The organism is Micromonospora sp. BL4, from assembly GCF_003667505.1.
Classification (GTDB): Bacteria; Actinomycetota; Actinomycetes; order Mycobacteriales; family Micromonosporaceae; genus Micromonospora.
Genome location: NZ_RCVJ01000054.1, coordinates 1 through 57,238, shown reverse-complemented (window position 1 = coordinate 57,238; position 57,238 = coordinate 1). Strand labels below are relative to the sequence as shown.

The window sequence follows — 57,238 nt, the reverse complement described above, 5'->3', positions numbered from 1 at the left end:
GGCGAAGGCCGCCGGCAAGGAGACGGCGATCAAGTTCACCGGGATCGACGCCCTGCCCGTCGCGTCCGGCGGCATCAAGGCGGTCGAGCAGGGTCGCCTGCAGGCGACGTTCCAGTACGCGACCGGTGGCCGCGAGGCGATCGACCTGGCCAAGAAGATCCTGGTCGACTGCTCGAAGGACGTGCCGAAGTCGACCACCCTCGGCACGATGCAGATCACCAAGGACAACGCCGCTCAGGCCTACACCGAGCTCGGCGGCAAGCAGTAGCAGTTCCTCAGGTGCGGGCCCGCCGAGGACGCTGGCGGGTCCGCACTGCCGAACGACCGGGAAACCGCCACCGGAATCCGCATCGAGCCCTGGAGGAGAGCGATGCCCCGCCTACCGTCCCGCGTCGGCCGGCTGTCCGCGCTGTGCGCGGTCGCCCTGAGCCTGATCGCGACACCGGTCGCGGCTCGGGCGGCCGATCCGCCCGCGATCGACAACCAGCCGTACGAGAACCGGTCGACCGTGGTCGGTGCCGGCGACTTCGTGCACGTGTACGACCCGAGCGTCGGCGAGAACGAGCGCTGGTACTACAACGACCACACGATGGTGCGCGACCGCCGTACCGGCGAGTGGCACATCTTCGCGATCACCCACGCGGAGCCCGCCAACCCGCTCGACGAGCGGTTCTTCGGCCACGCCACGGCGCCGTCGCCGCGCGGACCCTGGACGAAGCAGCCGTTCGCGCTGGAGGCCGACCCCGCCGCGGGCGAGAGCCACATCTGGGCGCCGTACGTCCTGTTCCACGGCGGCACGTACTACATGTACTACGCGGGCGGCACCGCGGACCACACGGCCTACCGGATGCAGCTGGCCACGTCGAAGGATCTCAAGACCTGGACCCGGCACCCGGCGAACCCCCTGTTCACCGACGGCTTCGACGGCCGGGACCCGATGGTCACCCGCGTCGGCAACCAGTGGGTGATGTACTACACCGCCAACAGCACACCGGCGGGTGGTCACCACATCGTCGCCTACCGCACCAGCAAGGACCTGATCCACTGGGGAGCCCGGCGGACGGCCTTCGAACACCCGGCCACCGGCACCTTCGGCGGACCGACCGAATCGCCGTTCGTGGTGCGTCACGGCGGATCGTGGTACCTCTTCGTGTGCTGTGAGAGCGGATACCAGGACACCCGGGTCTACCGCAGCGCCGACCCCTTCCACTTCACCGTCGACCAGTTGGCGGGGCAGATCAACGCGCACGCCGCCGAGGTGGTCAAGGACGACTCCGGCACGGGCGACTGGTACGTCACCGGCGCCGGCTGGGGTCAGGGCGGGCTCTGGCTGGCACCACTGAACTGGCGTACGCCGGTGGTGACGAAGGGTCGCGTCGTCACCACTCCCTACTACCGTGCCGTCGTGCAGACGGCGCCCCAGGCGCGGCTGGTCTCCTACGACGCCGATCCCGCCGGACGTGGCGAGTACCGGCCCGTCACGGACTCGTCGTCCCGATCCACGGCGCCCTACCTCGCGGTCGGAGCCTTCGGGCCCACCGACGTGGCGGGCGCGGCCAGGGACGTGACCGTCTCCGCCGACGGCACCGACGTGAGCCTCAACGGCATCCCGCTCGGGAACGAGCCGGTGACCGCGGACTGGCGGTTCCGGTTCGACACGACCACCACGGACCTCAGCTTCGTCTGGCACGTGGCCGGCCCGACCACCGCGCCGGTCTGGGAAGCCGCCTGGAACCTGGACTCGGCCCTGCCGCGGCTCGGTGACCCCGGCCAGCAGGACCGGGACGGCGACGCGGCGGGCTTCACCAGTTGGACACTTGCCACCGACGACACGACCACGTTGGTGGCCGCCTACCGCGCCGGCTCGGCCTGGAACGAGGACAACCGGTGGTTCCACCGGCCCAGCGGATCGATCGCCTGGCAGCCGCTGTGGCAGCCCGGCGGACGGTCGTTGCCGGTGGGTGACCTTCCCGGGGGCACGTGGCGGCTCGGGGTGAGCGGGAGCGCCGCGGACACGTCGTTCGCCGAGGCGCTGGCGGCAGGCCTCAACGGCACGAGGTAGCGGCCGGGCCGTCCTGCCGGCGGTGGATCTCGCCGCCGGCAGGACGACCCCACCGGCCGGTAGGGTCGTCCGCGTGAATCTGGCCGACACCGCCTTCCGGCTCGGGGTACCCGTCGAGGACGTCGAGCGCGTGCACCAGCTCGCCGGCGACCGGCCGTCGGCCCCGCTGCCCGCCAGGGCCGACGCGCCCGCGATCCTCGACCGGCTCGCGGTGCGGCCGGACGACGCCGCCGAGATCATGGCCGGCTGGCCCGACGTCGACTCCGCGCTGTGGACGCCGGAGCTCCGCTGGCTGCTCGACCGCTCGATCGCCCTGGTCCGCGCCGATCTCGGGGGCCACGGCTGGCTGTCGCCCGGTCCCGCGCTACCGCGCGACCGGGGTCCCGCCTGGCGGCATCTGTACGTGTACGCGTACCTGGCCCTGGTCGACGTCGTCCGGGGGTACCACCGCGACCACGGCGTCCCCGACGACGTGTCGTGGGTGACCCTCGCGGACCTGGGCCGCAACCTCGCGATCGACCGGCGGATGCGCCGCGAGGGCTGGCCGGTCATGCAGAGCTGGCTGACGCTGCACGCGCGCGGTGGCATCTACGAGCTGGGCCGGCTGCAGCACCAGCGCGGCGGTACCGCCATCGACCTGCACATCCCCGACTCGGGGCCGTTGACCCCGGAGGCGGTCGCGGCATCGCTCGACGAGGCCCGCGCGTTCTTTCCGCGCCACTTTCCCGACGAGCACTACACGGCGTTCTCCTGCGGCTCGTGGCTGCTCGACCCGCAGCTGCGCGAGTACCTGCCCGGGGACTCCAACATCGTCCGGTTCCAGCGGAGGTTCGAGCTGGAGCCCTACGAGGAGCCGGAAGGGCTGGACGCCGACGTCGAGGTGCTGCGGTTCGGGTTCCGCACCCTGACCACGCCGTTGGACCAGCTGCCGCGCCGCACGGTGCTTCAGCGGGCGATCGTCGACCACCTGGAGGCCGGCCGCCACTGGCAGTGGCGCCGTGGCCGCTTCCCCTTCTGACCGACACCTGCGACCGACCCAGCATCGAACTTTTCGATGCACACCATGCAGAGCATTCAGGCTGTTCATGCTGGCTGATCCCGGATAGGGTCCCGCCAGTCGCCCAGCCAGGAGGTTTGCCGTGCTCAGGAAGCGTGCGCTCCACGTCGTCATCGGTCTCGTCACCATCTCGATCGCGGCAACGGGTTGTGGCCGCTCGGCGAGCGGACAGACGCCACAGTCCGGCGGCGCCGCCTCCGTCGCCGCCGACGCGAAGGCCGCCGACCTCGTGCCCGCCGACATCAAGGCGAAGGGTTCCCTCCGGGTCGCCACCGCCGAGGGCTACCCACCGATGGAGATGTACAAGGCGGGCACCCAGGATCTGACCGGCGTCGACCCGGAACTGGCGGCGGCCATCGCCGGGCGGCTCGGCCTCAAGCTGGACATCACCAACGCCAGCTTCCCCGGTCTCATCCCCGGCCTACAGGCCGACCGCTGGGACCTGGCGATGTCCTCGATGAGCGACACCGAGGAGCGGCGCAAGGCGGTCGACTTCGTCGACTACTTCCAGGCCGGCGGCTCGATCATGGTGGCCAAGGGCAACCCCGCCGCGGTCAAGGACCTCGCCGACCTGTGCGGCCGCGCCGTCGTGCTGGCCAAGGGCAGCTCCAACCTCGCCATCGGCGAGGGCCAGAACGCCACGTGCGCCAAGAAGATGACGATCTCGCAGAGCGAGGACGCGCCCACCGGCCTGCTCCAGATCGATGCCGGACGGGCCGTCGCCACCATCGTCGACTACCCGGTCGCCAAGATGCTCGCTCAGGAGAGCGGCAAGTACGAGGTGCTGGAGGCCCAGTACGAGGCGGGACCGTGGGGGATCGCGATCGACAAGAAGGACAGCCAGTTGCGCGACGCGGTGCAGCGGGCGCTCCAGGAGCTGATCGACAGCGGCGACTACACGAAGATCCTGGAGAAGTGGGGCGTGACGGGCAGCGCCATCCAGGCGGCCACCGTCAACGACCAGAAGTGAGCACGCCCGTGGACCGTACGGCTGACGAGCGGGTACGCGCAGCGGACCCGGCGCCCGCTGAGCTGGACACCGCGCAGGCCAACCGGATCAGCCACCCCGTCAGACCGGGGCGGTGGCTGGCCGCCGGGGTGGTCGCACTCGTCCTGGTCTGGCTGGGATGGTCCATCGCCGTCAACCCCAACCTGCACTGGGACATCGTCGTCGACTACCAGTTCGACCGGGTCATCCTGGAAGGGCTGTGGGTCACCATCCAGCTCACGGTCGCGTCGATGCTGATCGGCGTGGTCCTCGGCGTGGTGGTGGCCCTGATGCAGACCTCGGCCAGCCGGATCCTGCGCACCGGAGCCACGGCCTACGTCTGGTTCTTCCGGGGCACGCCGCTGCTGGTGCAGCTGATCTTCTGGTTCAACATCGCGTTGATCTTCCCGGAGATCGGTCTCGGCGTGCCGTTCGGCGGCCCGAAGCTGATGACCTGGGAGACGAACGCCCTCGTCACGGGCTTCGTCGCGGCGCTGCTCGGGCTGAGCATCAACGAAGGCGCCTACATGAGCGAGATCGTCCGGGCCGGGCTCCGCGCCGTCGATCCCGGCCAGCAGGAGGCCGCCGCGGCCCTCGGCATGTCCCGCGCGAAGATCATGAGACGGGTGGTGCTGCCGCAGGCGATGCGGATCATCGTCCCGCCCACCGGCAACCAGTTCATCTCGATGCTCAAGACCACCTCGCTGGTCTCGGTGATCGCCGGTGCCGACCTGCTCACCGTCGCCCAGCGGCTGTACCTGACCAACTTCGAGGTGATCGCCCTGCTCATCGTCGCGTCCATCTGGTACCTGGTCCTCACCACCGTCGCCAGCGTCGGCCAGTACTTCCTGGAGCGCCGGTTCAGCCGGGGCTTCGGGACCACCGTTCCCGGCACGCTGCGCGGACGCATCGGCCGCAACCTGCGGTTCACCGGGAGCGCGCGGTGACCGCGCCGATGGTGCGGTGCCGGCAGGTCCGCAAGAGCTTCGGCCGCCTGGAGGTGCTGCGCGGTATCGACCTGGTCATCGAGCGCGGCCAGGTGGTCTGCGTGGTCGGCCCCTCCGGCTCCGGCAAGTCCACCCTGCTGCGCTGCCTCAACCACCTTGAGGAGCCGCAGGCGGGCCGGATCCACGTCGACGGCGAGCTGATCGGGTACGAGGAGCGCGGCGGGCGACTGCGACCGCTGCCGGACGCCCGGCTGCGCCGGCAACGCGAGTCGATCGGCATGGTGTTCCAGCGGTTCCACCTCTTCCCACACCGCACCGCGCTGGGGAACGTGATGGAGGGTCTGGTCGCCGTGCAGGGCGTCCGGGTGCCCGACGCCCGCAAGCGTGCCGGTGAGCTGCTCGACCGGGTCGGGCTCGCCGATCGGGCGCACCACTACCCGGCGCAGCTCTCCGGCGGGCAGCAGCAGCGGGTCGCCATCGCGCGGTCCCTGGCGATGTCGCCGAAGCTGATGCTCTTCGACGAGCCGACCTCGGCGCTCGATCCCGAACTGGTCGGCGAGGTGCTCGAGGTGATGAAGGACCTGGCGGCGAGCGGCATGACGATGATCGTGGTGACCCACGAGATGGGGTTCGCCCGCGAGGTCGGCGACCACCTGGTCTTCATGGACGACGGCCTCATCATCGAGGAGGGCCCGCCGCGGAAGGTTCTGGCCGCTCCGACGCACGAACGGACCCGCGCCTTCCTCTCCAAGGTGCTGTGATGCGGTTGGACCTGCTGGTCACCGGCGGAGTTGTCATCGACGGCAGCGGCTCGCCCACCCGCAGCGCCGACGTGGGGGTGCGGGCGGGCAGGTTGCTGCTGCTGCCTCCGAGCAGCCGCAGCGCCGCCGACACGGTGGTCAACGCCGGCGGGCTCGTCGTCACCCCGGGCTTCATCGACGTGCACACCCACTCCGACCTGCTCGCCGGCCACGACGAACAGCGGGAGACGCTGCGGCTCGCGCCGCTGCTCCAGGGCGTCACCACCGAGATCTGCGGCAACTGCGGGATCAGCCCCTTCCCGGTGCCAGCGGAGCGCGCGGGGACGGTGCGAGACCTGGTCGCCGCGACGTTCGGCCCGCCGGCGACGACGTACGTGTCCTTCGCGGAGTTCGCCGCCGCGCAGGGCGTCGCCCGGCGCAACCACCTCGCCGCCCTGGTGGGCCACGGCACGCTCCGTGCCGCGGTCGTCGGCTTCGCGCAGCGGCAGGCCACCGCCGACGAACTCGGGCGCATGTGCGCGCTGCTCGACGAGGCGCTCACCGCCGGCGCTGCCGGCCTCTCCACCGGCCTGATCTACCCGCCAGGGGTCAACGCCGGCACCGACGAGGTCATCGCGCTCGCCCGGGTGGCCGCCGCGCACGGCAAGCCGTACGTGACGCACCTGCGCGACGAGATGTCGCAGGTCGAGTCGGCGCTGGAGGAGGCGATCGAGATCGCCACCGCGGCCGGGGCGGCGTTGCAGGTCTCGCACCACAAGACGGCCGGGCGGCGGTCGTGGGGCGCTACGGTCCGCACCCTGGCCCGCCTCGAGCAGGCGCGGGACGACGGGCTGGACGTTCTCTGCGACGTCTACCCGTACACCGCCGGCAGCACCGCCCTGCACGCTCTGCTCCCGCCCTGGGTCATCGCCGACGGCGTGCCGGCGATGCTCACCTCCGTCCGACGGGCGACGGTCCGCGATCGCATCCGCGTCGATGTGGCCACCGGCCTGCCCGGCTGGGAGAACACCGTCGGCAACGGGGGCTGGGACCTGATTCGGGTTGCCTCCGCCCCGACCAGCCCGGCCGTCGAGGGCCGCACCATCGCCGAGCTCGCCGCCGCCCGCGACATCGACCCCGTCGACTACGTCTGCGATCTGCTCGCGGCCGAGGACGGCAACGTGACCATCCTGAGCCACTCGATGCGGGAGGACGACGTACGCCGGGTGCTCACCAGCCCGCTGTCGATGCTCTGCTCCGACGGCGTGCCCAAACCGGGCCGACCCCACCCGCGCTGGGCGGGCAGCTTCGCCCGGGTGCTCGGCCACTACGTCCGTGACGTGGGCCTGCTGAGTTTGGCCGAGGCCGTGCACAAGATGACCGCGATGCCCGCCCGCCGTTTCGGCCTTGTCGAGCGGGGCCTGCTCGCCGACGGGTACGCGCCGGACCTGGTGGTCTTCGACCCCGCGGAGATGGCCGACGGCGCGACGTACGACGATCCGCTCGCGCCGCCACGTGGTGTCCGCCAGGTGGTGGTCGGCGGCCGGGTCGTCGTGGACGGCGACCGGGTCATCGACGCCAGACCGGGTCGGGTGCTGGCCGTACCGGATCGTGAACCCGCCACCCGGGCTCGCACGTGATCGCCGACGGCCCGGCCGCCCCCACGCGGATCGGTGCGATGGTGCGACGGCTGAACGACGGGCGGACCCTCACACACGACCCGGACCTGGTCCTGCCCCTCGCGAGCGTCGGCAAGCTGCTGCTCCTCGGCGAGGTGGCCCGCCGCCTCGCCGAAGGGACCCTCGCCCCCGACCAGCCGGTCGACCTGCTCGACGACGACCGGGCGCTCGGCGGAACCGGCCTGCTCGGCGTGCTCTCGCCGCGACGGTGGACCGTCACCGACCTCACCACCGCGGTCGCCACGGTGAGCGACAACGCGGCCACCAACGCCCTGCTGCGGTTGGTGACGCTCGACGCCGTCCAGGAGCTGGCTCGCCGCAGCGGCCTTCGGGACACCACCGTGCACGACCGGATCCGGGCCGCCCGCGGCCCGGACGTACCCCCGACGTTCGCGACCGGCACAGCCCACGACCTCTGCGCCCTCCTCGCCGACGTGGCGAACGGGACCTGGCAGGGCCAGCGGGCGTCCGGGTTGCTGCGCGGCTGGCTCGCCCGGAACACCGACCGCACGCTCGTCGCCGACACCATCCCGCACGACCCCTGGTCGACCGGCGGCGTCCAGGTGCTGAACAAGACCGGCACCGACACCGGTGTACGCGCTGACGCCGGCATCGTCGTCGGCCGGCAAACCGTCGTCTACGCCGTGGTAGCGGCGTTCCCGTCCGGCGCGGAGCGGACCGCGGTGGGTGAACTGCGGCGGTGGGGCACGACCGTCGGCCGGCTCGCCGGCACGCGCGGCCACCGCTCCGACAGCGCCTGACTGAGCCCCGACGCGGCGTCGGTCAGCCGATCCACGAAGCTGCCGACCACCGGGTTCGGGTTGCCGGGGCGCAGCGCCACCCCGATCTCCCGGTGCAGGTTGGCGTGATCGAGCGGCTGGACCGCCACCTCGCCGGGGTCGCGTAGACCCAACGACGGCACCAACGCGACGCCGACACCGGCCCGGACCAGGCCCAGCACCACCTCGTAGTGGTCGCTGCGGCAGCGGATCCGGGGCTGGAACCCTTCGGCGCGCGCGGCCAACTCCAGCACGGAGACCTCGCCCTGCACACCGAGCGTGGTGATCCACGGCTCGTCCGCCAGGTCGCTGAGCCGCAGCCGCCGCCCGGCAAGCGGGTGGCCGGCCGGGAGCACCACCAGTTGCGGATCGACCATCAGCGGGGAGACCGTCGCGGGAGGAATCTCCGCTGCGGGACTCAGCGGATGGTCGAACACCACCACGAGGTCAAGCTCGCCCTGGTTGAGGCGGGGGAGCAGCTCGGACGGCTGCCCCAGAATCAACGCCAACTCGACCTGAGGGTGGTCGGCGGTGAAGCTGGACAGGGCGCGCGGCAGCAGCTCCGTGCCGGCGGTGGCGAAGAAGCCGATCCGCAGCAGACCCCGCCGACCCTCCCCGTGGGCCGACAGCTCGTCGCGGGCGGCCGACATCAGATCGATGATCTGCTGTGCGTAGTCGGCCAGGCGCTGACCCGCCACGGTGAGCCGCAGGCTGCGCGGCCCTCGGTCCACCAGCGCGACCCCGGCCTCCTGCTCCAGCGTGGCGAGCTGGTGGGAGACGGCGGACGGGCTGAGCCGGAGCTGTTCGGCCGCGGCGACGATGGTCCCGTGCCGGGCGATCTCCAGCACCACCTGCAGTCGCGCCGTGTTGAACATGCGTGGACCGCCTTCCCCTGCTCCCAGCGGCGCGAACGGCCCTCGCCCCGGCCGGACCACCCTGCTGACAATACGCACGATCACCCGAACCGGAGTGCTGGCAGGCGGCGCCGCTCGCTGTTCGAGGGCGTCCGTTGACCGCCGGCGCGGTCCGGTTGCGGCCTGCGCTGCCGCTGATCCGACCGCGCGGGCGGCTCACCCGGGCGGCAGCTTGAGATCGGTCCGGGCGGTGTTGTCGGCCGGGGTGGTGTCGGCGGGGAAGGCGCCCTGCACGTTCGCCCGTACGGTGAGCGCGAAGCCGGTGAGCGTCCGCGCCGGCCCGCCCGGCGCGATGTCCACCCGCACGCCGATCCGGTACGACCGGGAACCCCCCGCCGGGATCCGCGCGTCGCCGGTGCAGAACATCGTCTTCGTGTCGTCGTTCTGCCCCTGGTTGAAGCAGCCGCCGATCCCGGTGCCGTCCAGGTCGATCGTCGCCTCCACCGGCAGCACCACGATCAGGTCGCCACTGTCGTACGCCCGGGTGCCGGCGTTGCCCATGGTGACGTCGAGCCAGCCGGCGTAGGCGTCGCCGGACACTTCCAGGGTGAGGGTCCGTGGAGCCTTGATCGACAGGTCGAGAACCCGGGTCGAGGTCGCGGACGGCGTGGCCCCGGGGCTGGACCCGGATCGCGTTGGCGTGCCGCTTGTCGGCGGCGCTGGGGTCGCCGGGGTCGCCGGGCTGCTCGGCGTCGCCGAGGGGGTGGCGCTCGGGGTGGCCGATCGGGTGGGTGGCGGTGTGGTCGAGCCGGTGCTCGGCCACGCCGAGGGGAAGTCGGTGGCGGGGGAGTCGTCCGTGACGACCCCCGGGGGCGGAGGGGCCGCGATCCTGACGAACCCGACCGCGCCGGCGGCCATCACGACCGCCGCGGCGACGCCCGGGACGGCGATGCGTCTGCGCAGCCGGCGGTACGCTCGGCGACGCGGCTCGTCCGGGTCGGGCTGGGTGACGTGCCGGAGGCTCGCGGAGCGCAGCTCGGCGAAGGATGCCGCCAGAGGATCCGATCCCTGGTCGTGATGGTTCATCTCAGTCCGCCGTCCTTCCGGTCGGTCGGCGCTCGCCTGGCTCCTGGGGGTCGTGGTCGGCGAGCCGGGTGGCTAGCGCGGCACGGGCGCGATGCAGCCAGGACTTGACCGTGCCGGGAGCCACGCCGCAGTCCTCGGCGATTTCGTTGACGGTGAGTTCGGCCAGGTAGTGGAGCACGACCGCGCGTCGTTGGTCGGCCGGGAGCGTCCCGAGGGCCGCGGTCAGCGCGACCCGCTCCGGGCCGGGGCCGTCCACCACATCCAGCCGCTGCCGCTGCTGGAACAGCCGGGCGGTACGCACCCGACGCCATCGGCTTGCGCCGGCGTTCCACGCCACCCGGCGGACCCAGGCCACCGGATCGTCGTAGCGGGCGATCCGATGCCAGCGGGGCCACGCCCGGCTGAACGCCTCCTGCACCAGGTCCTGTGCCTCGCCCATGTCTCCGACAAAGGCGTACAGCTGCACCACCAGAGGCTGAAAATGGTGGCGGTAGACCTCGTCGAAGCCGGGACCGGAATCCTCCTCCACAGCAGCCCTCACCTCGATCGTCAATCGTTCCGGAGGCATCGCGGCGACGTGAGTGGGAGTGCGCGGCCGCGGGGTCACCCACGGCCGCGCATCTGACTGCGTCATCGTCAGTCGACGACGGCGGTGACGCGGAAGTCGGCGGAGTTGTCGCTGGGATCGACGTCGGTCAGCTCGTCGCCCCAGCCGAACACCGCGTACAGCCGCACCGACCCTGAGCCGAGGTCACCAGGGGCGACCTCTGCGGGTGCCCGGAGCAGGAGCGCCACGGTGCGCTCCTCACCCTCCATGAACCGCCCACCGGCCACCGCGCAGTTCGCGGCGCACGCCTCCTCCGGCTCGATCCCGACGAGGCTGACCCCGGCCGGCAGCCTCGGGTCCAGCCAGTACGCGTCGTGCGCCGCGTCGCCCGCCGACCGCACGGTCACCGGCAGCCGGCCCAGCCAGCTCCCGTCCTCCTGGCGGGAGAGGGTGGCGGACCCGACCGCCAGCGACGCGTCCGGCTGGGTGTCCCAGACGTACGGCTGCGGACTGCGCAGCGAGCCGGTGGTGGACCGGAACAGGGTGGCGAACCCGCTGGTGTCGTTGGCCGGGTTCGCGTCCCCGGTCTCGACCGTCAGCCGGCCACCCGTGGCGCGCATGGCGTGGGCCTGCGGAGTGGTCAGCACCCGGAAGTCGACCGTGAACCGGCGCCGCTCGCCGCGCTGCAACGCGCCGCCGGGCACCAGGCAGTCGATCGTGCGCAGCGGCTGCGGGCTGCCGAAGATGCACGCGTCGGCGGGCGTCAGCCCGGCGAACGCGCCGGGTACCGGCTCGGTGAGGGTCAGGTTCAGGTAGGAGGCCTTCGCGCCCCGGTAGGTCACCGTCACCGGCAGGCTGCCGGCGTATCCCCGGTCGGTGGGTTCGAGCACCAGCCGGCCGACCGACACGGACGTGTCGCCCGGCGCGACGGCGGCTTGTGCGGCCGGCACGGCTGTCCCGAACAGGGCGACCCCCGCGCCCAGGACGGCGGCGACGAGCCGACGGGTTGTGGTCGTGGTCATGTCTGGTCCTCCGGATCCCCGTGGTGCCGCCGGCGGTACCGCACCGTCGGCGGTGTTACGGGCAAGACACCTGATGACCCTCCCGGCGGTTGCAGCAAGATGTACGCCGATGGATGTCACGTAGGTGACAGCTCCGCCCGGGAGGAGCATCTGGAGGATCCGCTTGGACGACGCGAGCCGTTACCTCGAACTCATTCGGGCCGGACGTCGTCGCGTGCGAGCCGCGAGCACGCGTCAGGGGCAGGGTCCTTTCGCGCAGACGTCGATGATCTTGCCGGTGAGCAGGAACGTCGCCTTCTGCTCCTGCGCTCCGGGCTGGGCGCGCGCGAACTCGTGCGGATCGTCGCCGTACTCCGGGCCGGCCGGGGCGAGGTTCGTCGTCGGCGGAGCGTACGCCGCACCGCTGTTCCAGATCACGATCGCCGAGCCGGTGTACGGGTACGACCGGATCGGTGCGATTCCCCAGTACGGCTTCACGTCGAGTGACCAGCCGTCGGCGAGGGCTGGGGTGTGCAGGCGGGCGCCGATGGTGCGCGCCTGCACCTCGGCCGCCGCGGGGGAGACCTGGTGGTCGCCGAAGGCCACGTGCATCAGCACCTGATGCGCCGGGGTGCGCGGCAACGGGTTGTCGGTCATGTGCTGGGCGTACCCGTTGGCCTCGGACCGGTCCCAGAGCATCTGCAGCAACGCGAAGATCAGTTGCTGGTCGACCTTGTCCGGATAGGAGCCATCCATGATCGTCTGGAAGGGAGCGAAGTCCACGCTGCGCTGCAACAGCGTCGAGTAGTTCATCGCCGGCACGCCGAGCACCGACCTGGTCCAGTCCTGGGCGATGGCGGTGAGCGCGCCACCGTTGATGCCACCCTGGCTGTTGCCGTCGTAGTGCAGCCCGCCGGCCACGTCGATCAGCGGTTGCCCGTCGGCGTTCTGGAACGCCGGGTCGGCGGCGATCCCGTTCGGGTGGATCATCGCCCGGCCCAGGAAGAGGAAGTTCAGGAAACTCTGCTGCAGCCGGTCCGCCACTGCGGGAAAGGCGCTGAGGTCGCTGAAGGCGCCGGCCACGTACGGGACGTCGGCGGCGGCCATGCCGATCCAACTGGTCGCGCAGAAGGTGAAGTCGTACGTGGCCGACATGGTCTTGACGTTGCCGGCGTTGATCTCGGTCGGTCTGCCCAGCAGGCCGTGGCCGTAGAGCGAGAGGTGCGCCGGATTGGCGGCCGAGGCGTTGCGCGGGATGTTGCAGACGAAGTCCGCCCGCAGCGTCGCGCCGGACGGAGTGGGCAGGGAGTACCTCGTCGGTGCTGTCCCGTCGCCGTCGACCGGCCCGTAGTGCAGCCGCGAACCGGGCTCGCCGCTGCCGGTCAGGTAGGACGGTACGCCGATGGTGCCGGTCACCTGCCGAGCAATCCGCGCATCCTGCTCCGGCGGGTAGTCGGTCACCTGGGTGACGGTGATCGACGGCGCCGCCGCGCCCAGGGCGGCGAAGGCGGTGTCGCGGATCGCCAGCATCCGCCCGGTGAGGCCCTGCCGGCTGGCCACCGTGAAGTCCCACGCCAGGTGGAGGCTGTGCCGCTTGACGCCGACCCTGGTCAGGTTGGCGAGGATCCGCTTGATCTGCGGCGTGCGGCGGTCCCGGGGGTGAAGACCGGCGCCGGTGACGTACCTGCGGAACGCGGCCGGCGCCGGGATCAGCTTCCCGCTCCGGTCCCGCATGTCACGCAGGCCCACCACGTACCGGGTGCCCTCGGCAAGCGCCACCGCCGGCCGGATGATGAGCAGCTGGCTGTCGGGCTGGTCGGCGGCGTGCGCGTCCAGCTCCGCCCAGTACGGGGTGCGCCTGCCGGTGGCCGTGTTGAGCAGCACGATCGGCGCGTCCGGGGCCAGCGACCGGCCGATGTCGGTGACCGGAGCGATCCCCGTGGCCGTGGCGTCGAGGCGGGGCACGCGTACCAGGATCGGTGAGCCGGGGCTGAACCCGTCCTGTCGGTTCCACTCGGCCGGGTTGATCGGGGTGCCCTGCACGTTGGCGGGCATCGAGGACGGCGCGAGTTGCACGCGCCTGCCGGTGCGGGTGGCCCGATCGGGCACGGTGAAGTAGTCGTTCGGGAAGGGCAGCAGGCACGCGGTCGGGTCGATCGGGTCGCAGCCACCGTGGGTGGCCGGTTGCGACGGCATCGCGGGGGGTGCGCCGGCGGCGGCCGTGCCGAGCAGTACGGCACCGACAGTCACCAGCACGGACACGGCGAGACGGAGCCGTACGGGGGTGGCCACACGCATCTCCTTCGATGGCGGACGGAGCGTGGTGTTCTTCCTACGCCGCACGAGTGATCGCGGCAAGACCCATCGACGCCGGCGTCCGTATCATCGCGGCATGGTGCTGAACCCGGGGGTACGGTTCAGCCGCCGGGCGGCGCTCGTGGCCGCCGGCGGGTTGCTCGTCGGGTGCTCCCGGCAGCCCGAGGTCGACCGGGTCCACCTGCGACTGGCCACCGGGCCGGCGGGTGCGGTATACCGGCGCATCGGTGGCGCGCTGGCCGAACACATCTCCGAGCAGGTGCCGGGCGCCACGGTGACCACCGTGCCGAGCGGGGCGTCCACCGACAACATCCGGATGCTGCGGGCCGGAGAGGTGCACCTGGGGCTGACGAGCCTGGACGCCCTGATCACGACCGACGGCACCGCGCCCGAGGGGCTCTCGGCGATCTGCCGGCTCTACGACAGTCACCTGCATCTCGTGGTCCTGGCCGGTTCGGCGATCAGGGAGTTCCGGGGCCTCGAGGGCAGGCGCATATCCCTCGGCGCCCGTGACTCGGGCACCGAGTTCACGTCGCTGCGGGTGCTGGAGCTCGGCCCGGTGAACGCCGACGGTCGGTACCTCAGCCAGGCCGAATCGGCGGCGGCACTGCGCGACGGCAGGATCGACGCGATGTTCTCCCTGACCGGCGTCCCGACACCCGCCATCACGGACCTGGCGCAGCGGCACCCGATCCGGCTGATCCCGTTGGACGCGCAGGCGGACGCGCTCTTCACGGCGTACCCGGGTCCGTACGCTCCGGCGATGATCCCCGCGACCGCCTACGCCGGCGTCCCGGCCACCCGCACCATCGCCGTGCCGAACGTGCTGCTCGTGCGCAACGACCTGCCCGAGGATCTGGTCTACGCCATCACCGACACGATCTTCACGCACACCGGCACGATCACCTCGGCCAGCCGCGACGACGCCGAAGCCGTTCCGGAGGCGTGGCGGATCAACGTGCGCACCGGTATCTCCACCGCGTCGGTCCCGCTCCATCCGGGCGCGGCAGCCTGGTTCCGGGACCGCAAGCGCTGACCCCGGGCCGGGCGGGCCGGGTCCTCAGACCGGCGACGGAGCCGGGTCGCCGGACGTCGACGTCACCCGCGGAACGGCCGGCATCGCGACCACCGCGGCGAACCCGTGCCCGGACCCGTCCGGACGTGGCAGGCCCCTCTCCAGCCGCAGCTCGCCCCCGGCGGCGCCGACCAGGTCGGCGCAGATCGCCAGTCCCAGGCCGGTCCCGGACACGTTCTGGTGTCGCGGCGACCGCCAGAACCGTCGTAGCGCCTGGGCCCGCTCGGAAACGTCGATGCCCTGGCCGTCGTCGCGGACCGCGACGGTGACGACCCCGCCGGCCGCGGAGCCGTTGCCGTGCCCGGCGCTCGCGTCACCGGGCACGATCCGGGCCCTCACCTCCACCACCTGCGCGTCCGACAGCCGTAACGCGTTGCTGATCAGCTCGTCCAGGACGCTGCCCAACCCGCCCGGCGGCTCCAGCAACCGCAACCCCGGCGGCACGTCGACCGCCAGCGTCTGTCCCGCCGTCGCCGTCAACGCGCGCCACCGGTCCACCCGGGTCGCCAGCACCGCGTCGAGATCCACCGGCGACGCCGTCCGCATGCTCTCCATCCGCGCGCTGGCCTGTAGCGAGTTCAACATCCGCTGCATCGCCTTCAGCTCGTCGACGGCGACGTCGTACACCTGCCGCCCGTCGCCGTCGGGCCGCAGGTGTGGTGCGAGGCTCTCCACCGCGAGCCGGAGGCTGGTCAACGGGTTGCGCAGCTGGTGCGACGCGTCGGACACGAACGCCCGCTGCCGCTGCACCGCGTTCTCGACGGCGTCCATCATGGTGTTGAACGATTCCGCCAGCCGCCGCAGCTCGACCGGGCCGGCCTCGGCGTCGGCGCGGATCGTCAGATCGCCCTCGGAGATCCGCGAGGTCGCCGCGTCCAGCTTCCGCACCGGCCGCAGCACCCACGCGGACACCGGCCAGGCGACGGCCGCCAGCGCGATCAACGGCAGCAGGCCGAGCCCGGCGAGCCAGGCCCAGCGTACGAGGATGTGCTCGCGCGTCCTGGACAGGTCGGAGATCGTCACGACGGCGCCGACCACCTCACTGTCCCGGCCCACCGGCTCGGCCACCACGAGTGCCGAGTCGTCCCACGGCGCCCACTCCCAGGACGGTTCGGACCGGGCCCCAGCCAGCGCCGCGGTCACGATCCGGGGCAACGCCGGCTCGGCCCGCGCCGCCTCCTGGTACGCGTCGGCCGGTCCGAGCAGCACCGTGCCCGACGTGTCGATCACCGCTGCCGGGATCCCGTACAGCTCGTGGTAGCGCGTCAACTCCTGCTGCAACGCCTCGGTCCGCCCCCTCGACAGCGCGGTCTCGGCCAGCGATGCGAACCGGCCGACGTCGTTGAGCCGGTTGACGTACGTCTCCTGCATCTCACGCTCGGCCACGGTGACGCTGAGCGGCACCCCGAGCGCCGCGACGAGCAGCACTGCGATGGGAACCAGCACGATGAGCAGGCGGCGGTGCACGGCGCGTCAGCCGATCAGCTCCGGCTGGTCGGCCAGGAGCCGATAGCCGACACCGTGGAGCGTGCGGATGACCACGTCCGGCCCCAGCTTGTGGCGCAACGCCGCGATGTGGGTGTCCAGGGTGCGACTCGACGACTCCCAGGTCGCGCCCCAGATCTGGTCGAGGATGACGTCGCGGCTGACCACGTTCGGCGCCCGTCGGGCCAGCAGCAGGAGCAGCTCGAACTCCTTGCGGGTCAACGGCACGGGCGTGTCGCCGACGGTGACCTCGCGGGTGCCGACGCCGATCCGCATCGGGCCGATGACGAGCGGCTCGTCCGGGTGGCTCAGGGCGCGAGCGGTCCGGGTACGCCGCAGGACCGCGTCGATCCGGGCCAGCAGCTCCGGGACGCCGAAGGGCTTGACGATGTAGTCGTCGGCGCCGGCGCGCAGGCCACGGACCCGCTCGTGCTCCTCGGATCGCGCGGTCACCGCGATGACCGCGGTCTCCGGGCGGTCACGCAGTTTGCGGATCACGTCGAGCCCGTCGCCGTCGGGCAGACCCAGGTCGACGAGGACCACGTCGGCCGGCACCGCACGCACGGCCTCCGCGGCGGTGGCGATGCGGTGGACCTCGAAACCCGCCTGGGCCAGCACGGTCACCAGACCGCGCGCCACGCGGTCGTCATCCTCGATGACGGTTATCCGCATACCGGCGGATTGTACGGCCTGTATCGACGCTCATGTCAGCCCTGGAGTTCTTGGGATTCCTCTGACATCGAGCGCATTCCTTGGGATTTCTCTGACACCATCCGCGTCTCCGCCCGCCGAGACTGAGGCCCGACAACGCGCACGCGCCGACGAGGAGGCCTCGATATGACAACGACCAGGCATCGGGTCGCCGCGCGGATGATCGCCGCGCTCGGCGCACTCTCGCTCCTGGCCGCCTGCTCCGGAAACGGCGGCGGTGGCAGCGGCGGCGACGCCTCGAGCTACCCGGACCAGAACATCACGATCGTCGTGCCGTTCAGCGCGGGCGGGCCCACGGACACGGTCACCCGCATGATCGCCGAGCCGATGGCCGCCAAGCTCGGCGGCAAGATCGTCGTCCAGAACGTCGAGGGTGCCGGCGGCACGGTCGGCGCCGGCGAGGTCTCGCAGGCCGATCCGGACGGCTACACCGTGCTCATGCACCACATCGGCATGTCCACGGCGCCCGCCCTGTACAAGAACCTCGACTACAAGCCGCTCGAGGACTTCAAGATGGTCGGACTCGTCACCGAGGTGCCGATGACCGTCGTCGCCCGCAAGGACTTCGCACCCGCGACGCTCCAGGACCTCGTGGCCCACGTGAAGGCGAACGCCGACAAGGTCACCCTGGCCAACGCCGGCATCGGCGCCGCATCCCACCTGTGCGGCCTGCTGTTCCAGACCGCCGCCGGGGTCAAGCTCCAGGAGGTCCCGTACCAGGGCACCGGCCCCGCGCTGACCGACCTCGTCGGCGGCCAGGTCGACTTCATGTGCGACCAGACGACCAACACCAGCGGCCAGATCGCCGCGGGCAAGGTGAAGGCGTACGCGGTCACCACGCCGGAGCGGGTGAAGAGCCTGCCGGACCTGCCCACCACGGCCGAGGCCGGGTTGTCCCAGCTCCAGGTCAGCGTGTGGCACGGTCTCTACGTCCCGGCCGACACGCCGGACGAGATCGTCCAGAAGCTGTCCGAGGCGCTGAAGGTGGCCCTGGCCGACCAGGGTGTCATCGACCAGATGGCCAAGCTCGGCACCGCGCCGGTCCCGGCCGAGGACGCGACCCCGCAGGCGCATCGCGCCAAGCTCGAAGAGCAGCTCGGCACCTGGGCGAAGATCATCGCCGACGCCGGGGTCACGGTCTCCTGAGGTGGAGCGCCGTCGGTCGATGCCGGACGTCCTCGCCGGGGGAATCTTCGTCCTGATTGGTGGTGCCTTCGTGTGGGGGGCGCTCGGCTACGGGTTGGGCACCCCACTACGGATGGGCCCCGGGGCCTTTCCGATGCTGGTCGGCGCGACCGTGGCCGTCCTGGGCCTGGCGATCATCGGCAAGGGACTCGTCGCCGGCGAGGTGACCTCGTTCGGGGCGATCCCCTGGCGAGCGGTCGCCGTCATCGTGCTCGCGGTCCTGTTCTTCGGATTCACCGTCCGGCGCCTCGGATTCGTACCGACGTCGGCGGTGACCGCCCTGCTCACCACGCTGGCCAGCTCCCGCGTACGGCTGCTCACGGCCGTGGCCGTGGCCGCCGGGCTGACCGTGGCCAGCACGCTCATCTTCGTCGTCGGACTGCAGCTGCGGATCCCGCTATGGGGTCCGTGGCTGGGGTTCTGACGGGACATCCGGATTGAGGCATGGAGCTTCTCGACAACCTCGCGCTGGGCTTCTCGACCGCCCTCCTGGTCCAGAACGTCCTCTACTGCTTCGTCGGAGTGCTGCTCGGGACTGCGGTCGGCGTGCTGCCCGGCATCGGGCCGACAGCGACGGTGGCGATGCTGCTGCCGATCACGTTCAGCTTCGAGCCGGTCACGGCGTTGATCATGCTGGCCGGTATCTACTACGGCGCACAGTACGGCGGCTCGACGACCGCCATCCTGATCAACCTGCCCGGTGAGTCGTCGGCGGCGGTCACCGCGCTGGACGGGCACGAGATGGCCCGGCAGGGTCGGGCCGGCCCGGCGCTGGCGGCCGCCGCGGTCGGGTCCTTCATCGCGGGTACGGTGGCCACCGTCGCGCTGGCCGTCGCGGCCCCACCGCTGGCCAGCGTCGCGTTGCGGTTCGGCCCGGCCGAATACTTCTCGCTGGTGCTGTTCGGCCTGATCGTGTCGATCGCGCTGGCGCGCGGATCGGCGCTCAAGGCACTGGCGATGATCGCGCTCGGCGTGCTGCTCGGCACGGTCGGCCAGGACATCTACACCGGCACGCCCCGGTTCGTGTTCGACCAGCGTGAGCTGTACGGCGGCATCAACTTCGTGTCGGTCGCCGTCGGCATGTTCGGGGTGGCCGAGATCCTGCGCAATCTGGAGAACGAGCGGACCCGCACGGCAATCGTCAGCACGGTGAAGAACCTGTGGCCGACCCGCGAGGACCGCCGCCGGATCGTCGGCCCGATCCTGCGCGGCACCGGTCTGGGCGCCGCGCTCGGCATCCTGCCCGGCGGCGGCCACGTGCTGGCCTCGTTCACCTCGTACGCCGTCGAGAAGCGGATCTCGAAGCGGCAGCAGGAGTTCGGACGCGGCGCGATCGAGGGCGTGGCCGGTCCCGAGTCGGCGAACAACGCCGCCGCGCAGACGTCGTTCATCCCGCTGCTCACCCTGGGGCTGCCCGCCCACCCGGTGATGGCGCTGATGGTCGGCGCGTTCATCGTCCACGGCATCACCCCCGGCCCGAACGTCATCACCGACGAGCCGGCGCTGTTCTGGGGCCTGATCGCGTCGATGTGGATCGGAAACGTGCTGCTCGTACTGCTGAATCTGCCGCTGGTCGGCATCTGGGTGCGCATGCTGCGCATCCCGTACCAGGTGTTGTTCCCGATGATCATCTTGTTTGCGGCGATCGGCACCTACTCGCTGAGCTTCAACGCGTACGACGTGTACGCGATCGCGTTCTTCGGGATCCTGGGCTACATCCTGATCAAGTGCGGCTGCGAGCCGGCGCCCCTGCTGCTCGGCTTCGTCCTCGGCCCGCTGCTGGAGGAGCACCTGCGGCGTGCGCTCATCATCTCGCGCGGCGACGCGTCGGTCTTCCTGACCCGACCGATCTCCGCCGTGTTCCTGGCGCTGGCCGTGGCGGCGCTCGTCGTCGCCGTCCTTCCGACGATCCGCAAGCGCCGCGAGATCGTGTTCGCCGAGGACGAGAGCCTCGACGAGATCCCGAACCCGGTGCCGCCGCCCAGCCCGCGGGCGCACGACGACCTCGACGAGCTCCCGCCACGGGTCCCGCCGCAACGCTGAGCACGGATTTGGTGAACATCATCCGCGGTTTCCTGGTCGCGAAGGTGACTGAGTCGGGGTGCCGGCCGGGCCTAGCATCCGGCCATGGAAGCCCTGTTCCAATTCGCGCAGGTCAGGCAACCGCTCACGACCGACGCTCCGGAGGCGCTCGACCTGAGCGCCGACACGGAGCTGCAACAGCGACTGGCCGCGGTCGCGTCCGAACCGGACTCCCTCGCGCGAATGAAGCGCCTGGCGGAGGAGTTCGCCGCCGGTCCGCACTACGTGACCGGGGAGGGGACGACGGGCGTGGTCGGGGCGACGCGCGCCGTGAGCGAGGCGCTGGCCCGGTCCGAGAGGCCCCTCGACCTCGCGGATCTCCTGGGCCGCCCGGTCGCCGACTTTCTCGCGGATCCGCAGACGGTGGCGGGCATCGCCGACATCAAGGACAGCGTCCTGGTGGTCAAGCTGCTGCCGGCCGAACACCGCCGCCCGATCGCCCGTCTCGTCGACGCCCTGCGCATCCACGACTACATCTCCTCGGGCGAGAAGCGCCTGTTGCGGATCGTCCGCCTGCCGGCCTGGTTCGGACGCGGGCCCCGACCGGCATCGCCACCCCGCGATCCGGTCGTGATCAGAGACCGGCTGGCAGAGCTGGCGGCCCGGCACGAGGCCGTCGACGCGGCGATCGCCGAACTGGCGGCCGTGCCCGCGAGCGGCTTCCGGCGCACTGCCCAGCGCGAGTATCCACAGGTGCTGCCACCGGAGAACCTGCGACCGCAGGCGCTCTTCGAGCGTGACCTGACGATCCGCCGCAAGGAACTCGAGCTGTCCCTGAGGCTGCCGGACCTGCCGTCGCCGGCACCCGGCATCCGGGCGCAGCCCGGTGCGGAGATCGCGATCAGTGGACGCCCGGAGTTTCTGCCGATGACGGACCCGGTCGGGGTACGGCTCGACACGGCCACCATCGACCGGCTCGACGGTCGCACCAAGGAGGCGCTCCAGGGCCTCAAGGTCGATCCGTCCAACCATCTGCCCGACGTCGTCTCCGCCCTGCTACGGGAGCGACGGGCGCTGCACGAGTCGGCGCAGAGCCTGGTGGGGTCACTGTTGCCCCGGGCCACGTGGTGGCGACGCGGCGACGTCGTCGTCTCACGCGCCAACGGCCTGCTCGCGGACGTTCGCCGCCGCACCCCGCGGGAACTGCTCGACCTCTTCGACCCCCTGGAGAGCCCGCCCGTCCCGGACCCGGTCCCGCGCACCCACGCCGATCTGGGCCCCGCCGGCGTCATGGACCTGTACGTGGTGCGCCAGCAGCTCAAGGGCTACGCACGCGACGAGATCGCGTACGTCGAGAACGTGATGCGCAGCGAGTCGCGGGACCGGGTCCGGCGCACCCGGACCGAGACGGAGACGATCTTCGTCCAGGAGCGGGAGCAGGAGCACGAGGAGAGCAGCTCCCTGACGACCACCGATCGCTTCGAGATGCAGCGCGAGACACAGTCCCTGCTGCAGGAGCGCTCCGACGTCAAAGGGTCGCTCACGGTCTCCGGCAGCTACGGGCCGACCGTCGACTTCCAGGCCAGCGCCGAGGCCGCGTGGACGCGGAACACCGAGGAGAGTGAATCCTCGGCGAGCACGATGGCGCGCGAGGTGACCCAGACCGCCGCCGAGCGGACCGCCGAACGCATCCTCACCCGGCAGACCCGCCGCACCACCACCGAGGTGGAGGAGACCGACCAGCACACGTTCAACAACACGCTGGGCGCCGAGCACGTGGTGGGCGTGTACCAGTGGCTGACCAAGGTCTACGAGGCTCAGGTCTACAACTACGGCAGGCGGACGCTGTACGACGTGCTGGTGCCCGAGCCCGGAGCGCAGCTCATCGAGGCGTTCCGCCGCAGCCGGGCCGAGGTCGTCGACATCGTCGAGCCGGTGCCGTTCTCGGTGCGCCCCGAGGAACTGCACCCGGACACCTACCAGTCCTTCGTGACGATGTACGGCGCCACCGGCATCAAGCCGCCGCCGCAGCCGTTCGCCACCGAGGCGTACGACTTCCACACCGGCGGCGAGGAGTCGACCCAGGAGTTCACCGACTCCACCAGGGTCAAGGTGCCCGACGGATACCGCGCGGTGCAGGCATCGGTCGGCGTCGTCACCACCATCTGGGACGGCTGGAGCGTCGATGTCGTCATGGGGCGACGTGCACACCGGTTCGGCCAGGGGTCCCCGTGGGTGTGGATCACCGACCTGGACGGGGAGACCGAGGCCGTCCCGTTCGCGCTGACCACCGACAAGGTCGGACACATCGCGTGCGCCGTCGAGGTCACCTGCGCCGCGACGCCGCGCGCGCTGGCCGTCTGGCAGCACGAGACCCACGCCCAACTGGTGGAGGCCTATCGTTCGCGACTGTCCGAGTACGAAGCGAAGCTGGCCACCGCCGAGGCGACGGCGCCGCCCGTGGTCGTGAGCCGGGAGGCGTACCGCAACCGGGCCACGATGGTCGACGAACTCAAGCGGATGTGCGTCACGCTCCTGACCGAGCAGCACTTCGAGCTGTTCGACGCCACGACGACGGGCCCGGACGGGCTGCCCCGGATCCGCTTCGACCAGGCCGGCATCGAGGGCGCCTACGTGCGGTTCTTCGAGCAGGCCTTCGAATGGGAGAACATGTCCTGGGTGTGCTACCCGTACTTCTGGGGACGGCGGTCGAGCTGGCTGGAGCGTCTCGACATCCGCGACGGCGACCTGGAGTTCGAGGACTTCCTCAAGGCGGGTTACGCACGGCTCGTCCTGCCGGTCCGGCCCGGATTCGAGCCCGCGGTGGACCATTTCCGCAAGACCGGCGACCCCTGGCAGGGTGGTCCGCTCCCGACGGTCAGCGACGACACGTACCTGCCGATCGCGGACGAGATAGCGGAACGGCTGGGCGTGCCCGGCTCGGAGGTTCCCGTCGGAGAGCCGTGGGAGGTGCGGGTGCCCACGAGCCTCATGCACCTGCGCACGGCGGAGGGGTTGCCGCGCTGGACGAGACAGGCCGACGGGCACTGGGTGCCTGACGAGGAGCCGTAGGGTGCTTCGCGACGGCGCCACCTACGCGTCGATGCCCTCGCTGGCCGGCGCCCTCGCGTTCAGCGGCCGGTTGCTTCCGGCCGACAACCTCGCCCGCATCACCATCACCGACACCTCGCTGAAGGTCTCCTGGACCTGGACGATCCGCCCCGGGCGGGCGAGCGCGAAGCGCTGGAAGGAGCTGGGCATCCCGCCGGTCGTGTGGCACTGGCTGCCGGCGGCAGGCGGCCCGGCGAGGGTCACCTATCCCGAGTCGCCGGTCTTCCGGCGGCCGGTACTGCTGATGGCGTTGGCTCGGGACGTCACCGTGCAGCTACGACGGGACCGGCCGTCGTTCACCGCGTTCCGCGTCGCGCGACCCCGGTCCCCGTTCTCGGCGGTGACCACCTCACCCGGGCCCTCCTGCCAGTGCCACCCGTCGCATCACCAGCGTCGGCCCATGTCCGACCTGCGCCACGACGTCCTCGATCCCGACACCCTGCTGTGCGACCTCACGCCCCAGGTCACGGTGATCCGCAACCAGGATCCGCGGGTGACGCCGTCGTTCGGCGATCCGCAGTCGATTCTCGCGGTGATGGGCACTCCGTACGTGCTCGTCTCGGGGGCCGAGGATCCCGTCCCGGTGGAGGGCGACCTGGGCAGGGTCGCCGACACGATGGCGGTGAGCCTCGGCTACGTCTGGAAGCGGGGACTGCCGCCCGGACTGGTGATCGTGCCGCAGCCCACCGGGGTGGTGATCCAGTCCTGGGAAGGCCGCTTCCAGGTACAGGTCACGATCAAGGACCCGGACAAGCCCGCGGCGTACGCCTACTCGGCTGGCTGCCACGGCTCGGCCAGCCGGATCATCGTCCAGCACGACGACAACGTCACGGTGGCCGTCCGTGCCGGACCGAAGGCCGTCGCGCGGGCGACGTACGTCTACTCCCGCAAGGTCGCGCACGAGAAGGTTCCTCGCCAGGGCACGGACCTCGACCCCGACGTGCGGACGCTCCGTCGCCACGAGCTGCCCGACCGGACGGGCTTCCTGTCCGTGCTCCAGTTGATGATCGAGGTGCCGCTCAGCTTCGTCCCCGTCGTCGGTGACCTCTACGAGCTCGGACAGCTCGCGTTCATGATGGCCACCGGTCGTGACTTCTGGGGCACTCGCGTCACCTCCAACGAGATCATCCTGTACGGAACTCTGTCTGCGGTGTCGGTCGGCGCGACGGCCTACGTCCGCCTGGGCAGGAGCTCGGCGCGGCTCAGCGAGGAACTCGCCCGCATCGAAGGGTTGATGGCTGACCTGCGCCGGGTCGTGGACGACGTCGACACTTCCGCGCGGTCCGGCGCGCTCCTGAAACGGCTCCAGAACCTACCGGCGCCACGACAGGAGAAGCTCGCCAAGATGCTGGAAGCCGCCGCCGGTAACCCCCGTGCGGTCTCGGCGGTGGCCAAGGGCGTCCAGGATGTGCTGCAGGAGGCGAAGAAGGCCTCGAAGCAGGCCGACGACCTCCTCGCCCTTGATGTGCGCGCGCTGTTCACCGAGGACATGGCCTCGTTCGCCAACTCGATGCTGCGCTGGGAGTACGACCAGTACCTCACCATCACGACCCGCCGCGCGACGGTCCCGAAGGCGCCGCTGGACTGGTTGCTCGCCACGGATCGTCAGTGGGTGCACGCCTACCTCACGGCGCACCTGGGCGACGACTACCGCACCGTCATCAAGGCGGCCCACGGCAGGCTGCCGAACCAGGTGACCCTCACGCCGGCGATGCTGGGCCACTACGACAACGTGGCCAGGATGGGTGTCAACCAGTACAACGAGCTCCAGAACCGGGTCCGCGACGTGTCCGGCTTCGGATACCTGTTCGAGCTGGACCACATCATCGAACAGCGCTTTCTCCGGCGGCTCCGCGAGTGGACCGAGGCCGTGCCGGAATACCTGGCCTTCCAGGCCTTCCTCGTGCCGAAGAACGCCGGCGTGGCCGCCGAGATGATCCGTCTGGACCCGTCCTCACACCTGATCCGCTACGTCCACCGGGCGAAGACCGACATCATGCGGACCCTGATCCCACACGGCTCCGAGCACCTCTTCACCGTGCAACAGGTCGCGGACGCGACGCTGTTCACGCTGAAGTCGCTCGACGCGCACACCTACATGAGGACCATCGACGTGCTGGAGGAGGACTTCCGCTTCCTCGCCGAGGCCCTCGGCCAGAAGGTGCCACGGCTCCGGCCGTGGGACGAACTCACCGAGAGCCTCTTCACAGCGGCCAACGGGTGGCCGCAGGTCAAGTAGACCCGGGTGATCTGCCGGGCACCCGTTGTCGCGCTGACGTATTCCTCGTAGACCCAGCTGTTGATGCCAATCGATGAGCTGAGACTTGACGAACCGCATGTTATCGCTCACAGTCGATGGCTAGGGACGACGGCATCTGTGGCTGACCGGGCAAGTCCGCTTCGTCGACCTCGAAATCACGGCGTGCGCCAGGGCATGCAGACGTCTTGTTAGCGCTGACAATCCTCGATGCATCCGCCCGGCCACGCGTCGCGGTGCGCCCATCTCCGGGTGGACCGTTCGGCTCCTGGTCATTGAGGAGGATCATGTCTGTCTCAGATCGGTCTCCATCGCCCGCGCCGCCGCCCCGGCGGCGTGGCTGGTTGCTACGGGTCGTCGCCACCGGCGTGGCGGCGATGGTGGTCGGTGGTGCCGCCGCGGCGGTGGTGTCGACGCCCGCCGCCGCGGCGACGGTCGACACGAGCGCGTGGTACGTGTTGATCAACCGCAACAGCGGCAAGGCCCTGGACGTCTACAACCTGGCCACGAACGACGGCGCGCGGATCACCCAGTGGGCGCGGAACAACGGCAACCAGCAGCAGTGGCAGTTCGTCGACTCCGGCGGTGGCTACTACCGGTTGAAGTCGCGGCTGTCCGGCAAGGTGCTGGACGTCTACAACTTCTCGACGGCCAACGGTGCCAGCATCGTGCAGTGGACCGACGGCAACGGGACCAACCAGCAGTTCCGGTTGGCCGACTCCGACAGCGGCTACGTCCGGCTGGTCAACCGGAACAGCAACAAGGTGGTGGAGGTGCAGGGCGCGTCGACCGCCGACGGCGGAAACATCGTGCAGTACGACGACTGGAACGGCAGCAACCAGCAGTGGCAGCTCGTCCGCGTCGACGGCGGGGGCAACCCCACCACGCCGCCGCCCGGCACGTGCGCTCTGCCGTCGACGTACCGCTGGTCGTCGACGGGCCAGTTGGCGAACCCCAGGTCGGGGTGGGTCTCGCTCAAGGACTTCACCTACGCCCCCTACAACGGCAGGCATCTCGTCTATGCCACGACGCACGACACCGGGACGAGGTGGGGCTCGATGAACTTCGGTCTCTTCACCAACTGGTCCGACCTGGCCTCGGCCAGCCAGAACGCGATGTCCTTCTCCGCTGTCGCGCCCACGCTCTTCTACTTCGCGCCGAGGAACATCTGGGTGCTCGCCTACCAGTGGGGTGGGACCGCCTTCTCCTACCGGACGTCGAGCGACCCCACCAATGCCAATGGATGGTCATCCGAGCAGGTGCTCTTCTCCGGAAGCATTTCCGGCTCCGGTACGGGGCCCATCGACCAGGCGCTCATCGGCGACAGCACGAACATGTACCTGTTCTTCGCCGGGGACAACGGCAGGATCTACCGGGCCAGTATGCCCATCGGGAATTTCCCGGGCAGCTTCGGCTCGAACTCAACGGTGATCATGAGCGACACCACGAACAACCTGTTCGAAGCCGTTCAGGTGTACAAGCTCCAGGGCCAGAACCGGTACCTCATGCTGGTCGAGGCCATCGGCTCGCAGGGCCGCTACTTCCGCTCGTTCACGGCCACCAGTCTGGGCGGTTCCTGGACACCGCAGGCCGCGACCGAGAGCAATCCCTTCGCCGGCAGAGCCAACAGCGGTGCCACCTGGACCAACGACATCAGCCACGGTGAGTTGATCCGCAGCAACGCCGACCAGACCATGACCGTCGATCCGTGCAATCTGCAGTTGCTCTACCAGGGGCGGTCCCCGAACTCCGGCGGCGACTACGGTCTCCTGCCCTACCGGCCGGGTCTGCTGACACTGCAACGCTGACGGCCTGTCACAGGTCCTAACCGCGACTCGCGATCAGGATCGGGTGGAGATGGCGGGGCGGGCTCGGCGCACGGCCGAACCCGCCCCGCGTACGTCGACTCACCCCAACGCCGCGGCGAGGTCGGCGGCGGCCTCGAACGCGGACCTCGCCCGTACGGTCTCGTCCGCACTGAGCGCGACGTGTTCGGCGCGCTCCAGCATCTCCGCCGCGGTCTCCGGGTCGCTCAGCACCATCGCCAGTTCGGCGCGGTAGACCAGGACCTCCACCCGAGCGACCGGGTCGTCGTCGGCCTGCGGGCGGGCCAACGCGCTGTCGAGGATCCGGACGGCCTGTGCGACGTCGCCCCGGGAATCGGCCTGCACGACAGCGTTCGCCAGCGCCTTCGCCAGACGGCCCTCAGGTGTGGCAGCCGGCGGGGGAGCAGCGGTGGCGTTCTGCACGACGCGGATCCAGTTGCCCCCCGGGTCGATGACGCTGAACCCGCCCAACCCGTCGTAGTTCTTCCGGGCCCTGGGTCGGGTCATCCGCGGTATCCCCGAGACCAGCACCTTGCCGTACGCGGCGCGCATGCCGGCGGCGAACGCCCGGTGCAGGCCGTCGATGTCCGACGTGAGCACGAGACAGGAGCCGTACGACTGGTCGGGCTGGAATCCGGCCATCTCGAAGAAGTGCAGATGCAGGTCCTCGCGCTGCAACGCCACGTACGGGTTGGGCTTGCGCTGACTGTAGGTGGTGCGGAACCCGAGAACCTCGTAGAAGGCGGCGATGTCGTCGACGGAACCGCACGGCAGCAGGGGAACGGTCACTTCGTTGGTCATGCCTCCCTTCCTAGGCGTCGCGGGGCAACCGTCGCACATGGAAATGGCCGATCGTCGCCGTCGGACGCCCGTTCGGTGGTATTCGCAGGCTGATCACGAGCCCGGCGTTGCTTCCTGATCGGCGACCTGAATGATCGTTCTGCCGGGCGTGCGGCGACGGCGGGCGAACGCGGAGGCCGCCTCGGAGAGCGGTCGCACGGCGCCGACGATCGGGTTGAGCCGTCCGGTCCGGACGCGCTGGGCGAGGTCGGTCAGTTGGGCGCGGTCAGGTTCGACGACGAAGAAGACGGCTCGCCCGTCCCTGGGCTGCACGGTGGGCGGCGCGGCGATGGTGACCAGGGTGCCGCCCGGGCGTACCAGTCCGGCCGATCGATCGAGGATGTCGCCGCCGATGACGTCGAACACCACGTCCACCTCGCCCGCCCGGTGCCAGTCGTCGGCCGCCAGGTCGAAGAAGGCCTGCGCGCCGAGGCCGACCGCGACCTCACGGTCGTCGGCCCGGCCGGTGCCGATCACGTGGGCGCCCACCTCCCGCGCGAGTTGAACGGCGATCGAGCCGACCCCGCCCGCGGCGCCGTGAATGAGGACGGTCTGGCCGGTCCGGAGATGGGCGTGGTCGAACAGTCCCTGCCATGCGGTCAGTCCGGAAATGGGCAGCGCGGCGGCCACGATGTGGTCGATGTCGGCCGCGAGGGGAGCGAGGTTGCGAGCCTCCACCGCGGCGTACTCGGCCAGGGAACCGTCGCGGGCCCAGTCGGTCAGCCCGAACACCCGCTGGCCCACGGTGAGGCCGGTGGTTCCGTAGCCGAGCTCGACGACGACTCCGGACAGCTCGTGCCCGGGGATGCTGGGCGTCCGGTCGCGACCGGCGCGGTCGGTCCACGTTGCCGGCCAGTCGAGCTCTCCGGGGGTGAAGCCGGCGGCGTGCACCCGCACGATGACGTCGTTCTCCGCAGCGTGCGGGTGCGGCATGTCGGTCAGCGTGAGCCCGCTGACACCCGCGTCACGGTCTCGTACGGTGATCGCTCGCATGCTCGAATCCTTTCCAGGAAGGTACGTCGGAATGGGTTGGTGTGGGCCCGCCGTCGGCGCGCGCTGGCGAAGCCGGTGTCCGATCAGCTCGGCCAGGGCGAGCCGACGATGCGCTCGACCGTCGTCACGCGCTGCAAGCCGGGAATGAAGTGTTCGAGCACGTCGGAGTTCACGGTGCCGTTCGTGGTCTCGGGGCGGTTCTTCAGCCCGTCGACGTAGGCTCGCAGGAACCCGTTCTTGAAATCCCCCCGCGGATGCACGGCGAGGATCTCGTTCAGCTGATCGCGTTCGAGTCCGTCCAGGCCGAAGCCGAGCACGTCGGTCAGGACACCGAGGTACGTGGTCGCGATTTCCGGGGCCATCCGGTCGGGGATGCCGGGCGTGGTGTGCAGCGCGATCGCCGTCCAGACGGTCTCGGCGGCGGCCGTCGAAAAACCCCGGTCCAGGAGGAACGTGCGCGCGTGGTCGGCGCTGTCGACCTCGAAGCGCTGCACGACGTCGGAGAAGGGCGTCAGGAGGCCGGTGTCGTGAAACATGGCCGCCAGATAGAGCAACTCCGGGTCCGGTTTCACGTCAAGCTTCTGAGCGTGGATCAGGCTGAAGAGGAAGACCCGCCGGGAATGGTGGTAGATGAGCGGGCTGGTCGACTCCTGGATGCGCCGGGTCGCCTCGGCGACCGCCGCTGTCTCAGGAATCTCCAACCCCGCGATGATCTCTGGCACGATCTTCGACCTTCCGAAATATGGGCACGATCCGTGTCTGCGACCTCCATGCTGCCCACCGATCGTCGTACGGCGCCGCCTTCGTCCGGCCAGGAATCCCTCATATCCGGACAGCGCGAATCGCGGTCGTGTGCTCCATCACGCGCGGCACCGGGATCCGGGTCGGGTCCAGCGCGTGAGTCACCAGTCATCAATCGCGGCACGAGGAATTGCTGGACCGGCCTCCCGGCGGCTGCGGTGTTTGCGGACCCGTTGCGCACGTAATCAGGCGAAGATCACGGACAGTTCGTTCATCCGCAATATTCGTAACGTGAGCAGAACCGCACCCGAGGATTCCCGTTGTCCCCGATAATGGCGTGCTAACAATAAACGGTGTCCATGCCTCCTGTTTCGCCGACCCCTCGGCGGTCAGTGCCGCCGGGGTCCGGCCGCTCATCGCGCGGGTCCGGCTCCGACGGGACGGGGGTGGCGAAGGCCGGCCAGCATCGGGTCGCGATCCTCGTCTACGACGGAGTGACGTTGCTGGACGTCGCCGGTCCCGCGGAGGTGTTCAGGGAGGCGAACCGGTTCGGCGCCGACTATCAAATCTCGCTGCTGTCGCCGACCGGTGCGGACGTCACGTCGAGCCTCGGGATCCGGGTCGCGGTCGACGGCGCCGTGTCCCCGGAGCCGGCCGTCGACACGTTGCTGGTGGCCGGGTCCGACCTGTATCCGCGCGCCCGGGTCCCCGCCGACCTGGCGGACGCCGCACGGATACCGGTGGCGGTGGCCAGCCGGGTCGCCTCGATCTGCACCGGGGCGTTCGTTCTCGCCGCCGCCGGCGTCCTCGACGGCAAGCGCGCGACCACGCACTGGAAGGTCGCGCACGAGCTGGCCGCCCGGTATCCGACGTGCCGCGTCGAGCCCGACGCGATCTATGTTCGAGACGGCACCACGTACACGTCGGCCGGGGTGACGGCCGGCATCGATCTGGCTCTCGCGCTCGTCGAAGAGGACCACGGGCCCGACCTGGCGCGCGACGTCGCCCGCGCCCTGGTGGTGTACATGCAGCGGGCGGGCGGCCAGTCCCAGTTCTCGGCGCCGCTGCAAGGACCGCCGCCCCGCTCGCCGGCTCTCCGTACGATCACCGACCTGGTAACGGCGAACCCGCGCGCGGACCACTCGCTCGGCGAACTCGCGAAACACCTCAACGTGAGCACCCGGCACCTCACCCGGCTCTTCCACGACGAGCTGTCCACGACACCGGCCCGCTACGTGGAGAACGTTCGATTCGACCTCGCCAGGGCACTGCTCGACCAGGGGCACACCGCGACACAGGCCGCGTCCCTCGCCGGGTTCCCCAGCTACGAGAGCATGCGCCGGGTCTTCGCCAGGAAGCTGTCGATCAGCCCGGCCGCCCACCAACGCCGGTTCAGCACGACCCGCCGCGACGACGCGGGTTAGGCACGCGTTTCGGCCACGGCTGATCTGGCCTTCCGCCGAACTTTCCCGTCGACGCAACCTGACGGTCGTCCGGACCCGTCGAGCTTGCGGAGGAGGGAGCCCCGAATGGTGGATGCCGAGCGTGAGTTCGTGGAGTACGTCTCCGCGCGACTGCCGACCCTGCATCGGACCGCGTTCCTGATGTGCGGCGACGCCCATCTGGCCGACGACGTGGTGCAGCAGACGATCACGGCGTTGTACGTGAACTGGCGCCGGGTCAGCCGCGCCGACAACGTCGACGCGTACGTACATCGGATGCTGGTCCACAAGCTCGTCGACGAGAAGCGGTTGAGCTGGGCGAAGGTCCGGCTGCTGGGGTCGATGCCGGAGCCGGAGCGCCCGCCGGTCACGCCGCACGACGAGCTGGCCGAGCGGGACAGCCTGGTCGCCGCGCTCGCCGACCTCCCGCGCGGCCAGCGCACCGTACTGGTCCTGCGGTTCCTGTGCGACCTGTCGCTGGCCGACACGGCCGCCGCGATGGGCTGCTCCGAAGGCAACGTGAAGTCGCAGACGGCTCGGGCGCTGGCGGCGGTCCGCCAGGTGCTCGACGTTACCGAGATGTCGGGGAGGAATACGAGATGACCACGTTGGACGACCAACGAATCGCGGCACTGCTGCGATCGGCGCCGGTTCCGGCGCCGCGGGTCGACGTGGGCCGCGCGATCCGCGACGGCCGGCGTCGCCGCCAGCGCCGCCGCGTCGGCGGGATCGCCGCGGTGACGGTCCTGGCCGGGCTCGGCGCCGTGGGCGCCGTCCAGCTCGACCGGCCCGCCAGCCGGCCGGCTCCGGCACCGCCGGTCCTCGCGGCGTCCCCGGACGGGACCGCGTCGGCAACCCAGGGCTCCCCGGTCACCTGCGCGGCGTCGTGGTTGCCGCGGCCCATCGGCGGTCCGGTCGCCGTGGCGAACAGCGTCGACCCCACCGGGCGGTACATCGTCGGCGACATCGGCAGCGGGCAGGAGGACGGGCGGGTCGTGCTCTGGACCGACGGGCGGGCAGCCGTCCTGCCTACCGGCGCGCGGCACGCGGCCGCGGTCAACGCCGGCGGCGACGTGGTCGGCACCGATGGCGACGGCACCGGCTGGGTCTACCGGGACGGGAGGCTGCGTTCGCTGGCCACACCGCCCGGCTACCACGCGGTCCTCGTGCACGCGGTCAACGGCCGGGGCGACATCGCCGGTACGGCCAGCGGAGCCGGCGACTCGCACCACGCCGTCCTGTGGTCGGCGGACCGCCCGCAGGAGTACCGGCTGATCGGCCGGCCGGGCTCCGCCGCGACCGGGATCACCGAGGACGGCACGGTCGTCGGCGCGATGGGCCAACTGCCCTACCGGTGGACGCCACAGGGCACCGGGACGGCGCTCACGGTGCCCGACGGCTACCCGCGCGCCTCGATCGACTCGGCGCGCGGCGAATGGGCGGTCGGCAGCGTTCCCGGCCCCAAGGAGGGCGGCGCGGTGCGGATGCTGCCGGTACGTTGGAATCTCACGACCGGGGCGGTGAGCCTGCTGCCGTTTCCGGGGACGAGCGGGATCGCCGGCAACGGCGACCTGCTGGTCGGCGACGGCGCGCCGCTGATCGTCGCCCCGGACGGCACGTCCCGCCGGTTGCCGGGCCGGCCCGAGGTCCGGGCGACCGAGGCGGGCACGTACACGGCCAACGGGATCAGCGACGACGGTCTGACCGTGGTCGGCGCCGTCTACGAGAAGCAGGTGTACCGGCCGCTGGTGTGGCGTTGCCACCGCTGAGGGAGGGTGCATGGCACTGGGACGCGTGCTCGTTGTCGGTCTCGATCCCGTCCGGATCCCGGGCTGGGATCCGGAGCCGGTCGTATCGGCCATCGCACGTGGCCAGGCCCGTTTCGCCGATCATGGAATCGAGGCCGACCTGTGCCTGGTGGCCCCCGACGAGGACGCCGAGGGCGCGATCGTCGAGGCGCTGACCCGGAAGGACTACGCGTGCGTGGTGATCGGGGGCGGGATCCGCAAGCATGAGCCGCTCCTGGAGCTCTTCGAGAAGGTGGTCAACCTTGTTCGGCAGCATGCTCCCGGCGCGGCCATCGCGTTCAACAGCACCCCCGAGGACACTGCCGACGCCGCACTGCGGTGGCTGCGGTAGGACTCGCGGTTGCTCGACCCGTCCCGGCGCGGTGTCCCTCAGACCAGGAGACGTTCCCGCATCGTCGCGCCCGGATTGATGCCACCCACCGCCCGGGGACCGGTCGGATCGTGCACGTCCAGGGTGTTGTTGCGGCGCATCAGCTCGCGGACCGGAGGTGGCAGCCGGGGCGGGTCGTCCATGGCCGCGAGGACCTGCCCGGCGCTCAAGATCAGTCGATCCGCGAGGGCGGCGGCGTCGGTGTCCACCCGCACCCGGCCGTACTCCCAGCCGGCGGTGGTGAGGTCGAGCACCTCGAACACGCGGGTCAGGAGCGGGTTCGGGTCGGTCACCCGGTCGAGCCGACGCGCCCGGTCGCCGACCACCGTGACGGCGGCGGCCACCTGAGCGTACGGGTGGAAGCCGCACGGCAGCGCGAACAGCGGCCACCGCAGGGCCCCGCCGGCTTCCCTCCACAGCGGCCGGTAGTTCCGGCGGTGCACCAGGAGCCGCCGGCCCGTCCGGCGGTGAAACTCCTGAGCCTGGGCCTGCAGGTCGGCGTAGGCCTCGTCGGCGACCTGGCTCACGATGCGAGCCGCCACCACCAGGCCGTCGTCGCTGTCCAGCAATGCGGTGATCGCCTCGACCTGCTCGGGAAATCCGATCCGCGCGTGGGCGCCGTACCGCTGCTGGACATCCCGCAGCAGCGCCTGCTGCCGTGCGGGATCGAGCTGGACCCGCCCGCCGCCCAGCAATCGCCGCAGCCAACGCATTTTGCCTCGTTTCAGCAGAGCCGTCCCGGACCGCGGCAATGCTAGTGCGTCGGACCACCCTCGTCTGGCAACGGGGTGGCCGAGCCGCCGCTGACCTTGCGAAAGCCGCCTATTCTGCGTTCCGTGCGACTCTGGATGCCGAGGGCCGGCTGGTCAGTTTCGTGATCCCGGCCGCCAGCGGGGTGCCGAACGCGTCCCTTCGTTACAGCGATTTCGGTGCGGCTGTCGACGTCCTGCGGCCGAACGGAGCGGTCGCCGCCCCGGACGCCCGGTATCCCCAGCTCGGCATGGGTGGCTGAGACCGGTCGGCTCGCCGGCTGTCGACGTACCCGTCGCTGATCGCGCGGACGCCGGGAGTTCGAGATCGCGATCAGCTTCCGCTGATTCTCGCCGGGTCCCTCAATCCCACACTCCTGAGCAGCGTTTAGTGAGCCCTGTCTATATTGACGTCTGTCGTTGACGGCGACAGGATCTCGGCACCACCACCACCGTGATCCCCCTGGGAGGCGCCATGACCCGTCCCCGCCTGCCGATCCTGAGGGCGGCAGCCCGGTTGGCCGCACTCGCCGTGGCCACCGTCGGCGTGCTGCTCACCGTCGCCACACCCGCCAACGCCGCCGTGCCCGCCGGCCGGTACGTCGCGCTGGGCGACTCGTACACCGCCGGCCCGCTGATCCCCACCCAGGTCGACCTGAACTGCCTCCGGTCCAACCGCAACTATCCGTCGCTGGTGACCGCGTCCGCCGGCTCGTCGTCGTTCGCCGACGTGAGCTGCTCCGGCGCCACCACGGACGACATCCTCTACGGTGGCAGCGGCCAGTTGGGCATCGCCGTGCCACCGCAGCTCAACGCGGTCACGTCGAACACGGCACTGGTGACGGTGCAGATCGGCGGCAACGACATCGGCTTCTCCGGAATCATCAGCGACTGCGCGGAGGCAAGCCTCAGCAGCCCGCTCGGATCGCCGTGCAAGAACCGGTACACCGCCGGTGGCACCGACCAGTTGCAGGCCCGGGTCGCCGCCGCCGCGCCGAAGGTGACCGCCGTCCTGCGGGCGGTCCGCCAGGCCGCCCCGAGCGCGCGGGTCGTGGTGCTCGGGTACCCGGCGATCCTGCCGGACACCGGATACGGCTGCTGGCCCGTCGTCCCGATCGCCTACCAGGACGTGCCGTACCTGCGCGGCATCGCGAAGTCGCTCAACGCGATGCTGGCCAGCGCCGCGACGGCGAACGGCGCCACCTACGCCGACGTCTACACCCCGTCGATCGGCCGCGACGCGTGCAAGGGCAGTGGCACGCGGTGGGTCGAAGGCCTGGTGCCGCAGAATTCGGCCGCCCCGTTCCACCCGAACGCCCGGGGCGAGCAGGGCATGGCCAGCGCGCTGCTCGCGATGCTGAACAGCTGACCGGGCCCGCGTTCGGTTGAGTCGGCCCCGTCGCGCAGCGGCGGGGCCCGATTCACCGCCAGTGCCTTCGACGAGGCTCCCTCGGAAGAGGGAGCGGCTCACTGCTCCCGTGTGGCACGGTGGTTCATGCCCTTGAGCACGTATCACCTCAGAGCTTCGATCGCCGTGTCCGACATACGAGAGGCGGTCGCGTTCTATGAAGGCAAACTGCGCCTACAGGCGCTGCGGTCCGGCCCCAGCGCCACCATCGCCGACGGCAGCCGCGTCTACGGTTCTGGTGGCGGACCGGCGCTGAATGTGTACCAGTCGGTCACGGCCGGGACGACCTCGGCGACACTGGCGACGTGGTACGTCGACGACATCGACCAGATCGTCGACGAGCTCTCCTCGTCCGGCGTCGAGTTCGTCCGCTACCCCCAGTTCGAACACGACGCCAAGGGAATCACTGCTCGGGCCGGCGGTGGACGCATCGCGTGGTTCCAGGATCCGGACGGCAACACCTTCGCCCTCGAAGCCGACGTCTGAGTCCCCCAGGGGATGCGGTGACGCTGGTGGCAGGCGCCACAGGATGGCCGACAGTCCCGACCGGTGGCTCGGGGGACCAGGTGACTTCGGTAGTTTCCTGTCATGAGTGACGACACCTTCCGCTCGGTGGAGATCGAGCGCACCAGCGTTGGCAACTACGTCGCGCGAAATGTCCGTGGTGGGTCGTTGCCGATGGGCGCGGGAGCGGACGCCAGCTTTACGCCGGTGGAACTGCTTCTGGCTGCCATCGCCGGCTGCACCGCGGTAGACGTCGACCACATCACCAGCCGCCGCGCCGAGCCGACCCAGTTCTCCGTAGCCGTCACCGGCGACAAGATCCGGGACGAGGCCGGAGGAAATCGGATGCAGAACATCAGGGTCGAGTTCGCCGTGACGTTCCCGGCGGGCGCGGACGGCGACCGGGCGCGTGAGGCGCTACCCCGCTCGTTGCAGCAGTCCCACGAACGACTGTGCACCGTCTCCCGTACCGTCGAACTTGGCACTCCCGTCTCGATCGTCGAGGCTGCCGGACCCGCCAGCGACTGAGGCATCCGGTAGAAGCCCGGAGACCCGCTGGTAGCTGCGCCAACTCGTTAATGCCTTGTTGCCTTCCGGGGCGGTGCCTACTGTCTGCTGATGCATCCGCGACTGCTGGCAGTGACCGTCGAGGCGCAAGATCCCGCTCGTCCGGCGCAGTTCTGGGCCGCTCTGCTCGGCCGCGAGGTCATCGAGGACGCCCTCGGTGCGTTCCTGCCGGGCGATGACACCCAGCTGGGCCTTCGGTTCGTTCCGGGTCGCGGGGGCCAACTCGGGGCGGACCGCATGCACCTGCACCTGACCAGCGCCGATCCTCACCAGCAGCAGCACACGGTGGCGATGGCGCTGAGGCTTGGTGGCCGCCACCTCGACGTCGGGCAGCGACCTGAGGAGGAGCACGTCGTCCTGGCCGACCCCGCGGGCTACGCGTTCTGCGTGATCGAGCACGGCAACGCCTACCTCGCCGGGTGCGGCCCGCTCGGTGAGCTCGCCTGTGACGGCACCCGGGAAGTCGGCCTGTTCTGGAGCGAGGCGCTGGGCTGGCCGCTGGTGTGGGACCAGGACGAGGAGACCGCGATCCAGTCACCGCGCGGCGGCACCAAGGTCGCCTGGGGAGGCCCACCCGTGGCCCCGAAGACGGAGCCGAACCGGCAGCGCTTCGAGCTCATCCCGGCCCCCGGCGACCAGCAGGCGGCGGTGGACGAGCTTGTCTCTCTCGGTGCCACTCGGCTCGAGATCGATGAGCCCGGCGCGGTCACGCTGGCAGATCCGGACGGCAACGAGTTCCACGTCCGGGGGCCGGCTGCCGGCGGTGCGGGTCAGCGAAGCCGGTGACCATCGCCGACCTGACCGGGGACGTACACGACCACTGACTGTCCGGCGGTCACCGCCTCGGGTGATTCAGCGAGGCCGGCGTGCCGACGTCCAGCCCTGCTGTTGCAGCCGTTCGATGCCGTCCAGAAGCAGGTCCAGCGCGAACTCGAACTCGAACTGGTCGTCACAGCCCTGCCCCAGGACGGACGCGTCGTCGTGGGACGCCGCCATGGCGATTTCCGCGACGTGCGGGAATCGGGCCGCGACCTCGGGAGGCATGGCTGCCGGCGGGTCCGGGGTGGTCGCGCCGGACCGCCCGGCCTGCCGGGCGGCGTCGAACAGTTCCTGGCTGAAGCCCAGGATGCGGCTGCCCATCGCGTGCATCACGTGGTGCGCGAGGTCGACGGAGAAACCGCCGGCCCGGAACGTCCCGATCATCGCGTCGAGGTAGGCCAGGATGGCCGGCGTCGCCATGTTCCGCGACTCGATCGCGAGCGGCGCCCAGGGGTGGCGCTGCAGCACCCGCCGCGCCGAGAGGATGCGCTGACGGACCGCGTGCTTCCAGTCGGCGTCGGGCACGGGCGGATCGATCTCGCCGACGACCACGTCGATCATGCCGTCGAGCAGTTCGTCCTTGTTGGCGACGTGCTTGTAGAGGGCCATCGGCACGACGCCCAGGTCCTGAGCGAGGTTGCGCATGCTGAGGGACTCGATCCCGGTCCCGTCGGCGAGCGCGACGGCGGCGTGCAGGACGCGTTCCCTGCTCAGCGGCGCCCGGCGCAGCGTCTCAGCCTGCTCAGCCATCTCGCTCCTCATCATTCGGCGGCCGAATGAACCATAAACCTCTTGACAGGTGTACGGCGTACGCCTACCTTCTGTTCCACAGGGTGTACGCCGTACACCGGGGGAGGGGTGAAGGATGAAGGCGATCGTTCAGGACCGCTACGGCCCGCCGGAGACACTCACGCTCGCGGACGTGGATCCGCCGGTGCCCGCCGCCCACGAAGTGCTCGTGCGGGTGGAGGCCGCCGCGCTCAACGCGTACGACTGGCATGTGATGCGTGGCGATCCACGGATGGCGCGGTTGGCAATGGGCCGGTCAAGGCCCCGGGCGCGCGTCCGTGGCCGGGACTTCGCCGGCCGGGTCGAGGCCGTCGGCGCCCACGTTCGACAGGTGCGCCCGGGCGACGCCGTCTTCGGCGACCTCGGCGACGCCAACGGCGCGTTCGCGGAGTACGTGTGCGTGCCCGAGGCTCTGGTCGCGGCGCAGCCGGCGAACCTGACGCCGCAACAGGCGGCCGCCCTGCCGCTGGCCGGCATCACCGCGCTCATGGGACTGTGCGAGGTCGGGCAGGTCGCGCCCGGCCACCGCGTCCTCATCAACGGCGCCTCCGGTGGCGTCGGCACCCTGGCGGTCCAACTGGCCAAGGCGCTGGGGGCGACCGTGACCGGCGTGTGCAGCACCCGCAACGTCGATCTGGTCCGTTCCCTTGGCGCCGACCACATCGTCGACTACACCCGGGACGACTTCGCCCGCGACACCCGCCGCTACGACGTCGTGTTCGACCTGGTCGGCAACCGCTCACTCACCGCACTCCGGCGGGTGCTGACTCCGACCGGGACGCTGGTGCTCTCCGGCGGCGGCGTGTACCGCGGCGGCAGCCTCGTCGGACCGATGGGGCTCATCGTGCGCGGGCGGCTGCTGGCGCCCTTCGTCCGGCACCGCATCGTCATCCTTGCGGCGGCGCCGGGCCGGCAGCACCTCGACACGCTTCGCGCCCACGCGGAAACCGGCCGCCTCACCCCGGTCATCGACCGGACCTATCCACTCCACGAGGTGCCCCGGGCCATGCGATACCTCGAAGGTGAACACGCGCGGGCGAAGGTCGTCATCACCGTCTGATCTGCACCACGGGCCGCCGGCCCGCACCGCGCTGGCCGCCTGACCTGCTGATCGTCCCGCGCTGCCGGTCGGGCCGGGCACGCCGCCGACCGCTGCCGCCGGTGCTGGACGCGCTGGCGCGAACGGAGCACCGATCGGGTGGTGCGTCCGCGTCAGCACGTTCACGACGGGACGACGTCAGGCCATGGACCTGTCGGTCCTCGCCGCCTCGAGCAGCGCGGCGAGTGGCCGAGGCAGGGCGTCCCGGCCCGTTGCCGCCTCGGTGAGCAGTCGTGCGTAGCGCAGGTTGCGGCGCGCGCCGCTGCGCAGGAACCGCCACATCTGCCGCTCGGGCTGCTGGCCGCGCCAGGCGGGTTGATTCTGCAACGAGCGGAACGACCCCAGGTCGCCCTGCGAGTCGAACAGGGCCTCGACCTCCACGGCGCCCACGGCACGGATCAGTTCCTCTTCGAGGTCGTCGACGCAGACGTGAAAACCGAGGCGTGCCAGGTCGGCGCGACTGTTCGGCGAGCCGACCTGGGCGGCGACCAGTGCGCGCCGGAAGACCTCCTGCTCACGCACGTCGTACAGGCCAGCGAGGCGTACCTGAGCGGTCAGCGGGCCCAACTCGGTCAGGAAGCGACCGATCGCGTGCGCCCCACCGATCGGCACGATCACGACGTGCTCCGCGTCGAGATCCCGGCCGCGGCCGATGGCGGCCGTTTCCAACGCGATCTGGTCGCTGAGACCCTCGACCAGGACCAGGGCCGCGGCATCGTCGATCTTTCCCCGGGCCCTGGCCGTCGCCCGGGTCGTGGCGTCCTGGCCACTCTCGTAGCCCTCGAGCGCCCTGCGGGCGAGCTCGCGACGTTGGGCGAGATCCATGGCGGGTCCGGTCGGCTGGTGATGGTCGGGCGGGTCGTGGCCATCATCGTCGAGGCGCACGGCGGCGACAACCGGTTAAGAAAGGCCGGGCGACGTCGGGTGCTTGAGATCGAGGAGTCCGGGGTACCGGAAGTTGTATGCCGAATGTGGGGCAACTCGTCGGAGACCGTTACCGCCTGGTGGAGAGCATCGCCAGCGGCGGTATGGGTGACGTGTGGCGGGCGGTTGACGAAACCCTGGACCGCTGCGTGGCCGTCAAGATGCTGCACCCCCGGCTGGTCACCGACGCCGGCTTCGGCGAGCGGTTCCGCCGCGAGGCGCGCGCGATGGCGGCCCTGCGTCACCCGGGCGTCGCCCAGGTCTACGACTACGGCGAGATGTCCCGGCCCGGAGCGCCGGCCCTCGCCTACATCGTGATGGAGTGCGTGCAGGGACAGTCCCTGTCGGAACGGATCGCCGAGGTCGGTCAGCTGGACGTGGCCGAGACGATGTCGATCGCCGCGCAGACCGCCCGCGCTCTGCAGGCCGCGCACGACGCCGGGGTCGTGCACCGTGATGTCAAGCCCAACAATCTGATCATCGAGCCCGACGGGCATGTCGTACTCGTCGACTTCGGTGTCGCCGTCACGCAGGAGGCGGCGAGCCTGACCGGGACGAACCAGGTCGTCGGCACCGCCCTGTACATGGCACCCGAACAGGTCTCCAGGAACGAGACCACACCGGCGATCGACATTTACGCGCTGGGAGCCGTCGTCCACCACTGCCTCGCCGGTGAGCCCCCGTACCAGGGTGACAACGCCGTCGCGGTGGCGCTGCGGCACCTCGAAGAGGAACCGCCGCCGCTGCCCGAGCACGTCCCGGCGGAGGTACGCCAGCTGGTGGCCACTGCGATGGCCAAGGAGCCCACGCACCGGTTCCCGACGGCGGCGGCCATGGCCACCGCGGCGCAGGCCGTCGCGGACGCGTCCGACGAGCGGACGCGGACCGCTGACTGGCCGACCTCGATCGGGTCGCGAACCGTGCGACCGCCCGCCACACGCTCGGCCCTCGGCGGTGCGTTGACCGGGGCCGCCACTCCTGGGCACGCAACGCTCGCGGTGCTTCTCGGATCGTTGGCCGCCGTGGCTGCCGTCCTGGTGTTCGCTGATCCCACCGGGATGATGCCCGGCCCGGCCGGGCCACCGTCGGCGCCCCCGGCGGTCCCGCCTTCGGTGTCGACATCGGCGCCGCCGGCGCAGGACAGGCCCGGCCCTGGCGTCGGTGGCGGCGAGCCGGCCACCCACGGGTCCGCCGGTCTGCCGGTCCGGGCGCCCGGATCCCCGACCCCGACGACCACCACCACCCGTCCAGCAGCCGGGACGACGACGGGCCCACCGGCGCCGTCCGGCGGAAGCAGTGCGGATACGCCCGAGCCCACCACCTCTGCGAGCGCCCCCCAGGGACCGACGGCAGCTCCGACGGGCGGAACGACGGCGGAGCCGACTGAGGAACCAACGGGGGAGCCGACGGAGGAACCGACAGACGACCCGGCGGAGGAACCGACGGCGAACCCGACCGAGGAACCAACGGCGGAGCAGTCGGCAGCCGGAGGGACCGCATAGCCGACGACGGCGTGGCCGCAGAGCCGAGTGTGGCGCGGCGGCCTCGGCCGCCGCGCCACGGGTGCGGGTTTGCGGAGTTGAACGGGGTCAGCCGGTTCGGCAGGTGACCGTCGGCCAGGTCCAGTTGCCGTTGGCCATGATCGTCACCCCGAAGTTGTTGCCGTTGCCGTTCGGTCTGGCGGTGACCGTTCCGCTCGTGCCGCTGACGGAGGCGTTCCAGCTGTTCTGGATACTCTGGCCGCCGCCCAGACCGAGCGTGACGACCCAGCTGTTGGTGCCGCTGACCGCGACGTTGAGGTTGAATCGATCGCCCCACTGCTGGCCGGCGGACAGCGTCGCGGTGCAGTTGCCGCCTCCGGGCGGGTTGCCGGTGGTGGGCCCGGGGCCGGGGTTGCCGCTCCCGCCTTCCCGGACGGTGATGTCGGAGCTGCCGCTGCTCTGGTAGCCCTCGGTGGCCATGATCTGGTAGCTGTGGTTGCTGCCGAGGTTCAAACCGGCGCGGGCCCAGGCGTCGAAGTGGTTGGCGGTGGTGATGGTGCCGCCGGTGCGCTTCTGCTGGCGGACGCTCCAGTACTGGTAGAACGTCGCGATGCCGTCGATGGACGGCTGGTTGACCCGCTGGGTGCGGTAGAGGTCGTAGGTGCCGCCGTCGGTGGTGACGGAGCCGACCCGGGTGGCGCCGGTGCTCGGGTTGTAGGTGCCGAAGTTCTCCACGACGTAGTACTCGATGAGCGGGTTCCGCGTCCATCCGTAGAGGGCGAGGTAGCTGTTGCCGTTCGGGCTGTAGCTGCCCGAGTAGCTGATCGTCCTGCGGCTGCCGGTGGCCCAGCCCTTGCCGCCGACCCAGTTGTTGGTGCCGCTGCCCCACTGGCTGGAGTACCGGCCGTCGGCGCGCAACGTCATGCTGGCGTTGCCGCTGTCCTTCCAGAACGAGAAGAAGAACCCGTTGTGTGTGCCGGTGGCGTTCGAGCTGACGGTCCGATCGGCCTCGGCGTACGCGTTGGTGGCCAGCGCCGTGCTGCCGATGGCCACCACCGCGGCGCACGCGGCGCCGAGGAGCAACCGCATGCGGCCGCGCCCTCTCGGTCTGGTGGGTGTGTGGTGCATGTCGTCCATGTGCTTGCTTCCTCCTCGTGACGGCTGGCGGAGGCCAGCAGTGCGGTACGACCCGGCGGCCGGTCGGCGGCCAGGCGACGGCCGCCGGACATCGACGTCGTACCGCGCGGTGGTGGTGGTTGGCCGGTCGTCCTGCACGACGACCGGGAGGAGTGGGTCGCGGTGGGTGGCATCGACGGCGATCGAACCCCGTCGGTGGCGACCGTATTTACCACTGCGTCGAGTTGTCAACAATTTCCGGAAACCTTGTGAAAGCCCCGGCTGTGTCGGCGAGGTATGGGTGGGGGAGCGTTCATCCTGCCCAGCAGCATGAGCTGATCGAGCGAGAGTCCGAGTGACCCATGGGATCCTCGGTCGAAGGACCAGGATCAGCGCAGGCGCGCCATCGGAACTTCCGGATGCTTCCGGAGCCCAACCGGGAGGGCAGGCAGACGGTGTGGCACCGTCGACTTCCGACAGGGGTGGCCGTCTGTTTCTCTGCGGCAGCTGGCGCCGCCGAGTGCCGTGGCGTCAGGGCATCAGGACAGGTGGGCCGCCGGGTCGGGGGGCGGGCCGCTGCCGTAGCCAGGGCGCCCGGGCGCGACCCGGGCTCCGCTTGCGCTCGGCCGTCGATCGGCGGACGACGAGACGTACCGGCAGATCTCCGCGTACACCGGGTTGCTGATGTCGGGGATGACGAGCGCGATCATGTGCGTACGCGACGTGGTGAGGGCGCGTGCCAGGGGGTTCGTGCGGTAGCCGAGCCGCTCGGCGACCGCCCGCCCGCACAGCCGTGGCGCCCACGTCGACCCCGAGAATGACACGACGTCCTGGCCGCATGCGGACATGGTCGAGTGGGCGTTCGACGGGCGGGCAAGCGGTTGCGCGCAGTTGGCGTCCCGTCGCAGGATGGCCCGGCGGTCGACGAGGCCGTCTCCCGTGGTGGGAGACGGCCCGTGCCGTGCGCGGAGCTGCCTGCTTCGTGCGGGACCTTCAGACCGGGTACTGGACCGAGTTGCGTGCCACACTCAGGGCGGCGGCCCACCAGGCGAGCTGGTCCAGCAGAGTTTTGGCGTATCCGGGCGCTGCGGCGTCCAGCGGCCGCCCCTCCTCCCACGTGGCGCGGTAGAGCGGGAACGCCAGACCATCGCGGACCGTCACGGCGTGCAGTTCGGTGAGCACGTTCTCCAGGTGCAGGACAGCGTGACGACCGCCGGCTGCCCCGCCGTAGCTGACGAAGGCGACCGGCTTGGCCGTCCACTGGGTGTAATGCCAGTCGATGGCCGCTTTCAGGGACGCCGGGTAGCTGTGGTTGTACTCCGGCGTGACGATGATGAACGCGTCCGCGTTCGCCAGTTGGGACGTCAAGGGCGCCATGCCGTGCGGGCGCGGGTACGAGTCGCCAGCGAACTTCGGTGAGACTGCCGGCAACGACAACGGGATCTCGAAGTCGGCGAGATCGACGACGTCGATGTCGAAACCGTCGTGCTCGCGCGCCTGGTCGGCGATCCAGGAGGCGACGACAGGCCCGAATCGGCCCTCGCGGACGCTCCCGACAATGATGGCCAACTTGTGCTTCTCACTCATGCGGGCCACGGTCCATCGTTTCGAGGATGGCAACCAGACCGGGCTCAGGCTGGCCCCCGTGGGGCCACCCTGCGGGCTCGTTGAGCTGGGGATGTCGCCGTAGGCTCTGGGCATGAGCACGCCGCTGGGCGACTTCATCCGCGCCAAGCGCGACAGCATCCAGCCAGAGTCGTTCGGGTTGCCCGTTCATGGCCGCCGCAGGTCTCCGGGACTACGACGCTCCGACCTCGCAGCGCGAGCGGGAGTGAGCGTCGAATATCTCACCCGCATCGAGCAGGGACGAGACCGCAACCCGTCCCCCGCCGTGGTCAATGCACTCGCGGACGCACTGAGCCTCGATGCGGTCGAACGCGATCACCTGCGCCACCTCGCCAAGATCACCGGCGGAGCGTGCGCGGGGCGCGGGCGGCCGGTGCCACCCAACCGTCATGTCCGGCCGACGGTGTTGCAGACCCTCGAACTTCTTGAGCCAGGCATCGCCTTCGTCACCAACCGCCTGGGCGACGTGCTCGCGTACACGAGTGCGTTCGAGACTCTGATGCGGGGGATCGGGCTGCTCGAGAGCCGAACGCCGAACCTGACGCGTTACGTGTTCACCGATCCGCGCGCCCGGACGATCTTCCCCGACTGGGAGCAGGTGGCCGACGAACGAGCCTTCGACCTGTGGCTCGGGCCGTCCGCGGAGACCTCCGAGTGGTTCCGGGCTGAGCTGACCCCCCTGGCCGGGGCGGAGTTCACCCGACGACTCAACCGTCACCTGCCCCCACGGCCCGTCCCGTTTCGGCTCAACCATCCCATTGCGGAACAGCTCCAGTGGCAGCGGGAGAAGCTTGAGTTGCCCCGGACCGACGCGCAGGAGCTGGTCGTCCTCCTGCCGACCGATGACGCGACGGCACGGGCGGTGGATCGGCTGCGCCGCCAGCCCGATCGCATGCTTCGCGCGGTCAACTAGTTCACGGCAAGCGCTACGGTGTCCCCTTTTCCGCGCGCTCGGCGTGCATCTCGCCCGGGGTCACGGGGCGACCAGGGACGTTGATGCACAACTGTCCCGGCTCGGCACCGCAGACAGGGCAGGGGCGGTACGCCTCGACGGGCCCTGGATCGAGGCCCCTCGCCTGGGCCGCTCGGACGATGTCTTCGGCCGCGTGGTGCAGCTCGGGGTCCCGATGTCTGACGGCAGCCTCGTGGATCCGCTGGAGTGCACGTCGCGCCACCTCTCCGGGGTCAGGCATCCAACCGACCTTCCCAGCGCGCTCGCCGTCACACGTACCCGCCCGGGCGCGCGCCGGCCGCTGCCGTTGTGCGGCCGTCCCGTTGGACGCCCCGCCGAGCGGCCGGGATCGGCGCGGCGAAGGGGAGCGCGCGCCAACCGAAGCGGGAATTTTGTCCGCGCCGCAGTGCCATCTGGCAGCGTTTACGCTGAAACCGAGAAAGGCGGGTCATGATCGTTACGTGTTGCCGGGCCCTGGCCCCTTCGCTGTCCGTGCTCGACCGATGAGCGCGATCGCGTTCCTCAACATCGCCATGCACGGGCACGTCAACCCGACGCTGCCGGTCGTGGCCGAGCTTGTTCGTCGGGGCCACTCCGTCACCTACCACACGCCGCCCGCGTACGCGGAGGAGATCGCGACCACCGGCGCGCGGGTGATTCCCTACGTCGGCGACGACATACCGCTCTCCGGCCCGCCGACGCCCGTCACGGTGATGGAGCAGCTCGCACGCACCGCCGTACGCGTTCTGCCCGCCGTCCTCACCGATCTGCGCAATGCCGGGTCGGAGCTGGTCGTGCACGACTCCCTCTGCCTGTGGGGGCCGGTGGTCGCCCGGGAACTCGACGTGCCGGGCGCTTCGTCGTTCACCACGTTCGCGTTCAACCGATACGTGCCCAGCCCCACCCACGGCTCCTGGGAGCTGCTCGCCGCGGCGGCGGTCAATCCCCGCCCCACCGCGGGGTACCTGAAATCGCGCTGGGAGCTGCACCGCCGGTACGACACCGATGCGGTGCCCCTGATCGACCTCGCGAATATCCGCCAGCCGCTCAACCTGGTCTACACCTCGCGGGCGTTCCACCCCGAGGCCGACAGTTTTGACCAGTCCTACCGGTTCGTCGGGCCGAGCATCGGCGCCCGCCCAGCCGACTCGTCGTTCCCGCTCGATCGGCTGCGGGACCCGGTGCTCTACGCCTCGCTGGGCACGGTGTTCGCCGCCGACCAGCGGCTGCTGCGCACCTTCGCCAACGCGCTCGCCCCGCTCGGCGGCACGGTGGTCGTCTCCACCGGATCCACCGATCCCGCCACGCTCGGTCCGCTGCCGGCCAACGTGATCGCCCACCGCTCGGTGCCGCAGCTGGAAGTCCTGTCCCGCGCGGCGCTGTTCATCACCCACGGCGGGGTGAACAGCGTCAACGAGGCCCTGTACGAGGGCGTCCCGATGCTGGTGATCCCGCAGGGCGCGGACCAGTCGTTGGTGGCGTCGCGCATCGTCGAGCTCGGTGCCGGCCTCGCGATCCGCACCGAGAATGTCACGGTGGAGGCACTGCGCGGCTCCGCCCAGCGCCTGCTCGACGAGCCCCGATTCCGGGCCGCCGCGAGCACCCTGCGGATCGCCCAGCGAGAAGCGGGCGGCTATCGGCGGGCCGCCGACGAACTCGAGCGCCACGTGCGGCAGGCCCGCTCGTTCGCCCAGCCGGTCCCTGCCGACCTGCCGTCGCAGGGCTGACCGATGTCCCCTGTCGTGGCCATCATGCTGCTGTTCGCCGGGCTGTCCGAGGCCGTCGGGCGCCTCCTGCCCGTGGTGGCACGCCTGTCCGGCGTGTCGCACACCAAGGTGTTCGTGATGGTGCTGGCCGGCGCCGTGGTCGACGGCGCGGTCTTCGCGCTCTGGCCACTGTCCGCCTGGACCCTCGCCGAGCTGGTGCTGCCGGCCGCATCGCCCGACCAGGCCGCGCTGGCCTGGACACCGGGCCTGGCCGCCCCGCTGCTGCTTGCCGCAGTCCTCGCGTTCCCGCTGCTCGGGCCGCTGCTGCACCTGCTCCTCATGGTGGGAGTGGGGACCGGCCTCGCCACCGCCCTGGCCACGGTGGCCGGGGTCGCCTGGTGGGAATCCGCCGGCTGTGTAGCCGTCGCGGGCGTCGGCCTGGGCGTCGCCGTCGAGGGCATCAGACGCCTGGTCGTGCGGCTCAACACGACAAGGGCGCCGGAGCTGTTTCCGTGATCGAACTCGCGCTCCTGCTGCTGCTCGGCGGGATCGGCCCCGTGCTGCTCGCCGAAGCTCTGCTCGCCCGCTACGAGGTGGTGGTCTACGCCGCGGGCTGGCGGAGCCCGACCGCCGCGCGCCCCGAGGGCATGGCCCCCGCGCGAGGCGCGGAAGTGGACCGCCCCCCGGCCGCGTACCTGGTCTATCTGGACGGTATCGGGAAACGCCGGTTCCACGACACCCGCGACGGCGGCCGACTGGTCAAGGCACTGATCGCCGGAGCGCCGGAGCTCAGGGTGCTGGGCCAGGTGCAGCCCTACTCGCCGCTGGCGCTGCCGCTCGCCAACCGTCCGGTGTGGGTATGGCTGCGCCGCCGCATCGGTCTGGTGCTGTTCCTGCACAACGTGATGCAGACCTTCGTCGCCGCCGACCGCCGCTACCGCCCCCTGTACAACCGCGCCGTCGGCTCGCAGATCGCCACTCAGCTCCGGCTCGCCGGCTATCAACGGGACAGCGGAATTCCGGTGGTGATGCTCAGTTACAGCGGTGGCGCCCAGGTCGCCACCGGTGCGGTGGACGAACTGTGGTCCCAGCTGCGCCCCCCGCTCTGGCTGATCACTCTCGGCGGTTTCCACAACGGCGCCAACGACATCAGCCACGCCCAGCACCTCGACCAGCTCACGAGCGCCGGCGATCGGATCGAGCGGGTCGGCACCTGGATGTTTCCGCAGCGGTGGCGGCTGTTCCGCCGGAGCGGATGGAACCGGGCCGACCGTGCCGGGAAGATCACGGTGCACCGCCTCGACCCGGCCACCCACGTCGGTCCGCGCAGCTACATCAGCCCGCAGGCCCGGCTACCCGATGGCCGCACCCACCTCGACCGGACCGCCGACACCGTGATCGCGCTGATCCGGGATCGCCTCGGCGCGACCGCGCAGAACGACGGCCCGCTGCCCTGAACGGACGAGGCCGCTGTCAAGGTCGTCATCCGCCGTCCCTCCTCAATCGGTCGAACAGACGTCAGGTGTACGGTCGCGGCACTCCGCTCGCACATCGCCACTGGTCGTGTGCGGGGCGCATGCACGGGTAAAGCGCAGCATGCATCTGGGTGTACGGGGCGCCGCCGATGATCGGCGTGATCGGCTCGTTCAACGGCTCAAGGTGCGAGAGCGGGCGGTCCGGGTGTACGGCGGAGGCATCGTGGCCCTCCAGGCGGGCATCGCCGCGATAGCCGCCTGGCTGCTGTCGCACGAACTGACCGGCAACCCCAACCCGGTGTTTGCTCCGCTCGCCGCGGTCGGGACCTTGGCCGTGTCCGTGGGACAGCGCGTACGCCGGATCGTCGAGCTGGTCGTGGGTGTGGCGCTGGGAGTGCTGGTCGGTAGTGCGCTGCTCTCGGTCATCGGCACCGGACCCTGGCAGCTCGGCCTCGTCGTCGTCCTGTCGATCCTCACAGCCTTCGCGCTCAGCAGTCGGGCTGCGGTGGTGATCCAGACGGCGAGTACCGCGGTACTGATCACCACCTTGGGGCAGCAGACCACGAACGTGGAACTCACCCGGTTCGTCGACGCGCTGCTCGGCGGTGCCGTCGCACTGGCCACGGCGATCCTCCTGCCGGTGAACCCCTTGCGAGTGGTGCGGCGCGCCGCCGGACCGGCGCTGCGAACGCTCGTCGAACAACTGACGGAAACGGCAGAGGCGTTGTGCGAGCGCGACATCGAGCGGGCGATCCTCGCCCGGACCCGACTGCGCGGCAACCAGGAGGAACTTCGGGTCCTGCGGGAGGCGGTGGCGGGCGCACGGGAGGTTACCCGGCTGTCTCCGTTGTCCTGGCGGTACCGGCACGGCGTGCTGAGTCACTACGCCCGGACCGCCGAGCCGTTGGAGAGGGCGATGGGCAGCAGCGGGACACTGATCCGTCGCGCCGTCACGGTCATCGAGGACAAGGAGCCGGTGCCGGCAGCGATGATCGACGCGGTTCGAGGCCTTGCGGAGGCGGTGCGGACCCTTCACGACGAGTTCGCGGCTCGAAGCGAGCCACACGAAGCGCAGGCGAAGGCCCTGCAGGCCGTTCACCGAGCCGGCGCGGCGTACAAGAATGACATTGGTTTCTCCGGGACCGTCGTCCTGGCCCAGATCCGCACCACCGCCAGCGACCTGCTCGTCGCGTCCGGCCTCTCGCAGGCGGACGCCAACCAACGGGTCCGGTGCGCCTTCGGTGGCCTGCCGGACCCGTCGTGACGATCCCGGCACGGTGCGACGACCGGCGACCGGCGCCGACCGTCCGAACCTGAGGCGGGACGCGGCGGCGCTGACCACCCTCGTCGGGCGACGGCATCGACGCGGTGCCGGCCGTCGAGTACGTTACCGGCGAGTACGGCTGGCGATGGTGGACGACGGGGAGGCCGCGTGGCCGGGAAACACCGTTCGTGGTGGGGCTGGGGACACGTCGAGGACGCGGTGACCGGCGCGGAGGCCACGGCGTTGGCGGACCGGGTGCGTACTCTGCTGCCCGAGGCCGACCTGACCGAGCACGTCGCGCCCCCGGTGACCGAGCTGGGCCTGCGCCCGCCACGGGTCGATCCGCCGGCGTCACTCGCCCGACTGTGCTCGACGGACGTGGCCGACCGGGCGGCGCACAGCCACGGCAAGGCGTTCCGGGACGTCGTGCGCAACCTGCACGGGGAGGTCCACGACCCGCCGGACCTGGTGGTCCGACCGGTGACCGAGCAGGACGTCGTCGACGTGCTCGACTGGTGCGCCGGCCGCGACATCGCGGTGCTCCCGTACGGCGGCGGCTCGTCCGTGGTCGGCGGTGTGGAGGCGCGGCTCGACGACACCTATCCCGCGGCGGTCAGTCTCGACCTCGGGCGCCTCGACCGGGTGCTGGAGGTGGACCCGACCACCCGGGCGGCCCGCATCCAGGCCGGCGTGTTCGGCCCGGCGCTGGAGGACCAGCTCCGACGCCACGACCTCACGCTGCGGCATTTTCCGCAGTCGTTCGAGTTCTCCACCCTGGGCGGCTGGTTGGCCACCCGCGCCGGTGGTCACTACGCCACCGTCCTGACCCACATCGACGACCTGGTGGAGTCCATGCGGGTGGTGACCCCGGCGGGCACCAGCGAGTCACGCCGCCTGCCCGGCTCCGGCGCCGGACCGTCCCCCGACCGGCTGTTCCTCGGCTCGGAGGGCGCGCTCGGCGTCATCACCGAGGCGTGGATGCGGCTTCAGGACCGGCCCCGCTGGCGGGCGGACGCCTCGGTGCACTTCACCGACTACGACCGCGCGGTCGCCGCCACCCGGGCCATCGCCCAGTCCGGTCTGCAACCGAGCAACTGCCGGCTGCTCGATCCGATGGAGGCGCTTCTCAACGCCGGCACCGCCACCACCGGCGGTGTGCTCGTCCTGGGGTTCGAGTCCGCCGACCATCCGGTCACACCGTGGCTGGACCGCGCCGTCGAGCTGTGCCGCGACCACGGGGGAACCCTGCCGGAGCCGTCCCGCACCCACACCTCGTCCGGCCCGCGACAGCGGACCGCCGCGGACGCCTGGCGGTCGGCGTTCCTCCGGATGCCGTACCAACGCGACGCGCTCGCCGCCCGGTCGATGATCGTGGAAACGTTCGAGACCGCCTGCACCTGGGACCGATTCCCCGCCCTGCGCGCCGCCGTGCTCGACGCGGCCGGCGAGGCGCTGCGCGCCGTCGCCGCGACCGGCGTGGTCACCTGCCGCTTCACGCACGTCTACCCGGACGGCCCCGCCCCCTACTTCGGCGTGTACGCCACCGGCCGCTGGGGCGCCACCCTCGCCCAGTGGGACCAGATCAAGCAGGCCGTCTCCGAGGCGCTGCTCGCGGCCGGCGGCACCATCACCCACCACCACGCCGTCGGCCGTGACCACCGACCGTGGTACGACCGGCAGCGTCCCGACCCGGTCGCGCTCGCACTGCGCGCCGCCAAGAGCGCGCTCGACCCGTCCTGGATCCTCAACCCGGGCGTCCTCGTCGACCGGACTCCGAAGATCAGCGTTCGTCGGCCGGGCGGGGGTGCCGAACGATCGCCAACGGGGCGTGCGAGTGGTGTAGCACCGCGTGGCTGACCGAACCGAGCAGCAGCCCGCCCAGCGCGCCGCGGCCGTGCGCACCGACGACCACCAGCTGCGCTGCTCTTGACTCCTCCACCAGTACCCGGGCCGGGGAGCCGCGGACCAGTTGGTGCCGCACCGGCACGTCCGGGTAGCGCTCAGACCACCCGGCCACCGTCTCGGCGAGAATGCGCTCCTCCTCGGAGGCGAGGGCATCCAGGTCGTGGACCGAGGTCAGTGTGTCGCCCGGGCCGATCGAGGTGGGGTGGAGCCCGGCGTGCACCGTGACCAGCGGGGCGTCCCGACGGGCGGCCTCCTCGAACGCGAACCCGACCGCCTCGGTGGACAGTTCCGAGCCGTCCACGCCCACCACAACCGGGCCGTCGGCCCGCGGCTCACCGCGTACCACCAGCACCGGGCTCTGCGCACGGGCCGAGACCTGCACGGTGACCGAGCCGATGAGCAGGCCGGCGAGGCCGCCCAGACCACGGTGACCCAGTACCACCAGCGCCGCCTCCCGGGACTTGTCCAGCAGCACCGGAGTCGGCGCGCCGACCACCAGCTCGCCGGTTGCCGGCACCTCGGGGGAAACCTTGCGGGCCTCGGCGACGGCCTCGGCAACGTACCGCTCGGCCTGATGACGCAGGCCGGCGTCGGCTGGAGCGCCCGGCGCCGCGGTGAGCGGCGCGCGGGTCAGCGGCCAGATGAAGGCGTGCACGACCCGCAGCGGACGCTGCCGGTACGCCGCCTCCCGGGACGCCACCCGAACCGCGTCCAGTGCGGCCGCGGAACCGTCCACACCAACCACGACGGGTGCACCGCTGTTGATGGTCATCCGATCCTCCTTCGTCATCCTCGGCCCACCTCCAGGTCAGCGGGCGGTCGTGGCGGTTGTCGCCGAACGCGGGGCCAGAGTGCGGGGCCGAGGCGTACCGGCCTCGCCCGGCGGGAACCCGATGACCACGGTCACCGCCTGCGCTCCCGCCGGGATGAACGACGGCTCGGCCTCCCGCAACCGCGCCGGCGGGTTACCTGCCGGACCCGGTCCGGTCCAGCCAGTCGGCGTACGTCATCGTCCCGAGGATCGCCTCGCCCTTCGGCACCAGACTCCGCTCGCTCAACTCCGAGCCGAAGTAGCGCGCGTGCGGGTCGGTGACCACCTCACGCGGATCACCCAGAGCAGCCAGAGCGGCTCGGAAGAACTCGTCCATCCGAAGCCGCTCGGGCCCGGCCACCTCGACCCGCCCGTTCAACGGTGACCCCAGCACCACCCGGACGAGCGCCTGCGCCACCTCTTCGCCGGCCATGGGCTGGAAGAGCACCGGTGCCATCCGGACCTTGTCACCGTCGGCGCCGCCGTCGGCGATGCCCTTGACGAACTCGAAGAACTGCGTCGCGTGCACGATCGAGAACGGGATCGACGAGTCCGCGATCAGCTTCTCCTGCGCGGCCTTCGCCCGGAAGTAGCCGTTCTCGGGCAGCCGCTCGGTTCCCACGATCGACAGCGCCACATGGTGTTGCACGCCGGCCGCCGCCTCCGCCGCGAGCTGATTGCGGGTGGAGGTCGTGAAGAACTCCAGCACCGCGCTGTCCTCCCACGAGGGGGCGTTCGACACGTCGACCACCACGGACGCCCCGGCCAACACCTCGGCAAGGCCCTCGCCGGTGAGGGTGTTGACGCCGGTGTTCGGCGCCGCCGGCACCGCTTCGTGGCCGTGCTCGCCGAGCTTCGCCACGACCTTCGACCCGATCAGGCCGGTGCCGCCGATTACTACGATCTTCATGAGAAACCCTCCTGCTGGCCGGGGCGTCGGTTGCCGTCCGGTCACCAGCTAAGACCGGGAACCCCCCGGCGCTGTGACACCTTCGCCAAATGTCCCCGAACCTGCTGATCCACGGCGTCGGGCCCGCAGTTGCACGACCACGACCCGGCCGCCGAAGAAGCCGGCCACTCAGGCCGGAGTCTCCACGACCGCGTCCACGGCATCGAGGATCGACGCGGTCACGGCTTCGGGGTGCGAGACGCTGAGCGCGTGGGACGCCCCGGACACCTCGCGGACGCCCTGGGCGCCGGCCCGGTTCGCCATGAAGCGGTGCAGGGCGACCGGGATGGTGCGGTCCTCGTCGCTGAAGACGAACCACGACGGGATCGAGGTCCACGCCGGGACGTCCGTCGGCAGCCCCGCGGTGAGGGCGGTCTCCGTGACCGGGCGCTGGGTCGCGCACATCAGGGCGGCCCGCGCGGGCGGCACGTCGGCGGCGAACTGGTGGTGGAAGGCGTCCGGCCGGATGGCGAGTTCGTTGCCCCCGCTCGTGACCGGATACGCGGTCAGCGCCCGGCCGAGGGTGCCTCCCGGGAACCTGTTCGACAGCTCGAACGCGGACTCGCCGTGATCGGGCGCGAATGCGCAGACGTAGACGAGGCCGGCCACCTTGTCGTTTCCGGCGGCGGCGTCCGTGATCACCATGCCGCCGTACGAGTGGCCGACGAGCACCACGGTTCCGTCGATCCCGGCAATCACGTCGCGCAGGTAGGCGGCGTCGCCCGACACACTGCGCAGCGGGTTGGCCACCGCGACGACGTGGATGAACCGGTCCTGCAATCGCTCGACGACCCCGGACCAGCTCGCAGATTCGGCGAACGCGCCGTGTACGAGGACGACGGTCAGCTTCTGGTTGGTCATGGCTCTCCTGGTGAGTTCGGATGCCTCCACCAGCCGAGACAGCGCAGCCCCGGAATTTGTGACAGACGCGTGGTCGCCGTCACTGCCGGGTCCGGATGTTGGGAATTGCCGCAGGTCCGGCCCACGATGGGAGCAGCGGCAGTCGCGACGTGAGCACGCGGACGAGGGACGGGGGAGCTGCGGTGAGTCAGGACACCGGGACGAGTGATCTCGAGGAGGCCGCGGCGGTCTTCACGAGCGTTCGGCCACGCCTGTTCGGGATCGCGTACCGCATGCTCGGCAGCGCCCCCGAGGCTGAGGATCTTGTCCAGGAGGTGTGGCTGCGGTGGCAGACGTGTGACCGCGGCGCCGTGGTCAACCCGGCCGCGTTCCTCGCGACGACGACGACCCGGCTGGCGATCAACGCGCTGCGGTCGGCGCGGGTGCGCCGCGAGACGTGCATCGAACCAGGGCTTCCGGAACCCGTCGACCCGGCTGCGGACCTGCACCTGGGGGTCGAGCGCAGCGAGGCCCTGGAACTCGCGGCCCTGCTGCTGTTGGAGAAGCTCACCCCCAACGGGCGTGCCGCGTATGTCCTCCGGGAGGCCTTCGACTACCCGTATGCGCAGATCGCCGGGATCCTGCAGTCGACCGAACCCGCGGTGCGCCAACTGGTCAGCCGGGCGCGCCGGGACATCGCGAGTGGGCGACGTACGCCGACGAGCGCGGCCGCGCACCGACGACTGCTGACCACGTTCGTCGCGGCCGCCCGCTCCGGCGACATGGCCGCGGTGGAACGGGCGGCGGCGATGACCGTACGACAGCGAGCGCGGTCGCGCAGCGTCGGCCGCTGACGGATCCACCGGGTTGCGCCGGCTCTCGCACGGACACTGCAAAAAACCTGCAAACGCTCCTTCTTGCCTTCAGGGAAAACGCTTTCCTATGATTGCGGCACATCGATGTCTCATTCCTGAGCCGGGCGCGCAAACATCGAGCAACGTCAGTGGTCGCATGCCGTATGCGCAGCGACATCACCACTGTTGCCAGGGCGATGCGCATTCAAGAAAGTTCCTTGCATTGATTGCCGACAATTCTGGGCGGCCTGGAACGACCGTGGGCTGACAGGAGTGCGGTCGCGTCGACCGCCCCGGGCGCCGGCAATTCTCATTCGACTACGAAGGTGAGGCGTGATGAGGCGACCAGTCGCACTGCGACTTCAGGCAACACTGGCCACGGCGGCCGTCGGGATCGCCATCGGGGTGGCGCTGCCGACCCCCCAGGCGACGGCGGCGGTCGGCAGCGCCACCGGCTACGCCACCCAGAACGGCGGGACCACCGGCGGCGCGGGCGGGCAGACGGTGCGGGCGAGCACGGGGACCGCGATCCATGCGGCGCTGTGTGGTCGGCCCAGCAGCAGCACCCCGATCATCATCGAGGTCACGGGGACCATCAACCACGGCAACACCAGCAAGGTGTCGGGGTCGAGCTGCAACACCGCGGCCGGCGTGATCGAGCTCAAGCAGATCAGCAACGTCACGATCCTCGGGGTGGGCAGCGCCGTCTTCGACCAGCTCGGCATCCACATCCGCGACTCGAGCAACATCATCGTCCAGAACGTGACCGTCCGGAACGTCAAGAAGTCCGGCTCGCCCACCTCCAACGGTGGCGACGCCATCGGTATGGAGAGCACGGTCCGCAACGTCTGGGTCGATCACGTGACCCTGGAGGCCTCGGGCGGGGAGTCGGAGGGGTACGACGGCCTCTTCGACATGAAGGACAACACCCAGTACGTGACCCTGTCGTACAGCATTCTGCGCAACTCGGGTCGCGGTGGGCTCGTCGGTTCCAGCGAGAGCGACCTCTCGAACGGCTTCATCACCTACCACCACAACCTGTACGAGAACATCGATTCACGTACGCCGCTGCTGCGCGGCGGCACGGCCCACATCTACAACAACCACTACGTGAGCCTGCACGAGTCCGGCATCAACTCCCGGGCCGGGGCCAGGGCCAAGGTGGAGAACAACTACTTCCGAAACTCCAAGGACGTCCTGGGGACCTTCTACACCAACGAGCGCGGCTACTGGCAGGTCAGTGGCAACACCTTCGACAACGTGACCTGGTCCAGCGCCGGCAGCGAGAACTACCCCGCCGGCCCCAACCCGACGTCCAACACCACCGTCAGCATCCCGTACTCGTACAGCCTCGACGGGGCGAGCTGCGTGCCGGACATCGTCCGTCAGACGGTGGGTGCCAACACGGGTCTGAAGGTGTCGAACGGTAGCTGCTCGCCGCAGACCCCGCCGCCCACCACGCCGCCGCCGACCACGCC

51 protein-coding genes and 1 pseudogene (1 of these 52 cut by a window edge) are annotated in these 57,238 nt (G+C 70.8%); 33 read left to right on the top strand and 19 right to left on the bottom strand.

Annotation, left to right across the window (positions count from 1 at the left end):
- The 8 genes and pseudogenes from EAD89_RS03220 to EAD89_RS30910 all read left to right on the top strand — a co-directional run.
- Nucleotides 1-268, top strand: partial view of a substrate-binding domain-containing protein gene (locus EAD89_RS03220; protein ID WP_121674640.1) — the end only. The gene continues 737 nt to the left of window position 1, outside the view; 268 of the gene's 1,005 nt are visible here — the last part of the coding sequence; the start codon falls outside the window, past its left edge; the stop codon is at nt 266-268.
- A gap of 102 nt (nt 269-370) precedes the next feature.
- Entirely contained in the window at nt 371-2,062 is a 1,692-nt protein-coding gene (locus EAD89_RS03215) for a family 43 glycosylhydrolase (RefSeq protein ID WP_121674639.1), read from the top strand.
- A 73-nt stretch (nt 2,063-2,135) separates the two neighbouring features.
- On the top strand, nt 2,136-3,080 hold the full coding sequence (locus EAD89_RS03210; protein WP_121674638.1) for an acyltransferase domain-containing protein: 945 nt from the start codon (nt 2,136-2,138) through the stop codon (nt 3,078-3,080).
- Between the two features lie 121 nt (nt 3,081-3,201).
- Nucleotides 3,202-4,089 (top strand): ABC transporter substrate-binding protein, encoded by an 888-nt coding sequence (locus tag EAD89_RS03205; RefSeq protein ID WP_121674637.1) that lies wholly within the window; start codon nt 3,202-3,204, stop codon nt 4,087-4,089.
- 8 nt (nt 4,090-4,097) lie between these two features.
- On the top strand, nt 4,098-5,054 hold the full coding sequence (locus tag EAD89_RS03200; RefSeq protein WP_233578133.1) for an amino acid ABC transporter permease: 957 nt from the start codon (nt 4,098-4,100) through the stop codon (nt 5,052-5,054).
- Between the two features lie 8 nt (nt 5,055-5,062).
- Nucleotides 5,063-5,815, top strand: a complete 753-nt coding sequence (locus EAD89_RS03195; protein WP_121674718.1) for an amino acid ABC transporter ATP-binding protein — start codon at nt 5,063-5,065, stop codon at nt 5,813-5,815.
- Nucleotides 5,815-7,434 (top strand): amidohydrolase family protein, encoded by a 1,620-nt coding sequence (locus EAD89_RS03190; protein WP_121674636.1) that lies wholly within the window; start codon nt 5,815-5,817, stop codon nt 7,432-7,434. Before EAD89_RS03195 ends, EAD89_RS03190 begins: the two co-directional genes overlap by 1 nt.
- 38 nt (nt 7,435-7,472) lie before the next feature.
- Nucleotides 7,473-8,063, top strand: a pseudogene (locus EAD89_RS30910) (serine hydrolase); the annotation flags it as partial.
- A 47-nt stretch (nt 8,064-8,110) separates the two neighbouring features.
- On the opposite strand, the gene EAD89_RS03180 reads toward EAD89_RS30910, so the two are convergent.
- The 5 genes from EAD89_RS03180 to EAD89_RS03155 form a co-directional block, all read right to left on the bottom strand.
- Complete coding sequence (locus tag EAD89_RS03180; protein WP_121674635.1) at nt 8,111-9,127, bottom strand: LysR family transcriptional regulator; 1,017 nt, start codon at nt 9,125-9,127, stop codon at nt 8,111-8,113.
- A gap of 195 nt (nt 9,128-9,322) precedes the next feature.
- On the bottom strand, nt 9,323-10,192 hold the full coding sequence (locus EAD89_RS30205) for a hypothetical protein (RefSeq protein WP_147458742.1): 870 nt from the start codon (nt 10,190-10,192) through the stop codon (nt 9,323-9,325).
- Nucleotide 10,193: 1 nt separating this feature from the next.
- Nucleotides 10,194-10,760 (bottom strand): SigE family RNA polymerase sigma factor, encoded by a 567-nt coding sequence (locus EAD89_RS03165; protein WP_121653179.1) that lies wholly within the window; start codon nt 10,758-10,760, stop codon nt 10,194-10,196.
- A gap of 68 nt (nt 10,761-10,828) precedes the next feature.
- The gene (locus EAD89_RS03160) at nt 10,829-11,761 is read right to left on the bottom strand and encodes a hypothetical protein (RefSeq protein ID WP_121674632.1); all 933 of its coding nucleotides are present in this window, start codon (nt 11,759-11,761) and stop codon (nt 10,829-10,831) included.
- Between the two features lie 234 nt (nt 11,762-11,995).
- Entirely contained in the window at nt 11,996-14,038 is a 2,043-nt protein-coding gene (locus tag EAD89_RS03155; RefSeq protein ID WP_233578132.1) for a hypothetical protein, read from the bottom strand.
- 94 nt (nt 14,039-14,132) lie between these two features.
- On the opposite strand from EAD89_RS03155, the gene EAD89_RS03150 reads away from it, so the two are divergent.
- Entirely contained in the window at nt 14,133-15,092 is a 960-nt protein-coding gene (locus EAD89_RS03150) for a TAXI family TRAP transporter solute-binding subunit (protein ID WP_121674631.1), read from the top strand.
- A 24-nt stretch (nt 15,093-15,116) separates the two neighbouring features.
- Here the strand turns inward: EAD89_RS03150 and EAD89_RS03145 are convergent, their stop codons facing one another.
- Both EAD89_RS03145 and EAD89_RS03140 read right to left on the bottom strand, forming a co-directional pair.
- Nucleotides 15,117-16,577, bottom strand: coding sequence for a HAMP domain-containing sensor histidine kinase (locus EAD89_RS03145; protein ID WP_199733393.1), 1,461 nt, complete (start codon nt 16,575-16,577; stop codon nt 15,117-15,119).
- Nucleotides 16,578-16,604: 27 nt separating this feature from the next.
- Nucleotides 16,605-17,288, bottom strand: coding sequence for a response regulator transcription factor (locus EAD89_RS03140; protein ID WP_121674629.1), 684 nt, complete (start codon nt 17,286-17,288; stop codon nt 16,605-16,607).
- 165 nt (nt 17,289-17,453) lie between these two features.
- Between EAD89_RS03140 and EAD89_RS03135 the strand changes: the two genes are divergently transcribed.
- The 6 genes from EAD89_RS03135 (at nt 17,454) to EAD89_RS03110 (ending at nt 27,710) form a co-directional block, all read left to right on the top strand.
- The gene (locus EAD89_RS03135) at nt 17,454-18,473 is read left to right on the top strand and encodes a tripartite tricarboxylate transporter substrate-binding protein (RefSeq protein ID WP_199733392.1); all 1,020 of its coding nucleotides are present in this window, start codon (nt 17,454-17,456) and stop codon (nt 18,471-18,473) included.
- Nucleotide 18,474: 1 nt separating this feature from the next.
- Entirely contained in the window at nt 18,475-18,936 is a 462-nt protein-coding gene (locus EAD89_RS03130) for a tripartite tricarboxylate transporter TctB family protein (protein WP_121653172.1), read from the top strand.
- Nucleotides 18,937-18,956: 20 nt separating this feature from the next.
- Nucleotides 18,957-20,555, top strand: coding sequence for a tripartite tricarboxylate transporter permease (locus tag EAD89_RS03125; RefSeq protein WP_121674626.1), 1,599 nt, complete (start codon nt 18,957-18,959; stop codon nt 20,553-20,555).
- 84 nt (nt 20,556-20,639) lie between these two features.
- Nucleotides 20,640-23,606, top strand: coding sequence for a hypothetical protein (locus EAD89_RS03120; protein ID WP_121674625.1), 2,967 nt, complete (start codon nt 20,640-20,642; stop codon nt 23,604-23,606).
- A 1-nt stretch (nt 23,607) separates the two neighbouring features.
- A complete protein-coding gene (locus EAD89_RS03115) occupies nt 23,608-25,884 on the top strand; it encodes a hypothetical protein (protein WP_121674624.1) in 2,277 nt (758 codons plus the stop codon).
- A gap of 305 nt (nt 25,885-26,189) precedes the next feature.
- The gene (locus EAD89_RS03110) at nt 26,190-27,710 is read left to right on the top strand and encodes a non-reducing end alpha-L-arabinofuranosidase family hydrolase (protein WP_121674623.1); all 1,521 of its coding nucleotides are present in this window, start codon (nt 26,190-26,192) and stop codon (nt 27,708-27,710) included.
- Between the two features lie 99 nt (nt 27,711-27,809).
- Here EAD89_RS03110 and EAD89_RS03105 read toward each other — a convergent pair whose 3' ends face one another.
- From EAD89_RS03105 to EAD89_RS03095, 3 genes are all read right to left on the bottom strand, one after another.
- Complete coding sequence (locus EAD89_RS03105) at nt 27,810-28,529, bottom strand: VOC family protein (protein ID WP_121674622.1); 720 nt, start codon at nt 28,527-28,529, stop codon at nt 27,810-27,812.
- A gap of 93 nt (nt 28,530-28,622) precedes the next feature.
- Nucleotides 28,623-29,561: an NADP-dependent oxidoreductase gene (locus EAD89_RS03100; RefSeq protein WP_121674621.1), complete on the bottom strand. Its 939-nt coding sequence runs from the start codon at nt 29,559-29,561 to the stop codon at nt 28,623-28,625.
- 83 nt (nt 29,562-29,644) lie between these two features.
- Nucleotides 29,645-30,283 carry an HD domain-containing protein gene (locus EAD89_RS03095; protein WP_121674620.1) on the bottom strand — a complete coding sequence of 213 codons (639 nt, stop codon included), beginning with the start codon at nt 30,281-30,283 and terminating at the stop codon, nt 29,645-29,647.
- A 465-nt stretch (nt 30,284-30,748) separates the two neighbouring features.
- Here EAD89_RS03095 and EAD89_RS03090 point away from each other — a divergent pair, with 465 nt between their 5' ends.
- The 4 genes from EAD89_RS03090 to EAD89_RS03075 all read left to right on the top strand — a co-directional run bounded on the left by EAD89_RS03090 (nt 30,749) and on the right by EAD89_RS03075 (nt 33,883).
- Complete coding sequence (locus tag EAD89_RS03090; protein WP_121674619.1) at nt 30,749-31,726, top strand: GlxA family transcriptional regulator; 978 nt, start codon at nt 30,749-30,751, stop codon at nt 31,724-31,726.
- 105 nt (nt 31,727-31,831) lie between these two features.
- Nucleotides 31,832-32,347, top strand: a complete 516-nt coding sequence (locus EAD89_RS03085; protein WP_121653163.1) for a SigE family RNA polymerase sigma factor — start codon at nt 31,832-31,834, stop codon at nt 32,345-32,347.
- Nucleotides 32,344-33,513, top strand: a complete 1,170-nt coding sequence (locus EAD89_RS03080) for a hypothetical protein (RefSeq protein WP_121674618.1) — start codon at nt 32,344-32,346, stop codon at nt 33,511-33,513. Before EAD89_RS03085 ends, EAD89_RS03080 begins: the two co-directional genes overlap by 4 nt.
- A 10-nt stretch (nt 33,514-33,523) precedes the next feature.
- Entirely contained in the window at nt 33,524-33,883 is a 360-nt protein-coding gene (locus EAD89_RS03075; RefSeq protein WP_121674617.1) for a hypothetical protein, read from the top strand.
- Between the two features lie 38 nt (nt 33,884-33,921).
- Here EAD89_RS03075 and EAD89_RS03070 read toward each other — a convergent pair whose 3' ends face one another.
- Nucleotides 33,922-34,635: a hypothetical protein gene (locus EAD89_RS03070; RefSeq protein WP_121653480.1), complete on the bottom strand. Its 714-nt coding sequence runs from the start codon at nt 34,633-34,635 to the stop codon at nt 33,922-33,924.
- A 511-nt stretch (nt 34,636-35,146) separates the two neighbouring features.
- On the opposite strand from EAD89_RS03070, the gene EAD89_RS03065 reads away from it, so the two are divergent.
- The 4 genes from EAD89_RS03065 to EAD89_RS03050 all read left to right on the top strand — a co-directional run bounded on the left by EAD89_RS03065 (nt 35,147) and on the right by EAD89_RS03050 (nt 37,936).
- On the top strand, nt 35,147-36,040 hold the full coding sequence (locus EAD89_RS03065) for an SGNH/GDSL hydrolase family protein (RefSeq protein WP_121674616.1): 894 nt from the start codon (nt 35,147-35,149) through the stop codon (nt 36,038-36,040).
- Nucleotides 36,041-36,166: 126 nt separating this feature from the next.
- Nucleotides 36,167-36,565 carry a VOC family protein gene (locus tag EAD89_RS03060; RefSeq protein WP_121653478.1) on the top strand — a complete coding sequence of 133 codons (399 nt, stop codon included), beginning with the start codon at nt 36,167-36,169 and terminating at the stop codon, nt 36,563-36,565.
- Nucleotides 36,566-36,667: 102 nt separating this feature from the next.
- On the top strand, nt 36,668-37,111 hold the full coding sequence (locus EAD89_RS03055) for an OsmC family protein (protein ID WP_121674615.1): 444 nt from the start codon (nt 36,668-36,670) through the stop codon (nt 37,109-37,111).
- A 90-nt stretch (nt 37,112-37,201) separates the two neighbouring features.
- Nucleotides 37,202-37,936, top strand: a complete 735-nt coding sequence (locus EAD89_RS03050) for a VOC family protein (protein ID WP_158610700.1) — start codon at nt 37,202-37,204, stop codon at nt 37,934-37,936.
- A gap of 66 nt (nt 37,937-38,002) precedes the next feature.
- Here the strand turns inward: EAD89_RS03050 and EAD89_RS03045 are convergent, their stop codons facing one another.
- Complete coding sequence (locus EAD89_RS03045) at nt 38,003-38,719, bottom strand: TetR/AcrR family transcriptional regulator (RefSeq protein WP_121653475.1); 717 nt, start codon at nt 38,717-38,719, stop codon at nt 38,003-38,005.
- Nucleotides 38,720-38,834: 115 nt separating this feature from the next.
- Here EAD89_RS03045 and EAD89_RS03040 point away from each other — a divergent pair, with 115 nt between their 5' ends.
- The gene (locus EAD89_RS03040) at nt 38,835-39,818 is read left to right on the top strand and encodes an NAD(P)-dependent alcohol dehydrogenase (protein WP_121674613.1); all 984 of its coding nucleotides are present in this window, start codon (nt 38,835-38,837) and stop codon (nt 39,816-39,818) included.
- Between the two features lie 177 nt (nt 39,819-39,995).
- Here EAD89_RS03040 and EAD89_RS03035 read toward each other — a convergent pair whose 3' ends face one another.
- Nucleotides 39,996-40,682 carry a TOPRIM nucleotidyl transferase/hydrolase domain-containing protein gene (locus EAD89_RS03035; RefSeq protein ID WP_147458741.1) on the bottom strand — a complete coding sequence of 229 codons (687 nt, stop codon included), beginning with the start codon at nt 40,680-40,682 and terminating at the stop codon, nt 39,996-39,998.
- A 137-nt stretch (nt 40,683-40,819) separates the two neighbouring features.
- Here EAD89_RS03035 and EAD89_RS03030 point away from each other — a divergent pair, with 137 nt between their 5' ends.
- A complete protein-coding gene (locus tag EAD89_RS03030) occupies nt 40,820-42,283 on the top strand; it encodes a serine/threonine-protein kinase (RefSeq protein ID WP_121674611.1) in 1,464 nt (487 codons plus the stop codon).
- Between the two features lie 87 nt (nt 42,284-42,370).
- On the opposite strand, the gene EAD89_RS03025 is transcribed toward EAD89_RS03030, so the two are convergent.
- From EAD89_RS03025 to EAD89_RS03015, 3 genes are all read right to left on the bottom strand, one after another.
- A complete protein-coding gene (locus EAD89_RS03025) occupies nt 42,371-43,351 on the bottom strand; it encodes a glycoside hydrolase family 11 protein (protein WP_158609781.1) in 981 nt (326 codons plus the stop codon).
- A gap of 566 nt (nt 43,352-43,917) precedes the next feature.
- Nucleotides 43,918-44,202 (bottom strand): hypothetical protein, encoded by a 285-nt coding sequence (locus tag EAD89_RS30380; RefSeq protein WP_158610699.1) that lies wholly within the window; start codon nt 44,200-44,202, stop codon nt 43,918-43,920.
- A 169-nt stretch (nt 44,203-44,371) separates the two neighbouring features.
- Nucleotides 44,372-44,965 carry an NADPH-dependent FMN reductase gene (locus tag EAD89_RS03015; protein WP_121653471.1) on the bottom strand — a complete coding sequence of 198 codons (594 nt, stop codon included), beginning with the start codon at nt 44,963-44,965 and terminating at the stop codon, nt 44,372-44,374.
- 112 nt (nt 44,966-45,077) lie between these two features.
- Here EAD89_RS03015 and EAD89_RS03010 point away from each other — a divergent pair, with 112 nt between their 5' ends.
- From EAD89_RS03010 to EAD89_RS02985, 6 genes are all read left to right on the top strand, one after another.
- Nucleotides 45,078-45,917 (top strand): helix-turn-helix domain-containing protein, encoded by an 840-nt coding sequence (locus tag EAD89_RS03010; protein ID WP_121674610.1) that lies wholly within the window; start codon nt 45,078-45,080, stop codon nt 45,915-45,917.
- A gap of 542 nt (nt 45,918-46,459) precedes the next feature.
- Entirely contained in the window at nt 46,460-47,683 is a 1,224-nt protein-coding gene (locus EAD89_RS03005; RefSeq protein WP_121674609.1) for a macrolide family glycosyltransferase, read from the top strand.
- Nucleotides 47,684-47,686: 3 nt separating this feature from the next.
- On the top strand, nt 47,687-48,178 hold the full coding sequence (locus tag EAD89_RS03000) for a hypothetical protein (RefSeq protein WP_121674608.1): 492 nt from the start codon (nt 47,687-47,689) through the stop codon (nt 48,176-48,178).
- Nucleotides 48,175-49,119 (top strand): hypothetical protein, encoded by a 945-nt coding sequence (locus EAD89_RS02995; RefSeq protein WP_199733391.1) that lies wholly within the window; start codon nt 48,175-48,177, stop codon nt 49,117-49,119. The genes EAD89_RS03000 and EAD89_RS02995 overlap by 4 nt, the downstream gene beginning before the upstream one ends.
- 241 nt (nt 49,120-49,360) lie before the next feature.
- A complete protein-coding gene (locus tag EAD89_RS02990; protein ID WP_158610698.1) occupies nt 49,361-50,401 on the top strand; it encodes an aromatic acid exporter family protein in 1,041 nt (346 codons plus the stop codon).
- 168 nt (nt 50,402-50,569) lie between these two features.
- Nucleotides 50,570-52,258 (top strand): FAD-binding oxidoreductase, encoded by a 1,689-nt coding sequence (locus EAD89_RS02985; RefSeq protein WP_121674606.1) that lies wholly within the window; start codon nt 50,570-50,572, stop codon nt 52,256-52,258.
- Here EAD89_RS02985 and EAD89_RS02980 read toward each other — a convergent pair.
- From EAD89_RS02980 to EAD89_RS02965, 3 genes are all read right to left on the bottom strand, one after another.
- Nucleotides 52,182-53,078, bottom strand: a complete 897-nt coding sequence (locus EAD89_RS02980) for a universal stress protein (RefSeq protein ID WP_121674605.1) — start codon at nt 53,076-53,078, stop codon at nt 52,182-52,184. The genes EAD89_RS02985 and EAD89_RS02980 overlap by 77 nt on opposite strands.
- 193 nt (nt 53,079-53,271) lie before the next feature.
- Nucleotides 53,272-54,027, bottom strand: a complete 756-nt coding sequence (locus EAD89_RS02970) for an SDR family oxidoreductase (RefSeq protein WP_121674604.1) — start codon at nt 54,025-54,027, stop codon at nt 53,272-53,274.
- A 168-nt stretch (nt 54,028-54,195) separates the two neighbouring features.
- A complete protein-coding gene (locus EAD89_RS02965; RefSeq protein WP_121674603.1) occupies nt 54,196-54,927 on the bottom strand; it encodes an alpha/beta fold hydrolase in 732 nt (243 codons plus the stop codon).
- 182 nt (nt 54,928-55,109) lie between these two features.
- Between EAD89_RS02965 and EAD89_RS02960 the strand changes: the two genes are divergently transcribed.
- Nucleotides 55,110-55,760, top strand: coding sequence for a sigma-70 family RNA polymerase sigma factor (locus EAD89_RS02960; protein ID WP_233578131.1), 651 nt, complete (start codon nt 55,110-55,112; stop codon nt 55,758-55,760).
- Between the two features lie 336 nt (nt 55,761-56,096).
- The coding region (locus tag EAD89_RS02955; protein ID WP_121674714.1) for a polysaccharide lyase family 1 protein at nt 56,097-57,238 on the top strand (1,142 nt) is incomplete at its 3' end.

Bases quoted from the DNA above. Each gene is read 5' to 3' on its own strand.
- EAD89_RS02970 (WP_121674604.1), bottom strand. From the start codon at position 54,027: ATGAAGATCGTAGTAATCGGCGGCACCGGCCTGATCGGGTCGAAGGTC.
- EAD89_RS03195 (WP_121674718.1), top strand. From the start codon at position 5,063: ATGGTGCGGTGCCGGCAGGTCCGCAAGAGCTTCGGCCGCCTGGAGGTG.
- EAD89_RS03125 (WP_121674626.1), top strand. From the start codon at position 18,957: ATGGAGCTTCTCGACAACCTCGCGCTGGGCTTCTCGACCGCCCTCCTG.
- EAD89_RS03215 (WP_121674639.1), top strand. From the start codon at position 371: ATGCCCCGCCTACCGTCCCGCGTCGGCCGGCTGTCCGCGCTGTGCGCG.
- EAD89_RS03065 (WP_121674616.1), top strand. From the start codon at position 35,147: ATGACCCGTCCCCGCCTGCCGATCCTGAGGGCGGCAGCCCGGTTGGCC.
- EAD89_RS03155 (WP_233578132.1), bottom strand. From the start codon at position 14,038: ATGCGTGTGGCCACCCCCGTACGGCTCCGTCTCGCCGTGTCCGTGCTG.
- EAD89_RS03055 (WP_121674615.1), top strand. From the start codon at position 36,668: ATGAGTGACGACACCTTCCGCTCGGTGGAGATCGAGCGCACCAGCGTT.
- EAD89_RS03120 (WP_121674625.1), top strand. From the start codon at position 20,640: ATGGAAGCCCTGTTCCAATTCGCGCAGGTCAGGCAACCGCTCACGACC.
- EAD89_RS03080 (WP_121674618.1), top strand. From the start codon at position 32,344: ATGACCACGTTGGACGACCAACGAATCGCGGCACTGCTGCGATCGGCG.
- EAD89_RS03135 (WP_199733392.1), top strand. From the start codon at position 17,454: ATGACAACGACCAGGCATCGGGTCGCCGCGCGGATGATCGCCGCGCTC.
- EAD89_RS03105 (WP_121674622.1), bottom strand. From the start codon at position 28,529: ATGACCAACGAAGTGACCGTTCCCCTGCTGCCGTGCGGTTCCGTCGAC.
- EAD89_RS03100 (WP_121674621.1), bottom strand. From the start codon at position 29,561: ATGCGAGCGATCACCGTACGAGACCGTGACGCGGGTGTCAGCGGGCTC.
- EAD89_RS02980 (WP_121674605.1), bottom strand. From the start codon at position 53,078: ATGACCATCAACAGCGGTGCACCCGTCGTGGTTGGTGTGGACGGTTCC.
- EAD89_RS03085 (WP_121653163.1), top strand. From the start codon at position 31,832: ATGGTGGATGCCGAGCGTGAGTTCGTGGAGTACGTCTCCGCGCGACTG.
- EAD89_RS03070 (WP_121653480.1), bottom strand. From the start codon at position 34,635: ATGCGTTGGCTGCGGCGATTGCTGGGCGGCGGGCGGGTCCAGCTCGAT.
- EAD89_RS03150 (WP_121674631.1), top strand. From the start codon at position 14,133: ATGGTGCTGAACCCGGGGGTACGGTTCAGCCGCCGGGCGGCGCTCGTG.
- EAD89_RS03025 (WP_158609781.1), bottom strand. From the start codon at position 43,351: ATGCGGTTGCTCCTCGGCGCCGCGTGCGCCGCGGTGGTGGCCATCGGC.
- EAD89_RS03190 (WP_121674636.1), top strand. From the start codon at position 5,815: ATGCGGTTGGACCTGCTGGTCACCGGCGGAGTTGTCATCGACGGCAGC.
- EAD89_RS03165 (WP_121653179.1), bottom strand. From the start codon at position 10,760: ATGCCTCCGGAACGATTGACGATCGAGGTGAGGGCTGCTGTGGAGGAG.
- EAD89_RS30205 (WP_147458742.1), bottom strand. From the start codon at position 10,192: ATGAACCATCACGACCAGGGATCGGATCCTCTGGCGGCATCCTTCGCC.
- EAD89_RS03180 (WP_121674635.1), bottom strand. From the start codon at position 9,127: ATGTTCAACACGGCGCGACTGCAGGTGGTGCTGGAGATCGCCCGGCAC.
- EAD89_RS03050 (WP_158610700.1), top strand. From the start codon at position 37,202: ATGCATCCGCGACTGCTGGCAGTGACCGTCGAGGCGCAAGATCCCGCT.
- EAD89_RS03000 (WP_121674608.1), top strand. From the start codon at position 47,687: ATGTCCCCTGTCGTGGCCATCATGCTGCTGTTCGCCGGGCTGTCCGAG.
- EAD89_RS03005 (WP_121674609.1), top strand. From the start codon at position 46,460: ATGAGCGCGATCGCGTTCCTCAACATCGCCATGCACGGGCACGTCAAC.
- EAD89_RS03030 (WP_121674611.1), top strand. From the start codon at position 40,820: ATGCCGAATGTGGGGCAACTCGTCGGAGACCGTTACCGCCTGGTGGAG.
- EAD89_RS03035 (WP_147458741.1), bottom strand. From the start codon at position 40,682: ATGGATCTCGCCCAACGTCGCGAGCTCGCCCGCAGGGCGCTCGAGGGC.
- EAD89_RS02965 (WP_121674603.1), bottom strand. From the start codon at position 54,927: ATGACCAACCAGAAGCTGACCGTCGTCCTCGTACACGGCGCGTTCGCC.
- EAD89_RS03140 (WP_121674629.1), bottom strand. From the start codon at position 17,288: ATGCGGATAACCGTCATCGAGGATGACGACCGCGTGGCGCGCGGTCTG.
- EAD89_RS03075 (WP_121674617.1), top strand. From the start codon at position 33,524: ATGGCACTGGGACGCGTGCTCGTTGTCGGTCTCGATCCCGTCCGGATC.
- EAD89_RS03010 (WP_121674610.1), top strand. From the start codon at position 45,078: ATGAGCACGCCGCTGGGCGACTTCATCCGCGCCAAGCGCGACAGCATC.
- EAD89_RS03040 (WP_121674613.1), top strand. From the start codon at position 38,835: ATGAAGGCGATCGTTCAGGACCGCTACGGCCCGCCGGAGACACTCACG.
- EAD89_RS03060 (WP_121653478.1), top strand. From the start codon at position 36,167: ATGCCCTTGAGCACGTATCACCTCAGAGCTTCGATCGCCGTGTCCGAC.
- EAD89_RS03045 (WP_121653475.1), bottom strand. From the start codon at position 38,719: ATGGCTGAGCAGGCTGAGACGCTGCGCCGGGCGCCGCTGAGCAGGGAA.
- EAD89_RS03015 (WP_121653471.1), bottom strand. From the start codon at position 44,965: ATGAGTGAGAAGCACAAGTTGGCCATCATTGTCGGGAGCGTCCGCGAG.
- EAD89_RS03110 (WP_121674623.1), top strand. From the start codon at position 26,190: ATGTCTGTCTCAGATCGGTCTCCATCGCCCGCGCCGCCGCCCCGGCGG.
- EAD89_RS03160 (WP_121674632.1), bottom strand. From the start codon at position 11,761: ATGACCACGACCACAACCCGTCGGCTCGTCGCCGCCGTCCTGGGCGCG.